At 62.3% G+C, this 57,671-nt stretch carries 48 protein-coding genes and 1 tRNA gene (1 of these 49 running past the window's edge); 19 read left to right on the top strand and 30 right to left on the bottom strand.

Annotated elements, in window-relative coordinates:
- From J8C05_RS11340 to J8C05_RS11280, 13 genes are all read right to left on the bottom strand, one after another.
- Window positions 1–12, bottom strand: partial view of an SAM-dependent methyltransferase gene (locus J8C05_RS11340; RefSeq protein ID WP_211423656.1) — the 5' portion only. 405 nt of this gene lie to the left of the window's left edge; the window shows 12 of its 417 coding nt (coding positions 1–12); it begins with the start codon at window positions 10–12; its stop codon lies beyond the left edge, outside the window.
- A 10-nt stretch (window positions 13–22) separates the two neighbouring features.
- The gene (locus J8C05_RS11335) at window positions 23–2,977 is read right to left on the bottom strand and encodes an anti-phage-associated DUF1156 domain-containing protein (RefSeq protein WP_211423655.1); all 2,955 of its coding nucleotides are present in this window, start codon (window positions 2,975–2,977) and stop codon (window positions 23–25) included.
- Entirely contained in the window at window positions 2,974–3,168 is a 195-nt protein-coding gene (locus J8C05_RS11330) for a hypothetical protein (protein WP_211423654.1), read from the bottom strand. Before J8C05_RS11330 ends, J8C05_RS11335 begins: the two co-directional genes overlap by 4 nt.
- 46 nt (window positions 3,169–3,214) lie before the next feature.
- Window positions 3,215–4,306, bottom strand: coding sequence for an RNA-guided endonuclease InsQ/TnpB family protein (locus J8C05_RS11325; protein WP_246840790.1), 1,092 nt, complete (start codon window positions 4,304–4,306; stop codon window positions 3,215–3,217).
- Complete coding sequence (locus J8C05_RS11320) at window positions 4,293–4,532, bottom strand: helix-turn-helix domain-containing protein (protein ID WP_459543857.1); 240 nt, start codon at window positions 4,530–4,532, stop codon at window positions 4,293–4,295. The genes J8C05_RS11325 and J8C05_RS11320 overlap by 14 nt, the downstream gene beginning before the upstream one ends.
- Before the next feature lie 229 nt (window positions 4,533–4,761).
- The gene (locus J8C05_RS11315) at window positions 4,762–5,133 is read right to left on the bottom strand and encodes a hypothetical protein (RefSeq protein ID WP_211423653.1); all 372 of its coding nucleotides are present in this window, start codon (window positions 5,131–5,133) and stop codon (window positions 4,762–4,764) included.
- A 2-nt stretch (window positions 5,134–5,135) separates the two neighbouring features.
- Window positions 5,136–5,876: a TIGR04255 family protein gene (locus J8C05_RS11310; protein ID WP_211423652.1), complete on the bottom strand. Its 741-nt coding sequence runs from the start codon at window positions 5,874–5,876 to the stop codon at window positions 5,136–5,138.
- Window positions 5,877–5,951: 75 nt separating this feature from the next.
- A complete protein-coding gene (locus J8C05_RS11305) occupies window positions 5,952–6,584 on the bottom strand; it encodes an anti-phage-associated DUF3780 domain-containing protein (RefSeq protein WP_211423651.1) in 633 nt (210 codons plus the stop codon).
- Between the two features lie 50 nt (window positions 6,585–6,634).
- Complete coding sequence (locus J8C05_RS11300) at window positions 6,635–9,760, bottom strand: anti-phage-associated DUF499 domain-containing protein (RefSeq protein WP_211423650.1); 3,126 nt, start codon at window positions 9,758–9,760, stop codon at window positions 6,635–6,637.
- Between the two features lie 250 nt (window positions 9,761–10,010).
- Complete coding sequence (locus tag J8C05_RS11295) at window positions 10,011–11,060, bottom strand: DUF4097 family beta strand repeat-containing protein (RefSeq protein WP_211423649.1); 1,050 nt, start codon at window positions 11,058–11,060, stop codon at window positions 10,011–10,013.
- Window positions 11,061–11,147: 87 nt separating this feature from the next.
- Entirely contained in the window at window positions 11,148–11,996 is an 849-nt protein-coding gene (locus tag J8C05_RS11290) for an anti-sigma factor family protein (RefSeq protein WP_211423648.1), read from the bottom strand.
- Complete coding sequence (locus J8C05_RS11285) at window positions 11,996–12,565, bottom strand: RNA polymerase sigma factor (protein ID WP_211423647.1); 570 nt, start codon at window positions 12,563–12,565, stop codon at window positions 11,996–11,998. The genes J8C05_RS11290 and J8C05_RS11285 overlap by 1 nt, the downstream gene beginning before the upstream one ends.
- Before the next feature lie 370 nt (window positions 12,566–12,935).
- Window positions 12,936–14,435 (bottom strand): hypothetical protein, encoded by a 1,500-nt coding sequence (locus J8C05_RS11280; protein ID WP_211424040.1) that lies wholly within the window; start codon window positions 14,433–14,435, stop codon window positions 12,936–12,938.
- A gap of 201 nt (window positions 14,436–14,636) precedes the next feature.
- Here J8C05_RS11280 and selD point away from each other — a divergent pair, with 201 nt between their 5' ends.
- Window positions 14,637–15,686: a selenide, water dikinase SelD gene (gene selD / locus J8C05_RS11275; RefSeq protein WP_211423646.1), complete on the top strand. Its 1,050-nt coding sequence runs from the start codon at window positions 14,637–14,639 to the stop codon at window positions 15,684–15,686.
- Window positions 15,687–15,903: 217 nt separating this feature from the next.
- Here selD and J8C05_RS11270 read toward each other — a convergent pair whose 3' ends face one another.
- The 5 genes from J8C05_RS11270 to J8C05_RS11255 form a co-directional block, all read right to left on the bottom strand.
- Window positions 15,904–17,391 (bottom strand): hypothetical protein, encoded by a 1,488-nt coding sequence (locus tag J8C05_RS11270; RefSeq protein WP_246840789.1) that lies wholly within the window; start codon window positions 17,389–17,391, stop codon window positions 15,904–15,906.
- A gap of 413 nt (window positions 17,392–17,804) precedes the next feature.
- Window positions 17,805–17,933 (bottom strand): hypothetical protein, encoded by a 129-nt coding sequence (locus J8C05_RS15645; RefSeq protein ID WP_281503765.1) that lies wholly within the window; start codon window positions 17,931–17,933, stop codon window positions 17,805–17,807.
- 38 nt (window positions 17,934–17,971) lie between these two features.
- Entirely contained in the window at window positions 17,972–19,465 is a 1,494-nt protein-coding gene (locus J8C05_RS11265) for a peptidase associated/transthyretin-like domain-containing protein (protein WP_211423644.1), read from the bottom strand.
- Window positions 19,466–19,907: 442 nt separating this feature from the next.
- Entirely contained in the window at window positions 19,908–21,407 is a 1,500-nt protein-coding gene (locus J8C05_RS11260) for a hypothetical protein (protein WP_246840788.1), read from the bottom strand.
- 431 nt (window positions 21,408–21,838) lie between these two features.
- A complete protein-coding gene (locus J8C05_RS11255) occupies window positions 21,839–22,189 on the bottom strand; it encodes an RNA recognition motif domain-containing protein (RefSeq protein ID WP_211423642.1) in 351 nt (116 codons plus the stop codon).
- Window positions 22,190–22,593: 404 nt separating this feature from the next.
- Here J8C05_RS11255 and J8C05_RS11250 point away from each other — a divergent pair, with 404 nt between their 5' ends.
- The 12 genes from J8C05_RS11250 to J8C05_RS11195 all read left to right on the top strand — a co-directional run bounded on the left by J8C05_RS11250 (window position 22,594) and on the right by J8C05_RS11195 (window position 32,137).
- The gene (locus tag J8C05_RS11250) at window positions 22,594–23,130 is read left to right on the top strand and encodes a hypothetical protein (RefSeq protein WP_211423641.1); all 537 of its coding nucleotides are present in this window, start codon (window positions 22,594–22,596) and stop codon (window positions 23,128–23,130) included.
- Between the two features lie 18 nt (window positions 23,131–23,148).
- Entirely contained in the window at window positions 23,149–23,625 is a 477-nt protein-coding gene (locus J8C05_RS11245; protein ID WP_211423640.1) for an eCIS core domain-containing protein, read from the top strand.
- An 87-nt stretch (window positions 23,626–23,712) separates the two neighbouring features.
- Window positions 23,713–23,789, top strand: a tRNA-Pro gene (locus J8C05_RS11240).
- Between the two features lie 106 nt (window positions 23,790–23,895).
- Window positions 23,896–24,174, top strand: a complete 279-nt coding sequence (locus J8C05_RS11235) for an acylphosphatase (RefSeq protein WP_014100926.1) — start codon at window positions 23,896–23,898, stop codon at window positions 24,172–24,174.
- 266 nt (window positions 24,175–24,440) lie between these two features.
- A complete protein-coding gene (locus J8C05_RS11230; protein ID WP_014100925.1) occupies window positions 24,441–24,962 on the top strand; it encodes an adenine phosphoribosyltransferase in 522 nt (173 codons plus the stop codon).
- A 75-nt stretch (window positions 24,963–25,037) separates the two neighbouring features.
- Window positions 25,038–26,963: a CocE/NonD family hydrolase gene (locus J8C05_RS11225; RefSeq protein ID WP_246840787.1), complete on the top strand. Its 1,926-nt coding sequence runs from the start codon at window positions 25,038–25,040 to the stop codon at window positions 26,961–26,963.
- A 112-nt stretch (window positions 26,964–27,075) separates the two neighbouring features.
- The gene (locus J8C05_RS11220) at window positions 27,076–27,318 is read left to right on the top strand and encodes an AbrB/MazE/SpoVT family DNA-binding domain-containing protein (protein ID WP_211423638.1); all 243 of its coding nucleotides are present in this window, start codon (window positions 27,076–27,078) and stop codon (window positions 27,316–27,318) included.
- A 36-nt stretch (window positions 27,319–27,354) separates the two neighbouring features.
- On the top strand, window positions 27,355–27,663 hold the full coding sequence (locus J8C05_RS11215) for a type II toxin-antitoxin system PemK/MazF family toxin (protein WP_459543856.1): 309 nt from the start codon (window positions 27,355–27,357) through the stop codon (window positions 27,661–27,663).
- Between the two features lie 244 nt (window positions 27,664–27,907).
- Window positions 27,908–28,981, top strand: coding sequence for a lipopolysaccharide heptosyltransferase II (gene waaF, locus J8C05_RS11210; RefSeq protein WP_211423637.1), 1,074 nt, complete (start codon window positions 27,908–27,910; stop codon window positions 28,979–28,981).
- 222 nt (window positions 28,982–29,203) lie between these two features.
- A complete protein-coding gene (locus tag J8C05_RS11205; protein ID WP_211423636.1) occupies window positions 29,204–30,034 on the top strand; it encodes a bifunctional 3-deoxy-7-phosphoheptulonate synthase/chorismate mutase in 831 nt (276 codons plus the stop codon).
- Complete coding sequence (locus J8C05_RS11200) at window positions 30,031–31,518, top strand: anthranilate synthase component I family protein (protein WP_211423635.1); 1,488 nt, start codon at window positions 30,031–30,033, stop codon at window positions 31,516–31,518. The genes J8C05_RS11205 and J8C05_RS11200 overlap by 4 nt, the downstream gene beginning before the upstream one ends.
- Before the next feature lie 25 nt (window positions 31,519–31,543).
- On the top strand, window positions 31,544–32,137 hold the full coding sequence (locus J8C05_RS11195) for an anthranilate synthase component II (protein WP_211423634.1): 594 nt from the start codon (window positions 31,544–31,546) through the stop codon (window positions 32,135–32,137).
- 23 nt (window positions 32,138–32,160) lie between these two features.
- On the opposite strand, the gene J8C05_RS11190 is transcribed toward J8C05_RS11195, so the two are convergent.
- The 5 genes from J8C05_RS11190 to J8C05_RS11170 form a co-directional block, all read right to left on the bottom strand.
- Window positions 32,161–32,523, bottom strand: a complete 363-nt coding sequence (locus J8C05_RS11190; protein WP_211423633.1) for a hypothetical protein — start codon at window positions 32,521–32,523, stop codon at window positions 32,161–32,163.
- Between the two features lie 75 nt (window positions 32,524–32,598).
- Entirely contained in the window at window positions 32,599–33,810 is a 1,212-nt protein-coding gene (locus J8C05_RS11185; RefSeq protein WP_211423632.1) for an ATP-grasp domain-containing protein, read from the bottom strand.
- A gap of 58 nt (window positions 33,811–33,868) precedes the next feature.
- Complete coding sequence (locus tag J8C05_RS11180; RefSeq protein WP_211423631.1) at window positions 33,869–36,133, bottom strand: PEP-utilizing enzyme; 2,265 nt, start codon at window positions 36,131–36,133, stop codon at window positions 33,869–33,871.
- A gap of 43 nt (window positions 36,134–36,176) precedes the next feature.
- Window positions 36,177–36,941, bottom strand: a complete 765-nt coding sequence (locus tag J8C05_RS11175) for an alpha/beta fold hydrolase (RefSeq protein ID WP_211423630.1) — start codon at window positions 36,939–36,941, stop codon at window positions 36,177–36,179.
- Window positions 36,938–37,480 (bottom strand): SelL-related redox protein, encoded by a 543-nt coding sequence (locus J8C05_RS11170; RefSeq protein WP_211423629.1) that lies wholly within the window; start codon window positions 37,478–37,480, stop codon window positions 36,938–36,940. Before J8C05_RS11170 ends, J8C05_RS11175 begins: the two co-directional genes overlap by 4 nt.
- Window positions 37,481–37,867: 387 nt before the next feature.
- Between J8C05_RS11170 and J8C05_RS11165 the strand changes: the two genes are divergently transcribed.
- Entirely contained in the window at window positions 37,868–38,194 is a 327-nt protein-coding gene (locus J8C05_RS11165; protein ID WP_211423628.1) for a hypothetical protein, read from the top strand.
- Window positions 38,195–38,319: 125 nt separating this feature from the next.
- Here the strand turns inward: J8C05_RS11165 and J8C05_RS11160 are convergent, their stop codons facing one another.
- The 5 genes from J8C05_RS11160 to J8C05_RS11140 form a co-directional block, all read right to left on the bottom strand.
- Entirely contained in the window at window positions 38,320–38,832 is a 513-nt protein-coding gene (locus J8C05_RS11160; RefSeq protein WP_211423627.1) for a Spy/CpxP family protein refolding chaperone, read from the bottom strand.
- A gap of 153 nt (window positions 38,833–38,985) precedes the next feature.
- The gene (locus J8C05_RS11155; RefSeq protein WP_211423626.1) at window positions 38,986–40,287 is read right to left on the bottom strand and encodes an adenylosuccinate synthase; all 1,302 of its coding nucleotides are present in this window, start codon (window positions 40,285–40,287) and stop codon (window positions 38,986–38,988) included.
- 202 nt (window positions 40,288–40,489) lie between these two features.
- Window positions 40,490–41,641 (bottom strand): nucleotidyltransferase domain-containing protein, encoded by a 1,152-nt coding sequence (locus J8C05_RS11150; RefSeq protein WP_211423625.1) that lies wholly within the window; start codon window positions 41,639–41,641, stop codon window positions 40,490–40,492.
- Between the two features lie 35 nt (window positions 41,642–41,676).
- Window positions 41,677–42,747, bottom strand: a complete 1,071-nt coding sequence (locus J8C05_RS11145; protein WP_211423624.1) for a YheT family hydrolase — start codon at window positions 42,745–42,747, stop codon at window positions 41,677–41,679.
- A 134-nt stretch (window positions 42,748–42,881) separates the two neighbouring features.
- Window positions 42,882–44,942 (bottom strand): peptidylprolyl isomerase, encoded by a 2,061-nt coding sequence (locus J8C05_RS11140; protein ID WP_211423623.1) that lies wholly within the window; start codon window positions 44,940–44,942, stop codon window positions 42,882–42,884.
- A gap of 264 nt (window positions 44,943–45,206) precedes the next feature.
- On the opposite strand from J8C05_RS11140, the gene J8C05_RS11135 reads away from it, so the two are divergent.
- The 5 genes from J8C05_RS11135 to J8C05_RS11115 all read left to right on the top strand — a co-directional run bounded on the left by J8C05_RS11135 (window position 45,207) and on the right by J8C05_RS11115 (window position 52,158).
- Window positions 45,207–46,088 (top strand): hypothetical protein, encoded by an 882-nt coding sequence (locus tag J8C05_RS11135; protein WP_211423622.1) that lies wholly within the window; start codon window positions 45,207–45,209, stop codon window positions 46,086–46,088.
- 145 nt (window positions 46,089–46,233) lie between these two features.
- Window positions 46,234–46,689 carry a MaoC family dehydratase gene (locus J8C05_RS11130; protein ID WP_211423621.1) on the top strand — a complete coding sequence of 152 codons (456 nt, stop codon included), beginning with the start codon at window positions 46,234–46,236 and terminating at the stop codon, window positions 46,687–46,689.
- A gap of 23 nt (window positions 46,690–46,712) precedes the next feature.
- Window positions 46,713–47,957, top strand: coding sequence for an acyl-CoA dehydrogenase family protein (locus J8C05_RS11125; RefSeq protein ID WP_211423620.1), 1,245 nt, complete (start codon window positions 46,713–46,715; stop codon window positions 47,955–47,957).
- Window positions 47,944–48,447 (top strand): 5-(carboxyamino)imidazole ribonucleotide mutase, encoded by a 504-nt coding sequence (gene purE, locus J8C05_RS11120; RefSeq protein WP_211423619.1) that lies wholly within the window; start codon window positions 47,944–47,946, stop codon window positions 48,445–48,447. The genes J8C05_RS11125 and purE overlap by 14 nt, the downstream gene beginning before the upstream one ends.
- 60 nt (window positions 48,448–48,507) lie before the next feature.
- Window positions 48,508–52,158: an SDR family NAD(P)-dependent oxidoreductase gene (locus J8C05_RS11115; protein WP_211423618.1), complete on the top strand. Its 3,651-nt coding sequence runs from the start codon at window positions 48,508–48,510 to the stop codon at window positions 52,156–52,158.
- A 19-nt stretch (window positions 52,159–52,177) separates the two neighbouring features.
- On the opposite strand, the gene J8C05_RS11110 is transcribed toward J8C05_RS11115, so the two are convergent.
- On the bottom strand, window positions 52,178–55,678 hold the full coding sequence (locus tag J8C05_RS11110) for a two-component regulator propeller domain-containing protein (protein WP_211423617.1): 3,501 nt from the start codon (window positions 55,676–55,678) through the stop codon (window positions 52,178–52,180).
- A gap of 82 nt (window positions 55,679–55,760) precedes the next feature.
- Window positions 55,761–57,671 carry a hypothetical protein gene (locus J8C05_RS11105; RefSeq protein ID WP_211423616.1) on the bottom strand — a complete coding sequence of 637 codons (1,911 nt, stop codon included), beginning with the start codon at window positions 57,669–57,671 and terminating at the stop codon, window positions 55,761–55,763.

Below are 57,671 nucleotides of genomic sequence, written 5' to 3'. Positions count from 1 at the left end.
ATCCGCCTGCACCGCCTTTTCCTCACTCGCCGAAGCGCAAATTCTTCAGCCGTGCGGCCAGGACCTCGGCCGCCTCGCGTACGGGCTGCTCCGGTGACTTGCGCGCCAGAAACGCCGACACCTCCGCCAGCAGCAGGCGTACGTCCAGAAAATCATCCATCTCCCGCTTGAACTGCTCCACAACAACCCGCGCCTCAGTCTCCCGAAGCATCTGCTGCAAACCCAGAATGAGCCGCCCCAGCCGGCTGCGCCCCAGTTCCGTCGCCTCGGTCAAGTCACGTCCGGCAAATTCACTGACGCGCTTCACACGCGCCTGATTCGGGCGCATATCGCCCATCACCTGACTGTAGTCCTCCACGTGAAAGGCCTTGGCGAAGTTCTGGTAGTTGTCGAGCTTGTGCGCGCCAGCCGCCTCCATCTCCAGCATGCGGCAGTAGAACCGCTCGATGCCGGTGAGACGGCCCCAGGTGTCCGGCGACAGCCCTTCGGGCACCAGAAGGTTCGAGGCGGTCTCCGCCGCCTGTTGCACCATGTCATCCACAACCGTCACTTCCCGCCGGGTGCGCGGGCGCAGGGCAAAGGCCGTCACCTCCTCGCCGCCAATGTGCGTGCATGCCGTCAGCACCTTCAGCGCCGCCGCATAGCCCGCCATCTGCAGGTCGGCGTCGTTCCACACCGGCGCGCCATGCTGCGCCGCCACCCGTTCGTTCAGGTGCAGCATGGTTTCCATCTGCCGCTGGACTTCCTGCCGTACCTGCGGCAGAAGCCGCTGCCTGAAACCCTGCCGCTCGCCGGGGGCGCGCTTCCTGAGCATCAGGATGACCGTCCCCTGTACGTAGCCGCCCTGCTTGAGTTCGGAAGTGGTCTCCGTGGCGATGTACCATGCGGCCACCACCTGCAGTCCCGCCGCCCAGAAAATCGCAATGAGATCGCTCCACACGCCGGTGTCCTGGTGCGTGAACATGACGCACTGCACGCCGTTGTCCGGCATGTGCGCGGCCATGGCCCGGTAGGCGGCCACCATGCCGCGCCGGAACTCTGCGCCGGAACCCTTGATGGCGAGCGCCCGGCGCGAATCCCACACCCATTCGTCGAAGGGCTTGGGCGGGTTCTTCCTCAGCCAGGCAATGAAGAATTCGGTGATCTCGTGGTAGTTGACGGCGTCGGCGTAGGGTGGGTCGGCGATCCAGAATTCGCAGTGCTGTTGAGGATGATTGGCTGGGACAGAGACGATCTCGCGCTTTACATCCGGCATCGTCACCCTACTTAACTCGAAGAAATCTGGTGTGAATCGAACAAAGCCTCGCACGGCGTAGTTGTAAAAAACGTTGAGTGCCTGGTTGTAGAAAACGTGCTTAGGGCCACCTTCGCCTTGGGTCGGCAACCACTGACAAAGCTTGGCGTAGAAATTCAGCATCTTGGCTATGTTGATCCAGCCTACATTAGCCACTTGTGAGGTTCGCCATTCTTGGATCGTCAGCGCCATTGATAACAACTGCCGCGCATTGAACAAATGATGCCAATACGTCCAGCCGCGCTCGCGGAATAGGCGCGTCGTTTCTTCCCCCGGCTCGATGGGCATGTCGGGCACGAGTCCTTCCGCCTGCCAGCGCGCAAGATTCCCGGCCACGATGGCTTCCACACGGCGCTCGCGCTCCATGTCAGCCCCGGTCGGCGCGGCAAAGAAGGTTTCCTGCCGGGCAGCGGGCGGACGGCCCTCCGCCTGTCCGCCCCGCCTGATCCACTGGATGCAGTAGAGCCGCTCCTGGAAGATGTCATCCGGCCGGGGCTTGAAATCGGTTTTCTCCCAGCGGCGCAGGCGGTTGGCAGTTGATCCATCGGGCAGCCGGTAGTCGCCGCGCAGGGTCTTGATCGGCGTGCGGTAGGTTTTGCCATCAAGCTGATAGACCATCTCGCCATCCTGCACCGTGCCGCGCTCGGCGGCCTTGAGTTCCTTCTCACTCACGCCGCTGACAATTTCGATGTCAAAGCGTTTGCCGGCGTGATCGGGCTTGAGGCGGGCGATGACACGGCGCGTTCTGGAAATGACCCACGAGGGCGCAAGCGGCACCCACCAGCCGGTTTCGGGGCAGCGCGCTTCCAGGCAGTAGAGATAGGCCTTGGCGCGGTTGCCCTGCTCATCGTGCTCGATGCCCAGCCGGGTAATCTCGGCATCCACTGCGGCGGCCACTTCGCGTTGCGCCTGCTCGATTTCGGCCCGGCGTTCGGGACTGGCGCCGATGATGTTGAGCGCCCCCCAGGTGAGCATGCAGGCTACCGGGTTCAGGTCGCTGGCATAGACATCACAGCCCAGCCGCGCCGCCTCGAACGGAATGGAGCCGCCGCCGCAGAAGGTGTCGCCGACACGCGGGCGATGGCCGTAGCGCAGGATGCCCAGTTGTTCGATGAGTTCCGGGAACGAATGCGCCTCGATGCCAAGGTGCGCGTAGTGGCGGTTGACGACGGGCCAGACCGGGGCGTAGAGCCAGTCGGGATTGACTTCTTCGGGACGCTTGCCGAGGCTGGCTTTGGCTTCGTAGCTTGGCAGGGTGGCCAGCGCCCGGCGGTAGAGGGTGAGTTTGTCGTCATCCGTGATGTCCCGTCGCCAGCCGCGTCCGCTGAAGTAGCGTTGCGGGTCACGGATGGTCAGCATTTCCTGGAGTCTGGCGGCGGAGAAGGCGTTGGCGGCGAGCGCCCGGCGGGCCAGCCCTTCGTCATCGAAGGCCAGCAACCGCTCGAACACATCGAGGTCGGCTTCGGTGTCGCCCGTGGGGGGCAGAAGGCAGCCCAGCACGATGGCGCGCACAAGGATCAGGGGCTTTCTGCCTTTCCAGTAGGAACCGAGACCCGTCAAGGTCTGCGCCGCGACTGCCTTGCGTTCCGCCTGCGCCTCGAAGGAAACCTTCTGCGCCGGGAAGACGGTTTCAATCAGCGCCGGGGCATCCTTGAGCGCCAGCGGGGTGAGGGAGTACGTCAAGGTTCAGTTCCTCCCTGCTGAATGATACGGATGACGGTTTCCTTGACCTGATCAAGCTTATCGGGACGCAGTTGCCCCAACACTTGGGTGAAAAGTGATTCATGGGCGGTGAAAATTTTTCCGGGGCGGATGTAACTTTGCCGGTGCAGTGTGCCATGCGCAAACTCGTTCTCGGCGAGCGGCAATGCCAATTTTTGACGTCCTCCCCGCCCTAAAGGGCGGAGATTCCTACCACAACTACGCACGGATCGCTCCACGCGCCGTCGTCTCGGCGGGTTCCTGCTTCCGACTGCCTATGCAGTTCGATCCACAGGCCATCCGGGCTGACACAGGCAGCCAGTCCACCTGCATCCCGACCAAAGCGTTGGCCGTGTCCTGCCCTTCGTCCCGCAATCGTTGTATCCCGCGAGAAAGGATGTTGATCGCGCCAACAACGTCGGCGTTATTCTCATAGCCGCACGCCACGCATACGAACCGGGCTTGGGTCTGGCGGTTGTCCGCCGACACGTGGCCGCAGCCTGGGCAAGTGCGACTGGTGTTCTGCGGCGGCACGGCAACAAGGCGTCCGCCCTTCCAGGACAGCTTGTACTCCAGCATACGACGGAACCCGTACCAACCCTGGTCGAGGATGGACTTATTCAGCCCTGACTTGGTATGGACATTCTTCCCCGGAGCATCGGCCGTACCTGCCGCCGACCGGGACATATTGCCCACCTTCAGGTCTTCGATGGCTACGACCGCGTGGTTTTTGCTTATCGCCGTCGAGACCTTGTGCAGGAAATCGCGCCGGACATTGGCAATACGAACGTGAATCTTCTGGACGCGGGCTAGCGCCTTCTTTCGGTTGTGGCTGCCTTTGACTTTACGGGAGAGCGATTGTTGTGCCTTGCGCAAGGCTACCTCATGCCGCTTGAAGCTGTTGAGCGGAGCAAAGAACGTGCCGTCCGAAAGCGTAGCAAAGTGGGCAATACCCAGATCAATCCCAACCGTGCCTCCCTTTGGTCGGGACGTCTCAACTTCACGTTCGGTCTGAATTGACACCAACCACTTGCCGCAAGACTGGCTGACGGTGACGTTTTTCACTGTGCCCAGCACTTCCCGGCTGTTGCGGTAGCGCAACCATCCAAGCTTGGGCAGAAAAATACGGCTGTTGGCCTGGTCAAGCTTGATCCCTTTTGGGTCGGGGTAACGAAAGCTATCTGACCGGCCTTTCTTCCTGTAGCGAGTAGCCAGTAGCCAGTAGCGAGTAGTGAGTAGCGAATAGGGAATAGCGAATAGCGGGTTCTGAACCATTCGCCATTCGCCATTCGCTTCCTTACCACTCGCCACTCGCTTCCTTTGCCAGCCAGGCCGTTTCCTCGCTGTGCCTCCACTCGGTAAGCAACCTGCACAACCCGGCGTAACCCAACTTCTTCCCGCCCTTCTCGTGCCGTTCTTTCTGTAGCACCAGCGCCTTGTTATAGACATACCGACATGAGCCGGCGAAGCGACGCATCAATCGCTCCTGCCGGCCATTGGGTATCAGTTCGTACTTGAAGGCTTGGAGTCGCAGCATGGTCTTGATTGTACTATGAACTGCGTTTGGACGGCTTCGCCGTCTGCGCTATCCTTCCCCGCCCTGAACGGCGGGGCTTGCCGCGCATCCCGGTCATTATAGGATTGGCTTGTGATTTGCAGGCACACCCAGTCTCTGTACTCAGAACCAGAATAAGCCAGAATGAGTGCCGGACGTTTTTTTTGCCCTGAGAGATCGGAAAAAGGAAAAGGCAGCAGAACGACATTCCCTACTGCAAATGCGCCCATGCCTCGTCCTCCTCGGGGCGCAGCCAGTCTTGTGCCAGGCTCTTTTCTGACAGGATCAGGAAAGCATTTTCCAACTCAGCTTTTTTGAAGCTTTCGAGTTGACTGCCACTTTCGATACAGGCTTGGCTCGGTGCGGGCAATTTCTGAGCGAATTCGGTTTGTAGTTCATCGTCAGGCAGCCAGTCAGGATATTGCTCGGAATGCGTCCAGGCAATTATTCGGGCATCGCCGGCTTTGTAACCAATAGCCAAGCCATAGGAATGTGATGATTCCGAAGGGTACGCGACGGTCTTATCCCGAGGGACAGTGACCAGTGTCTTCAAGTCCGGGACATGCGAGGTGTAGTAAGGCATCGTCAATACTCCGGCTCAAGCTTCTGGATGGTGGCTTCGGTCAATACCTGGCGGAAAAACAGGGACTTCAAGTGGTCGTGCAGATGGTCGAGCTGTGCGCGTAGAGCTTCACAGTCAGCCGGCGCATTTGCCGGCAGGGTTTCCAGGTCAATAATGGTGCCGGTGGAGTTCTCTCCCGGCAGATTGAGTGGCATGGGAGTGGCCACCTGCACGACGTGCCGGTATTCTCCATCAGGTATTTCCAGACGCAACTGTATGTCACCGTTGATGTCGAAATCGCCGAGCCGGAGGGACAACTTCAGCGCCGAGAGGTTCGCTGCCAGTTCACCTTGCAAAAAGTCAATATAGCGCAGCGAATGACGCTGTGGGTTTGGAAGTAATCCACTGTCTTCGACGATATGCGTCAGCGCCAGGACAGCCTCTTTGAACCGGTCCCAGCCCACGTATGGTTTGCAGCAGTTGAGGGTGAGGACGCGGTTGCCGATCTGCCAGATAAACGGCGTGTGGGGGGCTTCCATCAACATTTTGGGTGCGAACCGCAGGTTGGGGTCGCTTTGCGCAATGGGTGCCGGGATGTCTGCCGCAGCGAGGCGTCGCCACTCGATTTGGGGATGCTCTTTTTTCAGTTGGCTGAAAAGAATGCCCGACAACAGATCGCCGACACCCTGGTTGCCCTGAAACTGCAACTGCCAGAGCACTTCGATAAGGGGTTCTTTCCTGAGACGTTTGGGAAGCGGGTTCATGGGTTCATCCGGTTTTTTACAGTAGTGCCAGTCAGGTATGACAAGGCTTGGAGTGAAATGGTACGTGGACGTTGGTCATAGGGGGTCATCGCCAAACAGGTTCAACCGGGGCTGGCTGTCTTCATGCAAACGATGGCTGCGATGGGCACGGATTTCCAGCATCTCGCTCTGGACGACATCCCCCAGCGCATGCTCCAGCGCAGCGCGCCAGCCCCTGCCGGCGTCCAGAACGCCCCCGGTGGCCATGGCCGTCATGCCGAACAACCACCAGCGTTCTTCGGGCCGCAGCGCCACCCAGTTGCGCACGGCAACGGGAATGCGGTCGGGGTTCATCCGCTCCACGGCCCAGGCGAGGACACACAGTTCTTTGCCAAGCAGGCGATCCACGGGGTTTTCGCCAACCTTCCACGCGCTGGGCCTGAGACCATGGGCAACCAGCCGCGCATTGAAGGCCCGTTGCACTTCGGCGCGGATGGCCGTCCAGCGTGAACGGTCGAGAACCACCCGGTCAATGACGGCGCTGGCGCCCAGCGCGGCCTGCAAACCAAGGTGCTCGTGGATGCTCACCTTGCCCGTGCTGCCTCTGGGAATGATCACCCGGAAGTGATGCGGGTCGGAGGTTGCTGGCACACCAAAGCCCAGGGTATGCCGTACCGGTGCTGGCTGGCCGGTGTCGGGGCGGGCATCCAGGGACGAGGCTTGTGGCATTGTCCGGCTCCTTTTCTCCCGGCGTGATGGCCGGCTTCCGTTTTGAAGCCTTATCCGGCTTCATCCTGCACGACATCACCCGGTTTGAGTTCGAGGCTGGCGAGTCTGGCGAAGTCCTTCAGCGCAAAGCCGTCGCCGAACTCAATGCCATCCGTGATCGCCAGATTGACCATGGCATCCGGGTCGCCCAGGATGTCGCGCAGGCTGTTGACGACGCCTTCGATCATGGCGGCCGTGACTTCCCGCGCCTGAAAGCGGACGGTCACGGTATGCTCCCCGGTGCCAATCTCGATGCGGACCCCCCTGAAACGCACATCCGGCCGGTCGTGAAAGCGTTTGATGACGCCAAAAACGCGGTCCGTGGTGTCGAGCATGATGCGCTTGTTGTGCAGGCGCGCCCGCTTTGCATCGTCAATGACAACCGTCCGGTCGCTGCCCGCCGGAATCTGGAAGTCGGCCGTTCCGGTCGCTTCTCCGGCGCGCGCAAAGACCAGCAGGCGGCACGCCTGGGGGCCGATCTCGAAGGGGCCGTCGTAGCGCCGGCCATCTCTGGGATTGGAGCCGTCCAGAGTGAAGTACAGCTCGGCCCGTGGCGTGGCTTCGAGATGAACCAGCCGCATGTCCCCAGCAGGTTCAACCTGGTGGCGGATTTTCAGGTCGGCGAGCCACCGTACGGGCGGCGCACTTTCGTGCTGGCCGGTTGTGTCTTTGACCCAGAAGTAGAGGGTTCCTTCCGTGGTGATGAAGTTGTCGAGGTCGCTGACCGGCTGCATCCCGGCGACATCCCCCCGGGTTGACCAGTAGATGACGGGGCTGTCGCCGGCGTGGCGGGGTGTCAGGCTGAGTATCGTTTCGCCTGTGTCAGCCTTGACGGCGATGACCGAGACGTTGACCGTCGCCTTGTCTTTGGGGAAGGGGCCCTTTTCGATGTAGCCATCTTCGCCCAACCGCCAACGTCCCTGTTTGAGGGCCTCGGCCTTGAGGGTTTCAAGGCCGTTGGCGCCGGGCATCCATGGCCAGACCGGCAGGCATTTGGCGCGGGTGACGACATCCTTCCACGGCGTGCGGCGGTTGTTGGCACCGGAGGGCCAGAGGTAGGTTTCGGCCATGGCGAAGTATTCATCGAGGTTATCGCGGCCGAGTTCACGGACGAGTTTGTAGTCGGCCCGGGGGCCGGCGAGCAGGTTTTCGATTTGCATTTCGGCCGACTGGTCGCCCTCGCCGAGTTTGAGGCCCTGATCAATGGTCACGGCCGCCAGGGTGTTGTTCCCATCCGGGGACTGCGCCGGGAAGTGGAGGCGGTTGTAAGCGGCTGACAGCGCCTTGGCGAAGCGTTGTTCGGCGTCCTCCAGGCGGTCGCGGGCTTCCTCGTAGAGGGTATCGCCCGGCCTGAGCCGTTTGTGGATTTGCTCGATGGCGTAGAGTTCGCGCAAACGGTCTTCGACGGCATCGGCGAGCAGGCTGTCCTGACCGGTCAGCACGAGCAGGTTGTTTTTCTCCTGCTGCTGGTCAAAGAAGTTTTGCAGCTCGGCCGGGGGCACCTTGCCATCGGGCTTGATGACGATGAGGGTTCGGGGCCCACCCAGTCTGAGTTCGTCGAGCCGGGGCAGGACATGAACTTCCTGGTAGGCAACCCGGCGCACCGGTTGCAGGATGCCGGACAGCCGGTTGACAAGGGCGCTGTCAATCCTGGGCTGTGGGATTTCCCTGGCGTTGCGCTCTATCTGGCGCGACAGGTTTTCGGTTTCCCTGACGAAGAACCGTTGGTCCTCGCGGTGCAGGTACCAGGCGGTTTCGCGCAGCCGCCGCAGGGCGTGCATGAATTCGTCGGGCTGGCGCGTGGGAGCCATCAGGAATTCGACGATTTCGCTTTCGGAAAGGCCGAGCCGGCTGCCGACGGCACGGGAAAGGCTGGAAGCCAGAAGCAGAGTCATGGTCTGTTGGGCGGCGTCGCCGTTCCCCTCGGCGTCGAGGCGTTCGGCAACGGCGTTGCCGTGGTCGGCGATGTCGTGGGTTACGGCCGGCATCAGGTTGGGTGCAATCCGCTCGATTTCATCCCTGACCTGGTCATCGTTGAGGTTCAGATGCTGTGCGCCGATGAGGAAGACATCATCCGTCGGGCGCTCAGCGACGCTTTTGAGCAACCGGGCGGTGAACTGCATCAGGCCGCGCGTCTGGCGAAAGCCCTCGTTTTCCTTGAAAAGAGCCACCAGGTACTTGAAGGAAGGGTGAAAGGGGTAGGTTTCGCGTATCTGCTCGGCAAGGCGCTCAAGGCTGCTGGCAATGATGTAGCCGCCATCTTCGGCTTTTTTGACCTGCCGGGCGTAGGCTTCAGCCACCCCGGCAACGACGGTCTCACCGGGCAGGTCATCAATGAGGCGCTTTTTGAGAATCTCGTAGATTTCGCTGCCGGCCAGTTGCACCGGCGTGATGGTCATCGCCTGCCGGCGCGTTTCCTGCTGGAGGTTGGAGATGGCTTCGCGTAGCGCCCTGGTTTGGGCCTGGTAACTGCCGGACAGGTTGGAGATGACCACCGCGCACCGCGGCAGTTCCAGCGCCGCACTCATCAGGCTGGAGAGGCTATAGACCACCATGTTGGCCAGCGTGCCCTGTCCGAAAACCTGGGTGCTGGCATAGTCGAGGTAGGGCGGCAGTTCGTCGAGCAGGATGAGCGTGGGGGTATCACCAATGATGTCTTTCCATAGCCGCTGATCCACCGCCCTGGGGCCGTTGACCCAGTAGGGTCTGATGGCTTCCGCCGCGCCAAGCTGGCTGGCGATCTCGCCCCAGAGGTAATGGTCCGGGTTATTGCGGCCGTTGAAGGCGGCCAGGCGCGCCTGGTCGAAATCCACACGGGGAAGCAGGTCTGGAGGGAGCACGGCAGGCCGCAGGTGCGGGTGACGCGCCAAAAGTCCCAGAGCGATCATCATGTGCGTCTTGCCGCCGCCCATGGCCTGGGTCAGCTCGAAGACCGCCTGATCGGACCTGCCTGACAGACGCAGCAATCCCTCGCGGAAAAGCTGCTCCATGCCCTGCGTGACATAGTTGCGCTCAAAGAACGCCTGCCCGTCACCTTCGCCTTCAATCAACCCGGCCAGATTCTCGACGCCTTGGCTCATCCGGTAATCGTGGATGGCAGGATTGAATCGGCAGGCCTGCCTGACGGTTGTCAGCATGGGACCCTCTCAGTTGTCGTTGGCAACCCGAAGCTACAGCAGCCAAAACCGCACTGGGTGAAAGCGCCCGTTCGGGCAACCGGCAGTTCCCGAGCGCGGCGGTCACTACCTCACGCTTCCAATGGCTGATTTCTGATCTCTGTCGCAGTGATACACCACATTCGATGCTGAAGCCACAAATTTAGTGCCGGCCGCGCAAGGACAGAAGGGCAGTCCGCGCCGGGTGCGTCGCCAGCCGTCAGGCCAACCGTCAGGGCTGATGGCAGGGTGGCTCAGCTTCGGGGTCGGCCCGTACGAACGAAACCGTCCCGCTGAAGGTACTCAAAAGAACCTTGGCAGCACCATCCCCGTGTCGCCAGACAACGAAACGGCCGTGACGCGGTGGCGGTGGCGGCGCCCCGGGTCCCGGCAGCGGTTCCGTATCCGGGCCTGACCCACTGGCATCCGCACCGCCCACCGGAAAATCCGACTTCAACGTTCCACTGAAGCTCTTGAACCGCGTCTCAAAACCACACGTTTCAGGTACGGCCAGCCTGATGTCACCCGAAAGCGCATTGATGGTACACCGCTTGACCGGCGTCAGCGCCCCGACAAAAAACACATTCCCACTCGTCGTCTCGACAACCACTTCATTTTCCAGTCGGCTCAGCCTGACCTCTCCGCTGAAGGTTGACACATCAACCCGGCCCCGGCTGCACCGGATGCTGGCATTGCCACTGACGAGCTGGGCCGTCAGGTCCCCCCCAATGTGGGACGCTTCCAGCTTCCCGCTGACAGCACTCACCATCACACTGCCCGTCACCGCCTGCACCTGCGTGTCGCCGCTCACAGTACGGAGCTGTACCGTCCCCACCTCGGTCAAACGGATCCGTCCGCTCATCGTCGTCACATTGACCGGACCGGGCACCTGTTCAACCAGGACCCCGCCGCTGACCGTCGCCACATTGGCGGCGGCCACAGCGCGGACGGTCACATTGGCGTTGCGCGTCCTGACCTCCTGCAGCGAGGCTTCCCGTGGGACAGTGATGCGTAACCGATGTGGTATCACCGGCGGATCGATCGAAATATCGTACGCTCCACCGGCAAGCTGTTTGACCTTGACCGTGGCCGGATTGCCATCCGTCGTGACCGTCAAAACGGCCTCATCGCCGCCGGTAATGGCGACTTCCCCCACCTGGCATACGACCGTGATCCGGCCGTTGCGCTCGATGGGCTGCCGGATTTCCTGCGCCAACGCCGGAAGACCGCTGAGCAGCCAGGCCAGTGCCAGGATGCGCACCACCAACACAACAGATTTCATGGCATTTTTCCCCGTGTGTGTCGTTTTCTTACCCTCACGAGCCAACCCCCTTTGGGGCCAACCCGTTCCGTTTCCGAAAGGGCCGGTTCAGGAACCTCCCCCCTCGGTCATGACAATGATTTCACTTAGCAATTCCGCCTTCTTGCGATAGGCCGTCAACAGAAAGTGCAGGGCGGCCGGATCGGTTGACGACTGGCAGACAACCTCCCGGGTCTGTGCAATCTGGGCATCCAGTCCGGCCAGAGTCTGGTCTATGGCCGTCCGTGTCGCCGGATCGAGCTTCATGCGCCGTAACCGGGCCTGGGACTGAAGGCGCTCGATGACCACGAGATAGGTTTGTTCCACCTGGGAGAGAATCTGCTCCGCCTCGGAGGGCGGGCGCTCGCGTACGGGTGGCGGGCTTGTCATTCCCGTACGCCGCCGGGGTGGCTCAATGATGACAGTATCCGCTGGCGCCAATGTTTCTGAACCCGCCGATGGAGTGCCTGCGGGCGGCAATGTGCGCGGCAAGTCGCCGGTATCCGACAGGCTGGGCGGAGTCGGACCCTGAGCCAGAAGCGGCTCTGCCGGAACGGCCGGACGCAGCCAGAACCAGAGTCCAACGGCCAGCACCAGAAGGCACCCCAGCGCCAGCCCCAGCCGCCACCAGCCAGACAGTTCCGGTCGGAACCAGTTCGTACGCCCCCCACCTGACCGACGCTGTTCACGCTCGTCCACCGCCGCAAGGCCGGCAGCAATGCGCGGCCACAACCCCTCCGGGAGTGAAACCCCGGCGGCCATGTCACGGTACAGCCGGTTTTCCCATTCGCGGGCGCGGTACTCCGCCTGACAGTTCGGACACTGGCGCAGGTGGGCGGACAGCAGGCTGGCGTCCGGCGCGTCGAGTTCACCATCCAGATAGGCATCAAGTTGTTCGAGGCAACGTTCACAATCCATCAGTTACCTCCCTGTCCTGCCGACAGGTACGGTCGGACGTGGCGGCGCATTTCCAACCGCGCGCGATGCAGGTCCGTCTTGACCTTGCCAACCGAAAAGCCTGTGATCGCGGCAATGTCCTCATAGCTGTACTGCTCGAACGTTCGCAGGACGAACACCATGCACTTGTCGGGTTCAAGCTTTGCCAGCGCCGCCCGTACGACGAAGCGCAGTTCGGCATCGAGAAGCTGCGCATCGGGGGTTGTGCCATCCGTCGGTTCCGGTTGGCGCTCGCCGTCAAAGATGTCATCCAACGAATCCCAGCGGGCATATTCACGGACATGCTCACGCGACACATTGCGTGCAATCCCAAACAACCACGCCGCCACACGGGCGCGATCCCGCAGGGTGGCGCGCTGCTCATAGGCCCGCACGAAAGTCTCCTGGGTCAGCTCCTCGGCCAGTTCCCGCCGGCCGACCAGCGCACACAGGAAGTTGAATACCGAACGGGCATACCGGTCGAACCAGTGACGAAAGGCTTCCGCATCCGGGAGCGGTGGTGATTCAGTCGGTAGGGACGCATCGTCCATGACAGGTGCGGTGACTCCCAAAACGATTTGACTCCGACGGCATACGCTGTGCTCCTGGCGAAAGTTGCTCCGTCATGGAGCATGTGCCGAATGCGCCGAAAAAGTTTCACACGTTATGGAGGTTTTCGCGGCTGTGTCCTGACGCGCGTCCCCAAGCTTTGGCCCGGGGTCCGGGCGACGGGATGTTGCCCAAACGAAGCACCAAACAAAACGGGACGCACCCGATAAGGGCACGTCCCGCAGGTTTTGGATTTGGGCGCACTCAGCGCCCGGTGTCGCGCTGATCAATGGCTGCCGCGTTCATAGCTTCATAGCTGCTACCCGGTGCTTCACGCAGACAGGCTTCAGGTCAGGCAACCCGCCGGGGGCACTAATCCGTTACGGTCAAGGTAATCGTTACGCCGTCATCATTGACAGTAACCTGATCAAAGATACTGTCTGAACCACCCTGCCCATTGGGTCGCCTGACATCCATGATTCTTACTTCAAGCAAATAGTCTCCAGCCGTATTGGCCGAACCAATGGTGAACCTTGCGTTGGTATTGTTTCGTTCCGGCAACTCAATGGCGATTTCTTGTCCTAGCGGTGGCGGATGGGCAAAAGTGATTCCTGAACTTGGACCTTCCAGGATAGTGATTCCCAAGACCGCAAAATCCCTACGCCGGATACCACTCCCTGAGACGCTGACGGTCACATCAAGATGGGTGGAGTCAAGGCTAACCCTGATGGGATTCCTGGTAAGCCTTGGATTCCGAACAATGACCCGCGTTCTAGCTTGAGTGATGACATTCCCTCTTCCCAGATACAGCTCATCCGACCGCCTCGTGCGAAACGGACCGTACCCCGAAGCTACCAGGCAGTACCAATTCTCCCAACCCCCACCGATCAACTGCGCCCGCTGAAAGTTCCAGGGGTCAAGGTAACAACCACAGCACCCACAGAACGGATCATAAATCCCCAGCCGTAGGCGGTACTCTCCACACGCCCCGTAGGTCAGTCCCTCCTGCCCCACCATCTGCACGATGACCGACACCGTCCCATCCCCGTCGGTGTCCTCGGCACTCTGACTCGCCAGCGGGTTGCCATCCCCGTCGCGGAGGCTGCACGTCACCCGCCCCACATACCAGTCCTGCGCCGTGTAATCGAGTTCGACCGTAGCCACCCCCGTCACAAGTCCCGTCTCAGGGTCATAACTGATGAGGGTCACTCCAGTAGCCACAGCTTCCGTTGGCGTCTGCGGCACCGGATTGCCTGTTCCAGACTGCCCCTCCCCACCACGCGCCAGCGCGCGGCTGGTGCGCATCCCCGCCCGAACCCGTGCCAGAACCCGCCGGTCAAACTCCTCCCACGCCCGCGGTCCAAAGGCTTCCTGCAACCGGTCACGGTAACGCAGCACCACCGCCTCCCGCTCCCGCTGCAATGCGAACAGTTCCGCTGACGGCGGCAGCGGCGGCTGTCCCGCCCCCAGCTTCCCATCAGGATAGTTCGCCCGCCGCGCCGCCAGAATTGCCCGCGCCCGTGCATCCACCGCCCGCACCGCCTGCTCACACTCCGCCGCCAACCGGTCGAGGACCACCCCCTGCTCCACCTCCAGGCCCGCTTCCTGTTTGAACGCGCGCCGCAACGCCTGCGCCGCCTCCGTCCGCCCAGCCCGCTCCGCTTCCTCCGCCTCCTCGTTGAGCAGAAACACCGTGTGAAACAGCGTGCGGTAAAGCTGTGGCTCAGGGACAAAACCGGATGCCTTCCGGTCAGACCGACGCTCCACCTGCGCGTTGGTGCTGAAGCCGGGCGGCACCACAAGCATCAGCACCAGACCAACCAAGACAAACATCCCGGAAATACACCGGTGTTTTCCGGTCGCCTTCAACATCAGGTTTACCTCCCTGCAGAAAGTGTGATTGCCTTTTCGTCACCGGGGACACGCACTTCCCAACCGGTGTCGTGACTCCCAAGAACCTGCTATCGCCGTCGGCTGATGTTGCACTTTGGGAAGAATCTGCTTCAGGTTAATCACCACCTTTGGCAGCATCAACAGGACTTCCGGTTTTTCCAGTCTTTTTGCCAATCCGTTATGACTTCAACTATCCGCCTGACGAAACTGGCCAAGCGGGCCGGTTGTGCCGCCAAGCAACCACCGGGCTACCTGTTTTCCCTGCTGGGACAGCTTCCACCGCTCCGCGATCCGCAGGTGCTGGTGGGCAGCGCCACGGCCGATGACGCCGCCGTGTACCGGCTGACCGACGATCTGGCGCTCGTGCTGACAACGGACTTTTTCACGCCCATCGTGGACGACCCAACCGACTTTGGAGCCATCGCCGCCGCCAATGCGCTCAGCGACGTGTATGCCATGGGCGGCACGCCACGGGTGGCGCTCAACCTGGTCGGTTTTCCCGATGACCGGCTGCCACCGGAGGTTCTCGGCGACATCCTGCGCGGCGCAGCCGCCGTGGCGGAAGCGGCCGGGGTCAGTATCGTCGGCGGTCACACCATCAAAAGCGAAGAACCCATCTACGGGCTGGCCGTAGTCGGTACAGTTGCGCCCGACCGGATGCTGACCAACGCCGCCGGACGACCGGGCGACTGGCTGGTGCTGACCAAACCCATCGGGGTGGGCGTCATCACCACGGCCGCCAAAAACGACGTGGACACGCTGGGCGCCATCGGTGAAGCCATCCAACTGATGCGGACCCTCAACCGTGCGGCCGCCGAAGCCGCCTGCGCCGTCGGCGTCCGGGCAGCGACGGATGTCACCGGCTTCGGGCTTCTGGGCCACCTGCGCAATCTGGCCCACGCCAGTGGTTGCGCGGCAGAAGTTGACCTGACGGACGTTCCCATCCTGGCGGCGGCGCGACACTATGCGGCGGAGGGCATCGTTCCCGGCGGCACGCATGCCAACCGGCGTTTCCTGCAGGACTGGACGACCTACGCGCCGGAAGTAACCGAAACCGACCAACTGCTGCTGTGCGACGCGCAGACTTCGGGCGGTCTGCTGCTGGCCGTTGCGCCGGAAACAGTAGAAGACCTCGTCAGAGAGCTGAAGCGCCGCCAGACGCCATGCGCCGCCCGGATCGGCCGCCTGGCAGCCGGGACGCCAGGGCGGCTGACCGTCCACCGCTCATAATGCGCGGCATCAAGCCCTGGCTCAGGGTCGGGGCGACGGCACGTTGCACCAATGAAGCACCAAACGAAAAGGGACGCACCGGCAAAGGGCGCGTCCCACAGATTTTTGGCTTTGGGCGTACTCAGCGTCCGGTGCGGTGACTACCAGCCGCCGCGGCCATAGCCGCTACTCTGCTCTTCACACGGGCAGGCTTCAGGCCAGGCAACGCCGGGTGAAGCTAATCCGTTACGGTCAAGGTGATCTCCACTGGGCTACCGATAATAACCCTATCCATGATGCTGTCCGAACCACCCTGCCCGTCGGGTCGCCTGACATCTATGATTCTTACCTCAAGCACATAGTTCCCGGCCCTATTGCTTGAGACAATGTTGAACATCTTCGTGGTAATGTCTCCCGGCACCAATCGAACGCCGATTATTCGGTCGCCAAAAGTGAGGTGTCCTTCGCTTGGTCGATCCAAGATATTGACTTCCAAGACCGCAAAATCCTCAGACTGAAGCCCTGCCAGTGAGGCCCTAACAGTCACATCAAGATCGGTGGAGTCAATGTTGACCTTGATGGGATTTTTGGTAAACCTCAGCCTCCTGATAGCGACCAGCGGTTTTACCTGGAAGGTGACATCCCTTGCTCCCAGAAACAGCGTACCTGACCGCATCGTGCGAAACGGACCGTGCCCCGAAAATACCGTGCAGTACCAAGGCCCCCAGCCCCAACCGCCCAGCAGCGCCCGCTGAAAGTTCCAGGGGTCAAGGTAACAACCACAGCACCCACAGAAAGGATCATAAATATCCAGCCGTAGGCTGTACTCCCCGCGCGCCCCGTAGGTCGTCAGCCCCTCCTGCCCCATCATCTGCACGATGACCGACACCGTCCCATCCCCGTCGGTGTCCTCGGCACTCTGGCTCGCCAGCGGGTTTCCGTTCCCGTCGCGAAGGCTGCACGTCACCCGCCCCATATACCAGTCCTGCGCTGCGTAATCGAGTTCAGTCGTGGCCACCCCCGTCACAAGGTTCGTCTCAGGGTCGTAGCTGATGAGCACCGAGCCAGTGACAATAGACTCTCCCGCCTGTGTCGTCAGGTTGCCCGTTCCAGAACCGTCCTCAACCGGCTGGTGCCTCTGAGTACCGCCTGCGCTCAGCCCGGCGGCAAAAGGCAGCAGAACCCGCTGCTCAAACTCCTCCCACGCCCGCGGCCCAAAGGCTGCCCGCAACCGGTCACGGTAGCGCAGCACCACCGCCTCCCGCTCCCGCTGCAATGCGAACAGTTCCGCCGATGGCGGCAGCGGCTGCTGTCCCGCCCGCAGCTTCCCGTCAGGATAGTTCGCCCGCCGCGCCGCAAGGATTGCCCTCGCCCGTGCATCCACCGCCCGCACCGCCTGCTCACACTCCGCCGCCAACCGGTCAAGGACCACCCCCTGCTCCGCCTCCAGGTCCGCTTCCTGTTTGAACGCGCGCCGCAACGCCTGCGCCGCCTCCGTCCGCCCAGCCCGTTCCGCTTCCTCCGCCTGCTCGTTGAGCAGAAAAACCGTGTGAAACAGCGTGCGGTAAAGCTGCGGCTCATGGACGAAGCCGGACGCCTTCCGGTCAGACCGACGCTCCACCTGCGCCCTGGCGATGAAGCCGGGCGGCACCACAAGCATCAGCACAACAACCACAAGGGCCACAAACCCGGCGACACAGCGGTGTTTTCCGGTCACCTTCAACATCGGATTGACCTCCTTCTGAAAGCGTGATGGCCTTTCCGTCAGCGGGGAGGCACCCTTCACAACCGGTGCCGTGACTCCCGAAACCAGTACACCCGCCGGCTGACGTTGTGCTTTGGAGAAAACCTGTTTCAACCTAACCACCACCTTTGGCAGCGTCAACAAGACTTCAGGTTTTTTCTGTCTTTTTGAAAATCCGTCATGACCTTTCCCATTCGCCTGACCAAGCTGGCCAAGCGGGCCGGTTGCGCTGCCAGGCAACTGCCGGGCTATCTGTTTTCCTGGCCGGGACAGCCTGCGACCCGCCAGCCCCGGGCCTAAAGTACGGGCGACGGCACGTTGCCCAAACGAAGCACCAAATGAAAAGGGACGCACCCGCAAGGGCACGTCCCGTAGATTTTTGGCTTTGGGCGTACTCAGCGCCCGGTGCAATGCTTACCAGCCGCCACGACCGTAACCGCCACCGCCGCCACCGCGCCGGCCGCCACCGCCGTAACCACCACCACGACGGTTGCCGCCACCATAGCTGCTGCTCTGCTCTTCACGCGGGGTGGGCTTCAGATGGGGCAAAGTCTGGGTGAGGCTAGTTTGCCGTCAACGGCGGGTCACTCACGACTCCTCCTTCATTGATCCTGACACTGTCGATGATGCTGTACGAGCCACCCCGTCCGTCGGGTCGCCTGACATCAACAACTGACACCCTGAATCGGTACTGCCCGGGTTTGCTCACGGAAAGCGTGAATCTTCCGGTACTCAGGTCTGCTATCTTCAGTGGAACGTTGACATTTGTCCCCGAAATAAAGTTCACAGAGGCCCCCGGCGGTTTTGACGATACGCTGATGGCCAGTACCGCAAAATCCCCAGGCTGAATCACATCTGCTGCTGTCCTGACTTCAACGTCCACGTCAACATGGGTGTGACCAGTGGCTGCAGTAATGGGATTCGCCGTAAACCTCGGATTTCCGGAAAGAACCAAAGCCCTTTGAAGGGGGGCTGTCAGTCTCCCTAGAAACCTGTTCCACGTCGGTCTCCATTGGAGTGGACCACGCCCACGATACCAGGCATAGTACCCAAGGATTCCAGTGCCGGCCGAAACCCCAGCCGGATAGTCCCAGTAGTCAAGATAACGACCAATTGTGTCCTGAACAACCAGCCTCAACTTGTAGCTGCCCTCTGCCGAGTATGCCATCCCGGCCTGCCCCACCGTCTGCACGATGACCGACACTACCCCATCCTCGTCGGTGTCATAGGCACTCTGGCTCACCAGCGGGTTTCCGTCCCCGTCGCGGAGGCTGCACGCCACCTGCCCCACATACCAATCCTGCGCTGCGTAATCGAGTTCAGTCGTGGCCACGCCCGTCACAAGGTTCGTCTCAGGGTCGTAGCTGATGAGCACCGAGCCGGTGACAATGGACTCCCCCGCCTGCGTCGGCAGGTTACCCGTTTCAGAACTGTACTCAACAGAACCGTCCTCAACTGGCTCGTACCTTTGAGCACCGCCAGCTCTCAGCCCGGCGTCAAGAGGCATCAGTACCCACCGCTCAAACCGCTCCCACACACTCCGCCCAAAGGCTTCCTGCAACTGGTCACGGTAACGCAGCACCACCGCCTCCCGCTCCCGCTGCAATGCGAACAGTTCCGCTGACGGCGGCAGCGGCTGCTGTCCCGCCCGCAGCTTCCCGTCAGGATAGTTCGCCCGCCGCGCCGCAAGGATTGCCCTCGCCCGTGCATCCACCGCCCGCACCGCCTGCTCACACTCCGCCGCCAACCGGTCGAGGACCACCCCCTGCTCCGCCTCCAGGCCCGCTTCCTGTTTGAACGCGCGCCGCAACGCCTGCGCCACATCCGTCCGTCCAGCCCGTTCCGCTTCCTCCGCCTGTTCATTCAGCAGAAAAATGGTGTGAAACAGCGTGCGGTAAAGCTGCGGCTCATGGACGAAGCCGGACGCCTTCCGGTCAGACGGACGCTCCACCTGCACGTTGGTGCTGAAGCCGGGCGGCACCCCCAGCATCAGCACAACAACCACAAGGGCCACAACCCCGGCGACACAGCGGTGTTTTCCAGTCGCCTTCAACATCGGATTTACCTCCTTCTGAAAGCGTGATGGCCTTTCCGTCAGCAGGGAGGCACCCTTCACAACCTGCGCCGTGACTCCCGAAACCAGGCATACCTGCCCGCCAACATTGCACTTCCGGGAGAAGCTGTTTCAGAATTAATAACACCTTTGGCAATGTCAACAAGGCTTCAGGTTTTTCCTGTCTTTTTGCCAATCCGTCATGACCTTCCCCATTCGCCTGACCGGGCTGGCCAAACGGGCTGCCTGTCTTCCCGGCCGGAACGGCATGCGACCTGCCAGCCCCGGGCCCGGAGTACGGGCAACGGCACGTTGCCCAAACGAAAAGGGACGCACCCGCGAGGGCGCGTCCCACAGATTTTTGGCTTTGGGCGTATTCAGCGCCCGGTGCGATGCTTACCAGCCGCCACGACGGTTGCCGCCACCATAGCCGCTACTCTGCTCTTCACGGTTCCGTTACGGTCAAGGTGATCTCCACTGGGCTACCGATAATAACCCTATCCGCGATGCTGTCCGAACCACCCTGCCCATCGGGTCGCCTGACATCTATGATTCTTACCTCAAGCAAATAATTCCCAGGTGGTGCGATTGAGAGAATAGTGAACCTCGCGTCGGTATAACCTCCTGGCACCAATTCAACGTCGTCCGTTACTCCCGGTGGGTAGGCAAAACTGACTTGTGGGTTGCTTGGTCCAGTGATGAGATTGACTTCCAAGACCGCAAAATCCCTATCCTGAAGCCCTGCCCGTGAGGCCCTAACAGTCACATCAAGATCGGTGGAGTCAAAGGTGGCCCTGATGGGATTTTTGGTAAACCTTAGCTGCCTGACAGCGACCAGCGGTTTTACCTGAAAGGTGACATCCCTTCCTCCCAGAAACAGCGTACCCGACCGCATCGTGCGAAACGGACCGTGCCCCGAAAATACCGTGCAGTACCAAGGCCCCCAGCCCCAACCGCCCAGCAGCGCCCGCTGAAAGTTACAGGGGTCAAGGTAACAACCACAGCACCCACAGAAAGGATCATAAATATCCAGCCGTAGGCTGTACTCCCCGCGCGCCCCGTAGGTCGTCAGCCCCTCCTGCCCCATCATCTGCACGATGACCGACACCGTCCCATCCCCGTCGGTGTCCTCGGCACTCTGGCTCGCCAGCGGGTTTCCGTTCCCGTCGCGAAGGCTGCACGTCACCCGCCCCATATACCAGTCCTGCGCTGCGTAATCGAGTTCAGTCGTGGCCACCCCCGTCACAAGGTTCGTCTCAGGGTCGTAGCTGATGAGCACCGAGCCGGTGACAATAGACTCTCCCGCCTGTGTCGTCAGGTTGCCCGTTCCAGAAACGTCCTCAACCGGCTGGTGCCTCTGAGTACCGCCTGCGCTCAGCCCGGCGGCAAAAGGCAGCAGAACCCGCTGCTCAAACTCCTCCCACGCCCGCGGCCCAAAGGTTGCCCGCAACCGGTCACGGTAACGCAGCACCACCGCCTCCCGCTCCCGCTGCAACGCCAACAGTTCCGCCGATGGCGGCAGCGGCTGCTGTCCCGCCCGCAGCTTCCCGTCAGGATAGTTCGCCCGCCGCGCCGCAAGGATTACCCGCGCCCGTGCATCCACCGCCCGCACCGCCTGCTCACACTCCGCCGCCAACCGGTCGAGGACCACCCCCTGCTCCGCCTCCAGGTCCGCTTCCTGTTTGAACGCGCGCCGCAACGCCTGCGCCACATCCGTCCGTCCAGCCCGTTCCGCTTCCTCCGCCTGTTCATTCAGCAGAAAAATGGTGTGAAACAGCGTGCGGTAAAGCTGCGGCTCATGGACGAAGCCGGACGCCTTCCGGTCAGACGGACGCTCCACCTGCACGTTGGTGCTGAAGCCGGGCGGCACCCCCAGCATCAGCACAACAACCACAAGGGCCACAACCCCGGCGACACAGCGGTGTTTTCCAGTCGCCTTCAACATCGGATTTACCTCCTTCTGAAAGCGTGATGGCCTTTCCGTCAGCAGGGAGGCACCCTTCATAACCGGCGCCGTGACTCCCGAAACCAGGTGCACCCGCCGGTTGACGTTGTGCTTTGGAGAAAACCTGTTTCAATCTAATCACCACCTTTGGCAGGGTCAACAAGGCTTCAGGTTTTTCCTGTCTTTTTGAAAATCCGTCAGACCTTTCCCATTCGCCTGACCGGGCTGGCCAAACGGCCGGCTGTGCCGCCAGGCAACCGCCGGGCTGTCTGTTTTCCCGGCCGGAACGGTCTGCGATCCGCCAACCCCGGGCCCGGAGTACGGGCGACGGCACGTTGCCCAAACGAAGCACCAAATGAAAAGGGACGCACCCGCAAGGGCACGTCCCGTAGATTTTTGGCTTTGGGCGTACTCAGCGCCCGGTGCAATGCTTACCAGCCGCCACGACCGTAACCGCCACCGCCACCGCGCCGGCCGCCACCGCCGTAACCACCACCGCGACGGTTGCCGCCACCGCCATAGCCGCCGCCGTTCCGCTCTTCACGCGGGCGGGCTTCGTTGACGGTCAGCGTCCGTCCGTTGAACTCGGTGCCGTGGAACATTTCGATGGCCCGATTGCCATCTTCACTTGAGGCGAACTCGACGAAACCAAAACCGCGTGAGCGGTTCGTGTCACGGTCCTCGACGACCAGTGCCGACTCCACAGCTCCAGCCTGTGAGAAATAGCTGCGCAGGTCCTCACTGGTGGTCTGAAAACTCAAATTGCCAACGTAAAGCTTCATGGATGCGTTTTCCTCTTTCGGATGAAGAAACCCAAGCCGGGAATTCACTCTGGAACGGTGCAAAAGAGTGATACACGGCAGACCGGCAAGCGGCGGATTTCGTAGTAACCCAAACCTTCCTATCTCTGACTATCCGAAACCGCCACGCCCAACCACTATCCGAAACGAGGCACGTCACCGTTGATGAGCAAGAGAAGGTGTACACTGCGGCCATCTTAGGGGGCGCGGTCGGGAAAAGCAACGGTCGGCGACGGCTTTTCTGAAAATTATTTCCCAAGGATGCGCCCCGGCCGGAAAGCCAGCGTGGGGAGTTGACACCGGATGCCCGGCACAGCAAAGCCACACCGGCATGGTAGAGTGCCGATGGGCAACCTCATCCCGATGTCGTTCCAAGGAAAGAACCCATGTCACTCAGAACGAATGCGGAACTATCATCCCTTGCGGCGCTGCCGGACCAGTCACGGGTCTGGGTGTTCACCACGGCGGCGCCCCTGACAGACGACCTGGCCGCACTGGTCGAAACCGGGCTGAAAACCTTTGTCGCCGATTGGATGTCGCACGGCCAGCGGGTACGTGGTGGCTTCGCCCTCTGCGCCCGACGCTTCATCCTCGTTGCCGCCGATGAAACCACCAACGATGTTTCGGGCTGTTCGATTGACAGCATGTTCCACGCCGTGCAGGCGGCTGCAGGCCGCGCCGGTGTGCCGCTGGCTGACACGGCAGACATTGCCTACCGCGGCCCGAATGGCGTCGAACTCGTTGACCGTCCCACCTTCCGGCAACTGGTGCGGGAAGGCGTCATCCGGCCTGACACGCCCGTGTTTGATGGCACTGTCCGTACGCTGGGAGAAGTGCGGGCCGGCGGCTGGGAGCGGCCGTTTGCCGAAAGCTGGCACGCCGAACACTTTGCCCCGGCGGCCGTCGGAAACAGCATGCGGTAGGAAGTGCGGCTGGCAGACATGCGGACCTCACTGCGTCTTCTCGCCATGGCCCTTGGAGGGCGTCCGTGGGAAGGAACGCCACCCCCCGGATGGCAGCGCCTGCCGGCAGCGACCTGCCGGCAGTTACAGCCTTTCTTTCCAGAGCTGGACCTTGGCCGGGATGTTCTCTGGCGCGTGGATGGGCTTCCGTGGTGGGTTCGCCGCCTGGCGGTCGTGCCGCCCGTGGCGATTACCTTTGGCTTCCTTGTCTGGGTCGTTCCAGGGTGGTATGCCCCCGGCACGCCAGCCGGGCTGGAACTCATTGCCCATGAACTGACCCACGTCGTCCAGTACCGCCGTCACGGGTATTTCGGCTTCACGCTGCGCTATGGGCTGGAGTTTCTCGCCAACATCCTGCGCGGCGACAGCCTGGCCCATGCCTATGAAAACATCACCTTTGAGGTCGAGGCGCGCGCCCACGCCGCGGCTGTCGCCGGACAATACCTTTTCGTTTGACAAAGTGCGCCGGGTCTGGATAGTCTGACGGCTGTTTCAGCCAGCACCCAACAGTCGCGGCGAGGTTTGTGGCTGGAATGGTTTGCACGGGGCGTGGCTCAGCCTGGTAGAGCGCACGGTTCGGGACCGTGAGGTCGGAGGTTCAAATCCTCTCGCCCCGACCACACTTTTGTAGTCCACAGCACGCATCGCCGACCCGATGGTTGTGAGAGCGGGACACGCTCTTCAGCCGTCGCATCTTGCTGTCCTTTGATTCCTACGGAACAGAAAATGGCGGTCATCGCACGACACTTTCGCATCACGGGGCGGGTGCAGGGCGTCGGCTATCGGTATTTCGTCCTGTGTGTGGCGCGTGAACTTGGCATCGTCGGATGGGTGCGCAATCTTCCCGATGGAAGCGTCGAAGCCTGGGCCAAAGGGTCTCCGAATGTCCTGGAAACTTTCCAGCACGAGTTGAGTTTTGGCCCCTACAACGCCCAGGTGACTGGCATTGAGGTCACGGAAGCCGATGCTTCCATCAAATATGATGAGTTCCGTATCCTGCGGTAGTGGCGCTAATGGAAACGGACAATTGAGAATGGGCAATTAAAAATGCTTTATCCTGCCCTCTTAATTATTCTCCATCAAGCGCCGCCAGGCTGAATAGCATCCACACGCCGGAGAACTGCCTGACCAACGGCTTTTTGCAAAACGGCGGATGCGGGCGCTCTTTTGTTCGCAGCTTGAAGGCACTGGGTAGCCATGCATGGACTTATGGGGTAATTGTGGGTAGGTTTCAGTCCCACTGCGCAATGCCCTTCCCACCGGAGACCGCGATGGACGAGTTACGACGCCTGATTCGTGAGATTCCTGATTTTCCCAAGCCCGGCATTCTTTTTTACGACATTACGACCCTGCTCAAAGACTCCCGTGGCCTGAAGCTGGCCGTCAACCGGATGAGCGAAGCCTTGGCCAACCAACCTGTTGATGTGGTCATTGGTGTTGAGGCGCGTGGCTTCATCTTTGCCCCGCCGCTGGCTTACCAGCTTGGCGCGGGCTTTGTGCCTGTGCGGAAGCCCAAAAAGCTGCCCGGCGAAGTCGAGCGTATCAGTTATGACCTCGAATACGGTAGTGACACACTGGAAATTCACCGGGACGCCATCCAGCCGGGCCAGCGGGTCGTGATTGCGGATGACCTTCTGGCAACCGGTGGAACAGCCGCCGCCACCGCCGCGCTGGTGGAAAAGCTGGGGGGCGAAGTCGTCGGTTTGACCTTTCTCGTCGAGCTGACCTTCCTTGGGGGGCGTGAAAAACTCGCCCGGTATCCGGTTACATCCCTGCTCACCTACGACCGATAGGCACACAACGGCAGCCGCAGACAAAACCTGATGGCGTCCGGCTCAAGTCGGCCGGCGACGGAGTTTCGTACCACCATGACACGTCCACCCCTGCAGCGTCGGGTCTGGCCGGCACTGGCGCTCGCTCTTGCCTTCTGTGGACTTTTCAGCCTGCCGCTTCTTCCAGCAGTTGCCGCGCCGCCGGCTACCGCCCGGCAGGCAACGCCACCCGAAACCTTTGACGTTGCGGCCCACTACACCAAGACTGAAGTCCGCATCCCCATGCGCGACGGGGCCACGCTCTTCACCAGCATCTATGCCCCGCGCGACACCTCGCGTACCTACCCGATCCTTCTCAACCGGACGCCCTACAGTTGCGCTCCCTATGGCGACGCCTACCGGCAACGCATCGGCCCCTCGGACGAAATGATGCGCGAGGGCTATATCTTCGTGTTTCAGGACGTACGCGGGCGCTACATGTCCGAAGGCGAGTTCGTCAACATGCGCCCCCACAACCCGGCCAAGCGCGGGCAGGAAGTGGATGAGTCATCTGACACCTACGACACCATCGAATGGCTTATCCACAACGTTCCCAACAACAACGGCCGGGTTGGCATGTGGGGCATCTCCTACCCGGGCTTTTATGCCGCCGCCGGGATGATTGACGCTCATCCGGCGCTCAAGGCGGTTTCCCCGCAGGCGCCCATCGCCGACTGGTTCATCGGCGATGACATGCACCACAACGGCGCTTTCTTTCTGATTGATTCCTTCACGTTCTTTTCTTCCTTCGGCCAGGCCCGTCCTGAACCTACTACCAAAACGCCGCCCGGCTTCCGTTTTCCGACGCCCGATGCCTACCGCTTCTTTCTCGATGTCGGCTCGCTGCGGCACATCGAGGAACGGTACTTCAAGGGCAGCATCGCGTTCTGGACTGAAATGGCGGCGCATCCCAACTACGATGCCTTCTGGCAGGCGCGCAATCTTGTGCCGCACATGAGGCGTGTCGCGCCGGCGGTGCTGTTCGTTGGCGGCTGGTTTGACGCTGAAGACCTCTACGGCCCACTCAAGCTCTATGCCAGCACAGAGCGCCAGAACCCGACAGTGAAAAACGCACTCGTCATGGGTCCCTGGTTTCACGGCGGCTGGGCGCGCAGCGACGGAAGACGCCTCGGCCCGATTGATTTTGGACAACCGACTGCGGAATTTTACCGCCGCGAGATCGAAGCCAGGTTTTTCGCCCACCACCTGAAGGACGCACCCGATCCCGGACTGCCCGAAGCTTGCATCTTTCAAACCGGCTCGAACGAATGGCGGCGTTACGCGCAGTATCCACCCGCCGGACTCAAACCGGCCCGGCTGTACTTCCGGGCCAACGGCGAACTGTCGTTTGATCCGCCCCGGGAACCCTCTGGCGCTGACGAGTATCTCAGTGACCCGCGCACCCCTGTGCCCTACACGAACCAGATTACAAACCGGCGCGGCATCACTTACATGATCGAAGACCAGCGTTTTGCTGCGGCACGGCCGGATGTGCTTACCTATCAGACGCCGCCTCTGTCGGCGCCGGTGACGATGACGGGGCCGCTGCGTGCCGAGCTGTTTGTCACCACGACGGCCACCGATGCCGATTTCATCGTCAAGCTCATAGACGTGTTTCCTGACGACACCCCGGACCTGCCCGACCTGCCGCCGGGCGTCCACCTGGGCGGTTATCAGATGCTGGTACGTGCTGAAGTCATGCGCGCGAAGTTCCGGGACAGCTTTGAGCGTCCGAAGCCGCTCCGGCCGGGACGTGTCGAACGCATTGCCTTTGAGCTTCAGGATGTTGACCACTGCTTCAAGCCCGGACACCGCATCATGGTACAGGTACAGAGTTCGTGGTTTCCCCTTGTTGACCGCAACCCACAGGTTTTTCTGGACAACATCTTTCAGGCGCGTGACAGCGATTTCCAGCCGGCGACGCACCGCATACACCGCAATGCCCGCCATGCCTCCGGTCTCAGTGTTTTCCTTGCCCCCTGAAACCGGACGCAGTGGCTGAAACCAACCGTTGGCACGCCCCTTGCTGAACCAGCCTTTGAAAAGTGGAGCAAAAGGCGTATCTTTGTTGTAGAAACAGCCTGGAGTTATCCTTATGCTCGCAAAAATTCAGAAATGGGGTAACAGTCTTGCCCTGCGAATACCGAAAGTCTTTGCGGCTGAAGCTCAGCTTCAAAATGACTCACTTGTAGAAATCAGTATAGTCGAAGGCAAAATTATTATTACTCCGGCTCCAGCGCCAGGTTGGACGCTTGACGCATTGCTGGCAGGTATCACCGAGGACAATCTTCATCCCGAAGTCGAGACAGGTTTTGCCGTAGGAAATGAAGCCTGGTGAACCTATGGCATACATTCCCGACAGTGGTGACATCGTTTGGATAATTTCAACCCGCAGGCAGGACACGAGCAGGCAGGGCACAGACCAGCTTTGGTTTTATCACCAAAGAGTTATAACAGTAAAGTTGGACTTGCCCTGCTTTGCCCAATTACAAGTCAAGTCAAGGGGTATCCATTTGAAGTGCCGATACCGGAAGGTTTGAAAGTCAAAGGCGCAATTTTATCCGATCAGGTAAAAAGTCTTGACTGGAAGGCAAGGAAAGCAGAATTGAGTTGCAAATTGCCGAAGGAAAAGTTTAACGAAGTTGTCAGGAAGTTAGGCACTCTCATTCGTGAGCAATTTTAGGGCATATAGAGTTCTGCAAGTTGAAGGCGTGGTAATGATAGGCCATTGCGCCTGCTCCCTGGTTGAACGAGAGTCGTATCAGCCTTTGGCAGGTCTCGCCAAGGAGGCAACCCGATTGCCCAGGCACTGGGTACACCGTAACGCCTGCCGTGCCTTCGGGCTCAGCGTTTCTCTCGCCTCCTGAAGCGGCTCCCAGACAGCAAAGTGACTGGCCAAGCGCAAACCAACCACTGGCTTTGACAGAATGATGTTTCAGCGGTTGCTCGTGCGCGGCACCAACTGGGTTGGCGACAGCATCATGACGCTCCCGGCGCTGCGCGAACTTCGGCGCTTGTTTCCCACGGCGCACCTGACGCTGATGGTACGCCCATGGGTAGCCGACCTGTTTGCCGACACATCTTTGGCCGACGGTCTGCTGCTGTACGACAACCGCCAGGAATCCTTCCTTTCCGGGGTGGCCAAACTCAAAGCCGGGCGCTTTGACGCCGCCATTTTCTTCCAGAACGCCTTTGAAGCCGCAGCACTGGCTACGGCCGCCCGCATTCCACGCCGTATCGGATTTGCCACCGATGGCCGCCGCTTCCTGCTGACGGATGCCTTCCCGGTGACGCCGGCCACCCGACGCAAGCACCAGCTATACTTCTATCTGGACCTCGTTGCCCAACTGGAAGCCCACCTGACGGGCACCAACCACGTCAACTATGAGACACCTGACTACCGGCTGCCCGTCTCAGCGGCGGCGCAGGCGGCCCTCGACGCCAAACGGCCCGATCTCCGGCAGGTTGCGCACCCGCTGGCAGTTGTTCCCGGCGCCGCCAACAGCCGCGCCAAACAGTGGCCGGCCGCGGCGTTTACCGCCCTGCTTGACCGGTTGGCCGCAGAGCATGACTGGCCGCTGTTTCTGGTGGGCGCGCCGGGTGAACGTCCCCTGTGTGAAGCCATCCGTCAGGGGGTGCAGCGCCCCGAACGGGTCACGGTCCTGGCCGGTGAACTGTCCCTGCGGGAAAGTGTGGCCCTGCTTTCCCGGTGCGCCGCCGTGGTTAGCAACGACACGGGCCCGGCCTATGTCGCGGCCGCGCTCGACCGTCCCCTCGTGACGATCTTCGGGCCGACTGACCCAAACCAGATTTCGCCCTTTTCGCCAACGGCGCGGCAGGTACGCAAGCTCGTTCCATGCGCGCCCTGCCTGCTCAAGGACTGCCCGATTGACCACCGCTGCCTGACCGGGGTGACGCCTGACATGGTGTATCAGGCGCTGCTTGCTGCCCTTGGGGAACATCGGGGCTTGCATCCGGCGTGGCGTCACGCTAGGCTGTAGCTAACTTTCAGCTTTCGTTTCCGGTATGCACGTACGCAGCTTTACGTTTAGCGGCTATTGGTATTGGTGGAGCCTCAATGGGAAGGCTCGACCGGCTGCGCTGGCGTGCGTGCTTGACGATTGAAACAACACTCCGCCAAATTTTTCCAGAAGCCGCCGACCTTCCCAAGCGTGGGGGTCGGCGGTTTTGCTTTTGGCCATTTCCAGTGAGGACCTGCTGCCATGCTCGTTCGCCAAAGTTCCCCGTCACAACATACGACGGTCACGATTGCCGGTGTCCCGGTGGGTGGGCCGTCCATGGTTGTGATTGCCGGCCCCTGTGCGGCCGAATCGGAAACCCAACTCCGCACCGTCGCAGAATGTCTGACCCGCCTCGACATCCGGTTGCTGCGGGCTGGTGTCTATAAGCCACGCACGTCGCCCTACAGCTTCCAAGGGCTTCAGGACGAAGGTCTCCAGCTTCTCCACGACATCAAGCGCGCCTACGGGCTGGGCATTGTCAGTGAAGTGATGTCGGTGGCCCACCTTGAACGCGCCTGTGAGGTCTTCGACTGTTTCCAGGTCGGCTCGCGCAACATGCAGAACTTTGAACTGCTCAAGGCGCTCGGGCAGGTACGCAAACCCGTCCTGCTCAAACGCGGCCTGGCCGCCACCATCGAGGAACTGCTCGGTGCAGCGGAGTACATTCTGGCCGGGGGCAATCAGCAGGTTATCCTGTGCGAACGCGGAATTCGCAGCTTCGACCCGGCCACGCGCAACGTCCTTGACCTGGGCGCGGTGGCACTGCTCAAGCGCCTGACGCACCTGCCGGTCATCGTTGATCCAAGCCATGCGACCGGTCGCCGGGAACTGGTCATCCCGGCTGCCCGGGCTGCCGTGGCGGTTGGGGCCGACGGTCTCATCGTGGAATGCCATCCTGTCCCCCAGCAGTCGGTTTCGGATGCCGCCCAGGCGTTGTCGCTCGATGAGCTGGAGCAGCTTGTCCGTGAAACAGCCCGTGTGGCGCAGGCGGTTGGCCGCCAGCTTCCCTGCCCAGTGGAGCGTGCGGCATGAGCATCCTCACCGTGTTGTCAGATGCTGTAACGCCGGCAGCCCTTTACCATGAACTGGCCGCTGCTTCCGACGTGGCCTTTCTGCTTGAAAGCGCCGAAGGTGACGCCCGCCTGGCGCGCTATTCCATCATCGGCATCGAGCCGCGTCTGGTCGTGGCTTTTCAGGACCGGCGCGTGACGGTTTCTGACCTTCACCGCCAGACCGAGCGCCAGACACAGACGGATGACCCACTGCGGTTTCTGTGCGAAATCCTGGAGCGCGAGCAGGCCCAGGTCACTGACCAGATGCCAGCATTGCCGCCGATGCTGCCGTTCAAAGGAGGTTTTGTCGGCTACCTTGGTTATGGGACCACCGCCTGTCTGGCTGGGATTCCCATCCAAGCGGCGATGCCCTATGCCGCGCCGGACGGCTGCTTTGGTCTCTATGACACCTTTGTGGTGTTTGACCATCTCTACCGCAAGCTGCACATTGTCTCCTATGGTGGCGATGCCATTGTCGAGCAGATATACGAACGGGTCTGCCGCCGGACGCCGCTCCCGCCGCTCCGCGATGCCACAGCGTCGTTACGCGGCCACGACGTGTTTGCCGATGCCGAGACAACGCTCGACGACGCTGCGTTCGGCGCGCTGGTTGAACGCTGCCGCGCATATATCACGGCCGGCGAGGTCTTCCAGATTGTGCCTTCCCGGCGCTTCTCACGTCGGATCAGTGCGACGCCATTTACGGTGTACCGCTCGCTGGTGGCGCTCAATCCGTCACCCTACGCCTACTGCCTCAAGTTCGGACGTTTTACGGGAACGCCCGGCTTTACCTACGTTGGCTCTTCGCCGGAAACATTCGTCACGGTGCGGCAGGGCAGCATCACGCTGCGGGCCCTGGCTGGTACACGCCCACGCGGCGAGACGCCGGAAGAAGATGAGGCGCTGGCCCGGGCACTGTGCGCCGACGAAAAGGAACTGGCCGAGCACCGGATGCTGGTTGATCTGGCGCGCAATGATGTCGGCCGGGTGGCGCAGGTGGGAACGGTCGCCACCGGTGAAGTGGCGCGTCTGGTGCGCTACACCCACGTGATGCACCTGGCGACGGACGTGACCGGGCAACTGCGTCCGGGGTTGACGGCCTTTGATGTCATCCGAAGCTGTTTTCCGCGTGGCACGGTGACCGGCGCACCGAAAATCCGCGCCATGGAACTGCTGGCGACGCTTGAACCCGAACGGCGCGGACTCTATGCCGGCATGGTGGGTTATGTGGATTTTGCCGGCCAGGCGGACAGTGCCATTGCCATCCGCTCGGTGCTCATGCAGGACGGCATCGCCCATATCAACGCCGGAGCCGGCGTCGTCTTTGACTCGCAGCCGCAACTCGAAGCCGAGGAAACCCGCAACAAGGCCCGCAGCGTCCTGACGGCGCTCTACCTGGCCGAACGACAAACCCTGCCCCCAACACCGCACTCCACCCAGGAAGGCCGGCCGGCTCCGGTATAACGGCGCTCCAACCGCCCTGACACCCATGATCGTCATTGTTGACAACTACGATTCGTTTACCTTCAACCTGTACCAGATGCTGCAAATGCAGACGGCCGAAGAAGTGGTTGTCGTCCGCAACGATGCCGTGGACGTAACCACCCTGCGGGACTGGCGACCAACGCGCATTGTCCTGTCGCCGGGGCCCGGGCGGCCCGAAAACCCGCGTGATTTTGGCGTCTGTCGGGACATTCTGCTGGCAGCCGCCGGGCTGGCGGCGCCGATTCTGGGCGTCTGCCTGGGACACCAGGGGATTGCCGTTGCCTACGGCGGGCGCGCTGTCCAGGCGCCGCGCATCGTTCACGGCAAGGCCTCGGAGATGGTGATTACAGCCGATTCGCCGCTGTTTGACGGACTTCCACCGCGTTTTGCGGCCATGCGCTACCACTCGCTGGTGGCGGACGAAGCCACGCTGCCGGACTGCCTGATGGTCACCGCGCGTGACGCCGTGGAAGGCATCATCATGGCGCTTCAGCATCGGGATTGGCCGGTGTATGGCGTCCAGTTTCACCCTGAATCCATCGGAACACCGTTGGGGCAGCGCATCCTGGCCAATTTTCTCGCGCTGACGCCAGGGTGAGCTTGTTGGCGTCCGGGACTCAATCAAGCCCGTTTCCAGCACCGGAAACGCGCGTCATCTGTTGACCCCATCGCAACGATGAAGGCGTGGTTGTCAAAGCCCGGCAGTTCCTGAAGGCGTTTCAACAGCACGCCCGAACGGTCGGCTGATTGCGGAATGAAAAGCGGCGGACCGTCCGACAACAACACCCGGAAGACATCCACGGCAAACGGCCCGTCGCTGGTGGTGACAATTTCAACCGCCTGCAGGTCTGCCCAGGCGAGGCGACGCGCAGCACCATCAGGCGGGCTGTATGAAACAGCCACATCGTCAAACGAAATCTTGCCTGCCGATTGGTTTGCCAGCCGGCCTTTTGGAAAGAGCGCATTCCAAATCCTTGAAAACATGGGCCGGGCTTTGGTTCTCTCCGGCAAGTCGCCGTCGGACGGCACGGCTGATCCCTGAGATACCCCTTGAAAGCATCAGGCCGTCGGGCGTTCAGGCACCGGCTGGCGGGTGAAGAAATCCACCCGAAAACGTGCCATGTAGTCATCCAACAGGCGGCTGACGCGCCCGTAATCAGGCGACTTCACAATCAGGCCGGCATGAAACGCCTTGTTGAGCCGCCAGACGACTTCAGGATCATTGTAGGCACTGGTGTCCGGCCACTCCTGGCGCGCCAACGAAATGATCAACCCGGCATATTCGCGCCGTCCCTGTGGTGGACGGTAGGTTTCCGGCGGTTCCGCGCATTCCAGCCGGGCCCACTCCGCCCACAGGTTCACGCCCGTCGCCGCCTCGACCAACTCGACGATGTTGGCCCCGCCCACCCGCGCCGAAGTCTCCAGAAAGTAAAACGTCCCATCCGCATGGGATTTGATGAACTCCGTGTGGGACGCGCCGCGTACCAGCCCCATCGCCTTCAGCACCCGGCGGTTGAACTCCAGAAGCTGCTGCTCGTCCTCCGACCCGTACTCCACCGTGCGCGTCGCAAACACATCCCCATCGTGCATGACCTCAATAGGTGGACGCGCGTACTTGCTGACCGCCGCGAACACCACCTCCCGCTCCGAGACAATGGAATCCACGTGATAGACATCGCCCGGAAGGAACTTTTCCAGCAGGTGGTAGGAACGCCGGTCGCCAAGCTGGTTCAATATCTCCCACACTTCATCGGGAGAACTCGTGCGCTTGATGCCGATGGTCGAAGCTTCGGAACGCGGCTTGACCAACCATGGTCCCGGTACTTCCGCCAGGTACGCATTGACGACCTCATCGTTGAACACCGGCGTAAAGGGTGGCACGGGAACGCCGTACTCACGCGCCCGGGCCCGCATCGCCAGTTTGTCGCGGAAATAACGCGCCGTCGTTTCTCCCATGCCCGGTATGCGCAGATGCTCTCGCAGGGCCGCGCCGATTTCCACATCGAAGTCATCCAGCGCCACGATGCGATCAAGGCGGTGGGTGCGGGCCAGGTAACTGACCCCCAGAATCACGTCGTTGAGTCGCCACTTTTTGTTTTCATCCGGCATCAGGAAGATGTCGTCGAGGCTTTCACGCGGCCAGGCGGCGTCCCGGATGCTTTCCGAAGTGACCAGATAAACCCGCCATCCCTGGCGCTTGGCCTCGCGCATAAACTCCGCGCCTTTTTCATAACTGGCAAGACACAACATCGTGAGCGGATGTGTCGGCATACAGAAAGCCCCCCACAAAGCTGAAGCAGCACTGGGATCGTTGACCGGAACTGCATTCTTATCCGCGTATGCCGACCGACGCAAGCGATGTCACAGCCGACTCCGATGCAAGGATTTCCACAACGCCCAGCGCCGCCTGCACCCGAATCCGGTCGCCCGTCCGAATGACGCGCGTCACATGACGGACATTCGTCACCGCCGGCAAGCCAAGCTCGCGCAGTACAATCGAGCCGTGTGAAAGATCGCCGCCAATTTCAACGACGACACCTGCCACCCCGGCAAAGACCGGAACCCAGCCGGCGTCCACGGCCGGGGCAACCAGAATGAGCGGTTCAGTCGAAACCGGCGGGACAGATGGTGTGTGGCAGACCCAGGCGCGTCCTTCAACAACACCACGGGTCAGTCCTGTTCCCTGCAGGACGGCCGGACGGCTTCCTTCGGCAGGCACGGCCAGAAAAGCCGAAAAGTTATCAAAACGCCGAAACACGTCCGGGAAGGCATAGCCGGCCAGCGTCGCCTGTGCCTGCCGGCGCGCAGCCAGGAAGTCCGGCGTTGCACACCAGCCGCCGTCGAGCTGCCGGAGTTCTTCGATGTCCAGAAGCCAAAGATCATCCGCCGCCGGCAGCCGTCCGTCCTGAAGGGCCTGCGCGGCAAGGCGTTTCATCCGCCGCCGGATGCGGTCAAAGGTCTGCATGGCGGTATGCCGCAACGCCTCCCGCGCAGCGAGTGCCCGGCGGGCCTGCTGCCACAGGGGATACACCAGCCACGCCAGCCAGGGCAGCGGCAGCGGCACCTGCCTGGGACGCTCAGCAAGCAGGCTGCGCAACAGCGTTTCCGGTTGCTCGTGATAACGCGGGCACGCGATGTCGCTTTCAAAAACGCCCCGAAAGCCATAGCGCGCAAGATACGCCTGCCATAGCGTTTGAAAGCCATCGTCTTCGGGCACCCTTCCTTCAGCCAGGGCAGCCGTGAGATGGGGATGAGCCTGCACATATTCACGCAGCGGATCGAGATCGGTCAGCAGGCGCGTCGTCACTGTTTCATGACGCGCTGCCAGCGCAGAAAGCACGCCCAGCCGGCGGAGCAGCGCCAGAGGGCCGCTCATGGCCTGGGTCAGTGAAAACATCTCGCGGACAAGCGCCGTATAAACCTTCTGCAAATCCCGTACACAGTTGGCGAAGCTGTCCGTCTCAGGTGGCGCATCACCAAAACCGGAAAGCCAGGCCATGCACTGGTGCGCTGCGGACGGTGCTCTCAACTGCGCCCACCCCAGACGCATCAACGCCGGCAGGGAGCGGGCCAGGCGTCCCCATCGCCATCCCTGTGCGCCGATGTCGCGCCCGCCAATGGCATCTGTGACGAGGCGCGTCGGCAAACCCCAGAGACGCATCATGTCCGTCAGCAGCGACAGGTTGATAAAGGGTCTTCCGGCAAAGACCTCGATGAACGGCCGGTGCTCCGGCAGACGTGCGTCAAACCCACGGTAGTAATCAAACAGGTCAGACGCACATGACGCGATGAGACTCGTCATCAACGGTGACGGCAGCGGCGGCAGAATTTCCCGGTGGTTGGCATAGGTGAACCACTCGTTGCGTATCACCGGGCGCGTCAGCGGACGCACCTGAAGCAGCCAGCACTGCCGCCCGTCATCGGCAAACTCGACATCCCAGTTGCGTGACCCAAACACCCGGCGTACGTCGCGCAGAAGCCGCTGCAACCGCCCCGCAAAGCCGGTTTCGGTTGGTTTCTCGAAGGCGCGCAGCTTGGGCAGATGGAGCGTTTCACCGGCCACCAGCCCACTCACGAGACGGTCGCCCAGCCCCTCCGTCACATTGACGAGATCATCCTCGTGGCTGGTTTCGGTGACGGCAACTCCGGCGTGACGCGCGTCAACCATGGCCATGATGAGCACGTCGCGGCGGCACGGCGCATCCAGCCGGCGGCTTGAATGCCACACCCGACACACCGCCGGCCAGACTTCTGGAGAGGGAACATTCAGAAAGGAAGCGAAGCAGCCCGCCAGGCTCTGGCTTTCACCATCTTCACGCGAAAAAGCCGAACGCACGGCCACTCTGGAAGCCACCGGCGGAAGGTCAAGCGTCTTCTGAAGAGCTTCCCGGTCGGCGATGACGAAACCTTCTTCTGTGTTTTGAATCCATCGCTGATCCAATCCGTGGGTCAGGACTTCCTCCAAAACAAGAACACCCGGCGGCACCGGCAAACCGGCCGCCTTTGCGCGGTGGAGATAGTCTGCCTTCGGTCCAACCCGCGTCGGCCACGGCGAACGCCCCAACCACACAACAAAGTTACCTGTTTCCGGCATGGCTTTTTCGGTCCCAACAGTTTCGCTGACCGCGTTCGGCGCGTCAGTGCGCAGCGGCAGCCGGTTCGGCCGTGAGTCTGGATGCAAGCTGCATGAGCTTTTGTGCGTAGGCTTCCGGCTGCTCAACCATGGGAAAGTGATCCCAGTCGTTGACGATTTCCATAGTGGCTGCCGGCAGCTTGGCCCGAAATTCAGCCGCCTGATCGAGTCGTAGCACCCGCTCGCGCGCGCCCCACAGCAGGACGGAAGGCAGCGTGACGGGCTTCAGTCCGGCAAACCACCCGGCGGTAATCAACTCGAACATCTGCCCGAAGGCCTCACATGTGCCGTATTCGGCAAAAAACCGGTTGAGAAACTCATCCGGGACCGGCTGCGAAAAAAACAACCGCTTCCACAGCGGGCGGAACAGCGCCGAAGCCAACATCTGCTTGCCCAGTTCACGGACTGTTTCGGAAGCCATCAGCCGTGGAAACCAGCGGGTGTCCAGCCGCGCACCGACCGGCGCATGCAGGATGACGCCGGCGACGGAAGGCGCGAAATGCTGGAGATACTCCAGTACCAGCGAACCGCCAATGCCGTGCCCGAGCAGGATGCGTGGCGCGTCAATGCGCGTCACGAATTCCTGAATATGCGCGGCATAATCCGACAGCGTGACACACTGAGTGTCCCGTGGCGTCCCGCCAAAGCCCGGCAGGGTCAGGGCTGTAAAGCCGACCGGAGAGGTTTCTGAAAAAAACGGCTCCACCCGTGCAAAACGGAAAGCGCCGCCGCCGTTTCCGTGAACGGCAATGATTGTCGGGCGCGTCATGCCTTCGCGATGGCAGCAGCAGGTACGATTGCCTGCCAGTCAGGATGATCGCCGGCATGCCTGAAGTCGTGTTGCCAGAGAACGTCACCGGCCGAGGACACCAGGAAAGCGCCGGGCATAACAAACGGATCGCCAACCGGCAGACCGATGAAGTGTCCCTTGCCCACGGCGCGCAACCCACAGGACCACACTTCGGGGCCGAACATCTCGCGCAACCCGCCACGTTCAATGCCCAGTGCTTTGTAGAACACCAGCGGTGTGTCGCTGATGGCGCGGGCTTCCTTCCAGAGGTTGGCAAAAAAATCCTGCCCCTGCTCGACCGTCCCCTGATAAAAGAAGACCACGTTCGGATAGTTGGCTTCCTGCGTGGCCGCGTTACGCACATCGGCTACCATTTCGCGGCAGAAGACGCAGCCAAAGTGCCGGAGAAAGACGAGCAGATTGACCGGTGCAGTCAACTGCCCGGCCAGGGTACGCCCGGCCAGATTCAGCCCTATCACTTCACGTTCGAGGATGTCTTTCGGAATGCGTTTCGTCATGACAGCAGCCACCTTGTGTTACGCCAGATGAACAGGCGGCAACAAGCCCTGTGTTTCACCTTGCCGGGGGTGGGTTCATCATCCGGGCAGAACTGGATTCAACCGTGCGCCCACACACACTGGATGCGCGTTTTCCGGGTTCCTGCCGGCTCGCGTGGAAACCGGCTCGCGTGCCGGTGAAGCGACACCTACCGACCAAATGTTAGCTTCCTAACAGTTTCCAAGGGTTATACTTCTCACCATAAAACCTTACAAGAAAGTAAGGTTTTACACTGCGTCCCCAAACAGGTGTCTGGCGGCGTCCGGTTCTTCCCGGATGCCGCCGCTGACATCGCCGTGGGTATGTCTCCCACGGGTTTTCTGAGCTGTACCAAGGAGGCATCAGTGATGGCACGCATCAAGTTGACTGAGGAGAATCGTTTTTCGACCTATGTCAAGAGCCGGAACTCACCTCAGTACCGTGACCTGGAAAAGTGGCAGCAGTGGTTTGCATCACGTGGGATTCCATCCGTCATTGCCTGCTCGCGCAGTGGCTATGCCCTCTACCGGGAAGGGCTGCTGCCGGTGGACATTCACGATGAATCCCCAGCATCGGCGGAGGGAAACGGATCGAAGGTGTTTTTCGCTCCGACCACAGAGCAGAGTGAGTCTGTGCCTTCCCAGACGCTCAACGATGACTTGGCCAACCCGAATGTACGGATGGCCACCGCCTGAAAACAGCTTTTCAGAAAGGTCACACGGCGCGCTGGGCTGCCCGCCCTGGCGCGCCGTATGCTGTGTGCCGATTTGCCTGACCGATGGCGGCGCGACAACCGCCACCGTTTCAAGCCGAACAAGGCTTACATGGGTGGGGGCGGCGGCACGGGGCCGAAGCCACGCCCGTGATGCCACTTGGGACCGCCGTGCATCCGCTGGTGGAACTGCTCCAGCATCTGTTTGGCACGCTCACGCTGTTCCGGCGTCAGTACGGCAGCAACCCGCGCTTTCGTGCGTTCCTTGGAAACGATGAGTTCCGTCATGGTCTGGGCCTGTTGCTGGGCCAGCACACGCACTTGCGCTTCATTGAAAACACCATCCGTACCAAGGGGGCGGAGCTGGTCGTGGACAGCCTTGAGTTGCCGCATGAGCGGTTCCGCCGTGGCCCGCTCCTCTTCCATAATCTGCCGAATCCGGGTCTGTTGTTCTTCGCTGAGGCCCAGTTGCGCGGCCATGCGTTGGATGAAAAAGCCCATGAAGCGTTCGGGGCCACGGTCGCGCCCGGCAGCATAGGCCACCCCGCCCAGCACCCCGGTCAGGATGAAGGTCAGGGAAGCGACAACGATCAGGGGACGTAAACTGAAACGGTGCAACATACGCGATACTCCTTCTCTTCCCTGCGTCCGACGCGCAGGGAACGGACTTGAAGCCGCGAACGGTTTTGTTCGCCGGCGACACTATAGACGCCGGATGCCGCTCCAAAGTCCGTCAAATTGGGTCAACCGATTGTCAGGAATCGTCAACCCCGGTCAGGTCAGCCAACCGGCAAGCTGCGAATCGGCACGCAGAATGGTGTCGTGGCGGTCGGGGCCGGTGGACACCAGCCCGATGTCACAGCCCACCAGAGCTTCAAGCCGCGCAATGTAGCGCCGTGCATTCGTGGGAAGTTGTGCAAAGTCGGTCAGCCCCACGGTCGAGGATTGCCACCCCGGCAGGGTCTCGTAGATGGGTTCAACAGCTTCGAGGTCTTCGGCGTCGTGGGGGATGGCGTCGAGCACTTCCCCGTGCAGCCGATAGCCGGTGCAGATGTCAATGGTCTCGAAATCGTCCAGGACATCCAGTTTCATCAGGGCCACTGTCGTCAATCCATTGATCATCCGGGCATAACGGGCCACGACGCCATCAAACCAGCCACACCGCCGGGGGCGGCCGGTTGAAGTGCCGTACTCGTGACCACGCGCCCGCAGCCGTTCACCCGTGGCATCGGTGAGTTCCGTGGGGAAAGGCCCGCTGCCCACGCGCGTCGTGTAAGCTTTCATGATGCCAAGGACACCGGTAATCGCGGTTGGTGGTACGCCGGTGCCAACCGTGGCCCCGCCGGCCGTCCCGCTCGACGAGGTAACGTAGGGATAGGTTCCGTGGTCAATGTCGAGCATCGTCCCCTGCGCGCCCTCGAACAGAACGCTTTTCCCGGCCGACATCTCCCGGTTCAGCCACAGGGCCGTGTCCGTGACGAAGGGGGCGATACGACTGGCTTTGCCCAGCAGGTCATCCACGGTGGCGGCCAGGGCAATGGGTTCGGCCCCGCGCATCTGCAGGATGTCATTGGCTTCACCAATGATTTCTTCGAGCTGCCGTTTGAGCCGTTCGGGATGCAACAGATCGCCGGCGCGCAGCCCCCGGCGGCCAATCTTGTCCTCGTAGGCCGGGCCAATCCCGCGCAGGGTCGTCCCGACCTGCCGGATACCGCGCCGCTGTTCACTCGTGCGTTCGAGCGCCAAGTGGTGGGGCAGGATGATGTGCGCCCGGTTGCTGATGTGCAGCCGCCCCGTGAAATCAATCCCACGGGCGGCCAGCTCATCCATTTCGGAAAGCAGTGCGGTTGGGTCAATGACCACCCCGTTGCCAATCACACAGCGTTTGCCCGCGTGCACGATGCCTGAAGGCAGCAGGTGCAACACGAACTTCTCCCCCCGGACGATGACGGTGTGACCGGCATTGTGGCCGCCCTGATACCGGGCCACGATGTCGAAATGTGGAGCAATGAGATCAACGACTTTGCCCTTACCTTCATCGCCCCACTGCGTTCCGACGACAACGATGTTTTTCATGCGCGCGACACAGTTGAACCCTCATCCCTGGCAACACCCGCGCAGTGCGCCGGGGAAAGGACTTCAAGCTCCTTTCAATGGCAGGCAGACAGCGTAGCGCCCACATCATCCCGTACAGTCGTTCCCAACGGGCAACTACGCCGCCAAAGCCGGATCACCTGGATAATCCATCGGGCGAGTATTGCCACCGGGCAGCATTTCGTCAACGCTGACCTTCGGCACCGGAGGACGGCACATCCGCTTTGCCCGGCTGCCCAAGCCAACGCTTCACATGCAGCCACGGCAGCCACGTGGTGGTGTCACTGTAGCGTCGCCGCAGATAATCCGCCGGCGGCAGGACCATCTCCCGCAACAACCGTACTCGCTCGCCCCAGGACAGCGCCTGCAACTCCAACCGGAAGCGCTGCCAGCGGCTCAGGTGGCGGACGAGCACCTGTGCCGACGGCTCGTCCGCGGACTGTCGCGCCAGTTCCGCGCAGAAATCATCGGCGTAAGGTGTGCCAAACCAGGCCCGCGACAGCGCCAGACAGGCCAGGCAGACCCGCGCTATCTGCAACTGCCGGGCGCGGAGCAGACACCGCTCCAGCGCCTCCGGCGGCCAACGGGTCGCCATCAGGTGGATGTCGTAGAGCCAGACGAGCGCAAACTCATAGCTGATGTGCAGTGCCAGGTGAAAACAGGCATGCAGGAACAGGTCCTCATCCGCCGGGGCACAGGCGGCCGCACCGAGTTCAGAAATGGGCAGACGCTCGCGCCACATGGTCTCGAAGTCCAGCACGTGGGCAAAGAGCGCCGTATTGGCGGCGCTCCAGTGAACATCCAAGGCTACGTCACCCCGTGCCAGCGTCGTCTGCCGGTTCACGAGCTGTCCGGTGATGCCGACTGACCGCGTGTAACCCAGTGCTTCCAGCAGGGCAACCAGACCGGACACATCTGCCGGGCCAACGAGCAGGTCCACGTCGGTTTTGACGCGATGGTGGGGTTCCGCGTAGTACCGATAACCGACGGGCACCCCCTTGAGTAGCAGCACCCGGATGCCCCGCGCCTGTGCCAGAGGGAGCAGTTCCTGGAGCGCCAGGGTCTGCTGAAGGTCCAGCACCACCTGCCCGCGCGCGCTGGCTTTCAGCCACGTCTGCAACTCGCCGGGCAGGGTGGCCCAGGTTTCCGGCAACAACTGCGCGCACAGTAACGGCCCCAGCCGGTGGGACTGAAGAACAGCCATGATCTCCGCTACCGACAGCCCATCCTCCCAAGCCACCGGCTGACCGGTCAGCGCGTGTTGCAGAAAAACATCCACCGGCGTGGTGGGGAGCAGCGGCACGAGCGCGTCTGGCAACATGGAGTTGGTGGACATGGGCGGCGGTCGGTCAGGACTTGCGGCCGCCGGCGTCACCGCCGCCGCGCGGCATCCAGGGCCCGGACGAAATCCACAATGCGGTGTTCGGCCCAGTACCAGTCTTCGTCCCCCTGCCGGGCCGCGAGAAAACCGACATGCCCGCCCCGCTCGGTCAACAGCACCGCGACGCAGGGGTTGTCGGCAAAGGCCGGCTCGTGCAGCGGCGTCGCCGGAATGAACGGATCATCCTGGGCATGAATGACCAGCGTGGGCAGCCGGATGGCGGCCGCCATGCGTACGGCGCTCGCCCGGTGATAGTAGTCGGCAGCGTTTTCATAGCCGGCGGCCACGGCCGTGTAGGCTTCGTCAAACTCACGAATCGTCCGAATCTGCGCCAGCCGTCCAGCGTCGTAGCGATCAGGAAACAGGGCGGCCTTGCGCTTCATGCGCGCTTTCAGACTGCGGACGAAACGCCGGTGGTACAACCAGTTGGAGCGGCGTTCAATGGCGGCCGTGCTGGCGGCCAGATCGGCCGCCGGGGAAATCGCAGCAACACCCCGTATGTGCCGGGGCGCCTGCGCGCCGTACTCCCCGGCCAACCGCAGCACGACGTTGCCGGAAAGCGAAACGCCGACGACATAAACATCCTGAACACCGTCCCGCTCAGCCAACTCGGCGATGATGGCGCGGGCATCTTCCGTCAGCCCGGCATTGTAGAGATGCGGCGAGAGATGCTCCGTCCCGCCACATGTACGGGTGTTGAGCCGAATGACGTGGAAGCCGGCCCGCAGCGCCTTCTCCGCAATGCCGCGCATATAGCTCGACTCAACCGACCCTTCCATGCCGTGCAGCAGCAGCAGAGTCGGACGATCAGCCGGGGCGCATCCGGGCTGCCAGTGACAGACGGCCGTTACGGCCGTATCCGGGCAGGTGTGAAAGGTACGTGGCTGCCCGGTCTGCCCGACAAGCGGCGACCGCCGGGGCAGCACCGATCCCAGAATGGTTTGCAGATGGGGATTGGTCAGGCGTGGGTCGGGTATGAACGGCCGCTGCCCCAGCCGCTCCAGCAGGTAGGCACGAGGTGTCACAGCGCGCGTCGCCGTCCCTAACGCTCCAAGCTGCATACCCAAAAACCCGTTGTGCGTAGGGGCGGGCCGCCAACCCGCCCCTACATTTGGGCGGGTGTGGGAACCCGCCCCTACATTTGGGCGGGTGTGGGAACCCGCCCCTACATTTGGGCGGGTATGGGAACCCGCCCCTACTCGGTTGGGGCCTCGCTGGCGGCGGCGGCAACCACCACCCGTTCCGCCAGCGCCTTATCCACCCGAAGCTGTCCGCTTTCCTTCAGTCGCGCCTTGACGCCATCAATGTAGGTCTCAAACAGATTGTTGGCACGGTCGCCACGCAGGCGATCCATGGTTTGCTTGCGCTGCTCGGCAAACTTCGTCAGGTCAGCGTCCTTGCGTGCTGTCACCGCCACAACGGCCACCGTCGGTGCCGCATTGCGGGCGGCATACAGCGGCATCGGGATGAGTTCACCAACCTTGACCTTTTCAGCATTCGGGAAGGCCGCCGGGAAGGATTTGTTGTCCAGGTAGGCCGTGTCGTTGAAATCCTTGATCTCTTCAACCTTGAGCTTTGCGGCTTCGGCGGCAGCCTTCAGACCGGCGGCATTTTTGGCCGTGGCAATGAGTTCCTTGGCGCGCTCGTATGCTTTTTGCAGGGCTTTTTCCTGCTTGACCTTGGCCGCCACCTTGTCGCGTACCTCATCCAGGGTCGGATCGCCGGGCTTTTTGATTTCCACGAGCTGCGGAACCGCGAATCCACCCCGGATGCCCACCTTCTCGCCCACCTCGTTCGGCTCGGTCAAAGCCGATGTTTTTTCCTCGAACGACGGGTTGCTTCCGATGTCGGGCACGTCGTCACCGGGGGCGAAAAACGGGGTCTCGCGTTTGACATCTTCCGGTTTGAGGTTGAGCTTCGTCGCAATGGACGCCGCCGTTTCTTCAAAGTTGCGCGTCCGGGAAAGCAGCGATACCGCTTCGTCCGCCAGTTGCGACGCCTTGGCATAGGACAACCGGTTGCGCACGATGGCAAGCAAACCCGGCTTGGCTTCTTCAAACGGCCTGATGGTGCGGTCGGTCACTTTGAAGATGTAGAAGGCATTGCCCCGCCGGACGGGCTCGCTGATTTCACCCGCGCCGAGATTGAACGCCGCCTCCACGGGGTCGCCGGGCTTGACATTCGCCCGTTCCACCACACCCAGGTCGCCGCCCTTGGCTGATGTGGCCGGGTCCTGGGAATTCCCCCGCGCCAGCGCGGCAAAGTCCTCCGGCGGCGCGCCTCCCTTGCCCCGCGCGCGCGCCACGAGGTCATTGGCTTTCTGGAGCACCTTGTCTTCGTCCTTCGGTGTCAGCACCTTCAGGACAATCTGGCTGACCTGAACCGACTTGACCTGCTTGTTGGGGTCATATTCCTTTTGCAGTTCCTCATCGGACACCGGGATGATTTCCGCGGCCTTGTCCTGGCTGATGTAGATGTAGCGCACCTTGCGCCGGTCTTTCGTCGGGCGGAAGTCTTCCTTGTGCGCCTCGAAGTAGGCGCGCAACTCATCTTCGGTCGGCTCGCCGACTTCCTTCTCGAAATCGGCGGCCGGCAGCACCACGTAACGCAACTCGAAACGGGTGTTCTGCCGCCGGTATTCCTCTTCGGCTTCCTGCGATGAAATCTGGATGCCGCTGGTGACGAAGTTGCGCAGCTTTTCCTCCATGATGGTGTAGGCCAGGTCGCGCTCGAAGTCCACGTAGTTGGTGCCCATGCGCGCCAGTTGCCGCTTGTACTTCTCCACGCCGATGAAGCGTCCGTTTTCGTCGCGGAACTGCTCCCGCAGCCGCTGCTGGATTTCGCCTTCGGTGGCCGTCAGTCCCAGCCGTTCGGCTTCGAGTTCGATGACGCGCCGCCGTACCAACTGCTGCAGGATGGCGCGGTCACTGCCCTGCTGACGCAACTGCTGAATGCTCGCCGGGAAGCTGCCCCCGCCGGACGCCAGTTGCTCCGCATAACGGCGGTACATGGCGACGAGATTGTTCAGCGCGTCGGTGTACTCCTTGGCCGTCACCGTCCGGCTTCCGACGCGGGCAATGACCGTGTCGGCGGGCACGGGCTGTACGGCCTTGGGGCCGCTCGCGCCAAAGAGTGACCGGGAAGGCAGCGAGTACGCCAGCACCATGACAAAGCCAAGGAAGCAGATGACGACAATCAACAGGGTGCGTCGCGGGTTGGACGCCGGCAGTGTGGAAGACGTTTCAGACTGAGCCATTGGGGAACACGACACCTCACCCAGGGATGGTCTCTGCAATACGCAGCAAACGAAGTCGGCGAGCGTATCGAATCCGCCTCGCAAACGCAATCCGGCTTTTCTCGACGAAAGTGTGCGGACAGCCCGGCGCAACCTCTCCCGGCCGGTCTTCCGGGCGGGGATTGCCGCCTGCGGTCCGGCATGCCACCATGCCTGAAATTACGCCGCTGACCAACGGATTCCGCACGCCGTCGCCCACCGCCCAGGCATTTTTGAACTCGCCCGATGCACCACCAGACCTGCCCCCACTGCCAGCTTCGTCAGCCGTTGACCCAGACCAGTTGCGTCCGCTGCGGGATGCCGCTGCCGCTGGGGTGGGCGCATCACGAAGCCTGGCAGCCGCCGCTGGAGGCGGAACGGGTGGACCGGCCGGGCTACCAGTCCATCCTTGGCGGCGCCGGGTTGGCGGCAGCCGTCGTTTTCCTGCCCTTTTTTGGCTTCATTTCGTTTCTTTTGCACCCGCTTGTGACCCTGGTGCATGAACTGGGACACACGCTGGCCGGCTGGCTCTACGGCTATCCTTCGATTCCGGCGTTCGACTTCGTGTATGGCGGCGGGGTGACGCTTCACCAGGACCGGCAGTGGCTGCTTACCGGGCTGTGGCTGGCCGCCTTTGCCTGGCTGCTGTATTGCTTCCGCCGCAATCCGGGGACGCTGCTCGTCATCAGCAGCCTCGCCGGGGCGTACATCACCACGGCTGCAACGTCCTGGCACGAGGCCATCGTCATCGCCATGGGGCACGGCGGCGAACTGCTGTTTGCCACCGTGTTTCTCTACCGCGCGTGGAGCGGCACCTCGCTTGTCCATGCACTGGAGCGTCCCATCTATGCCTTTGCCGGGTTTTACATCCAGTTCCATGACCTGCGCTTCGCCTTTGAGCTGCTGACCAGCCAGGCGGCGCGCCTCGATTACGAAGACGCCAAGGGTGGCGGCCACTGGATGGACTTCAGCCGGCTGGCCGATGAGTTTTTCGGAGGCCGCTTTCTGCTCGTCGTACTGGCCTTTTTCGTGACCTGCCTGCTGCCGCCGCTCATCGCCTGGCTGCTGCACCACTACCGCCCGCACTGGCAGCAGTGGCTTGTCAACCGGCTGGCGGTGGAGACGTGAGACGGCTTCCCACCCGCCGGCCCGTCCCCACCTCCCAGGGGCAGCGGCCCGGGTGTCAGCCCCTGCTGAATCGGTTGGCAAACGCACAAAATAGTGGTTGCATGGAAGAAACATCCCACGTTCCTTCCTGCGGTTTTTACGTCCCATGCCCACGACTTTTTCGCTTGCATCGCTTTCCGCCCTGGCCGGTCAGGAACTGGCCGTCAGCGACTGGTTCACCATTGACCAGGCGCGCATCACCAGCTTTGGTGAAATCACCGGCGATACCCAGTGGATTCACTGCGATCCCGAACGGGCGGCCGTCGAATCCCCGTTCAAAACCACCATTGCGCACGGCTTCCTGACACTGTCGCTGATTCCGCATCTGGTGGAGCAGACCCTGCACTTCGAGGGGGCGCGGCTGGCGCTCAACTATGGTCTCAACCGGGTGCGGTTCGTCACGCCGGTTCCGGCGGGCAGCCGCGTCCGGGGACGCTTCGCCATGGCCCAGGTCAAATCACTCGACAACGGCCTTGACCTCACGCTCAACTGCACCGTGGAACTGGACGGCGCGGACAAGCCGGCCTGTGTCGCCGAGTGGATTCTGCGTGTTCTGGTTTAGGCATCCTGGTTGAGGTTCCGGTTATGTTTGAGTTTTCACCCAAAGCCCGTGAACTCCGCGAACGACTCCTGGCCTTTATGGATGAGCACATCTACCCCAACGAGGCCACGTTCCGGGACGAACTTGCCGCCGGCCCCCGCTGGCAGCCGACGCGCATCATCGAAACACTCAAGGCCAAAGCCAGGGCGGCCGGGCTGTGGAACCTGTTCCTGCCGGAAAGCGAATACGGCGCCGGGCTGAGCAATCTCGACTACGCCCCGCTGTGCGAAATCATGGGGCGGTCGTTTCTGGCGCCGGAGGTGTTCAACTGCTCGGCCCCGGACACCGGCAACATGGAAGTGCTCGTGCGGTACGGCACGCCGGAGCAGAAAAAACAGTGGCTCGAACCGCTTCTGGCCGGCGAAATCCGGTCGTGCTTTGCCATGACCGAACCGGATGTGGCCAGTTCGGACGCCACCAACATCACGGCCCGCATCGAGCGCGACGGTGACACCTACCTCGTCAACGGCCGGAAGTGGTGGACGAGCGGGGCGGGCGATCCGCGCTGCAAGCTCATCATCTTCATGGGCAAGACCAACCCGGAAGCGCCCAAGCACCAGCAGCAGTCCATGCTGCTCATTCCGATGGACACGCCGGGCGTCCGGGTCGTCCGCATGCTGGATGTCTTCGGTTATGACGATGCTCCCCACGGCCACGCCGAGGTCAGGTTTGAAAACGTCCGGGTTCCAACATCCAACCTGCTGCTGGGGGAAGGGCGGGGCTTCGAGATTGCCCAGGGGCGGCTCGGCCCCGGCCGCATTCACCACTGCATGCGGCTCATCGGTCTGGCCGAGCGGTCCCTGGAAGCCATGTGCCGGCGGGTGCTGACCCGGACGGCCTTCGGCCGGTCGCTGGCCGAACAGGGCGTGCTCCGGGCGGCCATTGCCGACTCGCGCATCGAGATTGATCAGGCCCGGTTGCTGACCCTGCAGGCGGCGGCCATGATGGACCGCTACGGCAACAAAGTCGCCCGCACCGAAATTGCGATGATCAAGGTCGTCGCCCCCAACATGGCGCTGCGGGTCATTGACCGCGCCATTCAGGCGCACGGCGGCGGCGGGGTCTGCGCCGACTTCGGGCTGGCCTACGCCTGGGCGCAGGCGCGCACCCTGCGTCTGGCCGACGGCCCCGACGAAGTGCACCGGGAAACCATCGCCAAGCTGGAGTTGACGAAATACCGTTCCAGAACCGAGGAACGCGCAAGCGGAGGAAAACATGGCCAGACATGAGCTTCCGGCCGTAGGCATCATCATGGGCAGTGACAGCGACTACCCGGTGATGAAGGATGCAGCGGCTATCTGCAGTGAGTTCGGGGTCGCGCACGAGATGCGGATTGTGTCTGCCCACCGGACGCCGCGCGACATGTTCATGTACGCCGAGACGGCGCACATGCGTGGGTTGCGGGTCATCATCGCCGGGGCAGGTGGAGCCGCCCACCTGCCGGGCATGGTGGCGTCCCTGACGCCCCTTCCGGTCATCGGCGTCCCCATTCAGTCGAAGGCGCTCAACGGGCTGGATTCGCTGCTCTCGATTGTCCAGATGCCGGTCGGCGTACCGGTGGCGACGGTGGCCATTGGCGCGGCCAAGAATGCCGGCATCCTCGCCGTCCAGATTGTTGCGGCGGACAACCCGGAGCTCCAGCGCGAACTGGTGGACTTCAAGGCCAAGATGGCTGAAATCTCGCGCAGCAAAAACCAACTCCTCAACAACGAGAACTGAGGTGGCAGCGGCAGGTGCGCCGGATAGCGCCGGAGCGCCTTCGCCGTGGCGGGTGAAACCATGCGTTTGAACGGAAAAGTGGCTCTCATTACCGGCGCGGCCGGCGGAATCGGCGGCGTCGTGACGCGGATGTATCTGCGGGAAGGCGCGCGCGTCGCCATTTCCAGCCGGTCGCTCGAACGGGCTGAGCAGTTCCGGGCGGCGCTCATGGCCGAAGGTTTCTCCGGCGACGACATCCTGCCGGTTGCCTTTGCGCCCACGGACCTGGCAGGCATGCAGGCGGCGCTCGAAGCCATTGCAGCGCGCTGGGGCGGGCTGGATGTGCTCATCAACAATGCCGGCTCGGCCGGGGCCAAACAGCCCCTGTTTCGGATTCCCTTCACTCTGGAAGACCTGGACCAACTGGCGGCCGAAGGCTTCACCGAAACGGAAACGATGCGCGAATCGGCGGCCAACCTGCTGGGACTGCCGTGGCATCTGACGCGCCTGGCGCTGCCCTACCTGCGCGTCGGGGCCAGCATCATCAATGTCTCCACGATTTTTTCCCGGACGAACTACTACGGGCGGATTCCCTACGTCGTGCCCAAGTCGGCCCTGAATGCGCTGTCGCTGGGGCTGGCCAAACAGCTTGGGACGACCGACCGCGCCGTGCGCGTCAATACCGTCTTTCCGGGGCCGATTGATTCCGACCGCATCCGCACTGTGTTCGGGGCGATGGACCGCCTCAAGGGCGTTCCTGAAGGAACGACGGCGCAGGAATTTTTCGACATCATGATTTTGGCGCGGGCACGCGGGGGTGAAGCGCCGACCAAATGCTATCCGACCCAGGCCGACGTGGCACACGTCATGCTTTTTCTCGGGTCGGACGAATCGGCCGCCATTTCCGGGCACAACTTCGAGATTACCCACGGCATGCAGGTCAAGGCCCAGAGCCGCACCAAGCTCACGGCGTGGCCTGACCAGCGGCTCATTGACCTCAGCCGGCGCGTCGTGCTCATCGTGGGCGGCGAGCAGGTTCACGACGCCGTGACCATTGCCGCCAGCCAGCAGTCCTATGGGGCATCGGTCATTTTGACGTTCCGGCAGCCGGAAGCCGTCAATACGGCCAAGGCCCAGCTCGAAAGCCATGGCCTCAACCACAGCATCGCCGTCACCTGGCTCGATCCCCTGCGGCGGGAGTCGGTGACCAGCGTCTTTGACCTCATCCGGGAACGCTACCACCGGCTGGATACAGTCATTGTCTTTCCGGCGCATGCGGCAGGCTACTACGGCCCGGAACTCATCCCGGACGAGCCGGAACGCATCCGGCAGTTCACCGACGAAGCCATTCTCGGAACGACGGCTTTTGCGGCGCAACTTTCGCGCTTCCTGCTCGCTTTCGACGCCGAAAACGAACTCCAGGAACCGGTCAACGTCCTGTTCCTCACCAACGAACACGACGGTGCCACCAATGCCTTTGAAGACATCTACCGCGCGGCCGTGGAACAACTGCTGCGGGTGTGGCGGCACGAAGACGAACTTCAGGTGGCGGCCGGAACGCGCCGCTTTGCCGTGCGGACCAACCAGATTGTCCGCTATGCCAACGCCGAGCCGGACAACCTCAAATTCACGGCCGACTGGCTGGCGACGCTGGCCAACCGCGTCCGTCTCTTCGACGAACTGAACCTCTACGTTCCCGAAAACATCCAGCGCACCACCGGCAAGGCCGAACTGCCCCGCGACATTGCCCGGACGCTGCTCGGCCTGCACATCGGCAAGGTGGCGGTCATCACCGGGGGCAGCGCCGGCATCGGCGGCGCAATTGGCCACTACCTGGCGCTTTCCGGGGCCAAGGTCGTCCTGGCGGCGCGGGACGCCGAACGGCTGGCGGCGCTCAAACGCGAGATCGTCGCCGAACTGTTTGCCATTGGCTATCCGCAGCCGGAAACACGGGTCGAAATCCTGCCCGACATTGACGTGGCGGATGAAGAAGCCCTGGGGCGGCTGGTCAAATTCGCCATGGACAAGTTCGGACGCATTGACTTTCTCATCAACAACGCCGGCATTGCCGGGGCGGAGGAAATGGTCGTGGACCTGCCGCTGGCGGCCTGGCGGCACACCCTCAAGGCAAACCTGCTCAGCAACTATTCGCTCATCTACAAAATCGCGCCACTGATGAAAAAACAGGGCGCGGGCTACATTCTCAACGTCAGCTCGTACTTTGGCGGCGAGAAATACGTGGCGGTGGCCTATCCCAACCGCAGCGATTATGCCGTTTCCAAAGCCGGGCAACGGGCGCTGGCCGAGATTCTGGCGCGGCATCTGGGGCCTGAAATCCAGATCAATGCCCTCTCGCCGGGTCCGGTCGAAGGCAAGCGGCTGCGCGGGGAGGGTTCGCGGCCGGGGTTGTACGCCCGCCGGGCGCGGCTCATTCTCGAAAACAAGCGTCTGAACGACATCCACGATGCCGTCATCCGCGCCTGGCGTGAAGGTGAAACGGTCAAGGCGACCTTGGGAGCGCTGGCGCACAACCACTTTGACGAGGTACTGGCAGCCAACCCGCCCGAACCCGTGCGGCGACTCATTGCCCATCTGCGCGCCGGCGCCGTCAATGAAGGCCACTCCGACAGCCACTATCTCATGACGCGCAAGATTGCAGAAAAACTGCTCCACCGGCTGTTTGAGGGGGGCTATCTGGCTTCGGTCGAAGACCGGGAAGCCTTCACGCTGGGGTTTCTGGGTGAGTTGCCCGAACCGCCTGAGCCGTTTTTCGATCCGGTCGAAGTCGAAAAGGAAGCCGTGCGCGTGCAGTCCAGCGTGCTGACCATGCTCAATCTGGGGCGCATGCCCACCGAGGAGGAAATTGCCATTGCGACGGTCTTTTACCTTTCCGATCCCAACGTCAGCGGCGAAACCCTGCATCCGTCGGGCGGGTTGAAGTTTGACCGGACGGTGACGGAAGGGGAGTTCTACGGCCTGCCGCGCAACGAAGACCTCATGGAGCTGCGCCGCAAGAACATCCTGCTCATCGGTGACTACCTGGAAGAGGAACTCCGGTGGCTGGTCGGGGCCTTTGCCATTCAGCTCGTCGTCCGCAACTGCATTCTTCTGACCAGGACGGCGGAGCGGGCGGATTCGCTGCGGCACTACTTCTCTGCCCAGCGGCTCAACAACCTGCACGTCTTCAGCGGTGGGGCCAACGTCGAAGCGGCCATGGATGACCTCATCCGGCGGTTCGGGCATCTGGATGTCGTGGTGTCCACGCCTTTTGACCCGCTGCCGCTCAAACCGCTGGCCGCGACGGACGACTGGCGCGGCGTGCTCAACGAAAAGGACTTCGAGCAGCTTGTCGAAACCCACATCACGCACCACTTCCGGGTGGCGAAAAAGGCGGCATTGCAGGACAAGGCGCAGATTGTGCTCGTCACGCCCAAAACTTCGCGCAACTCATCCCGCGAAGAGTTTGCCCTGGCGTTGTTTGTCAAGACGACGCTTCACGCGCTGACGGCGACGCTGGCCGTGGAATGTGAGCGGTTCACCCATCATCCGACGGTCAACCAGGTGGACCTGACACGCCGGGCACGGGTCGAAGAACCCCGCAATGAGCGGGAGGAGCGCGAGGAACTGGCGCGTTTCGTGGATGCCGTCCTGCTGGCGGCATCTCCGGCCCCGGAGCCGGAGCAGAGCCGCTACCTGTCACGGATTCACCGGGGCAATGCCCTGACGGTGTAGCCGCCCGGACAGGCCACGATCAGAACGACCGGCTTGCGCCCGGATACCTTACGCCCACCAGCGTGATGTCGTCCCGCTGCGGCTCCGCCCCCATGTGCGCCGTCAGGACGGCGGTGAGCTGTTCCCCCTGGAGCGCCAACGGCAACGCCGCAACCTGCTGTAACCAGGTGCGCAGGCGGGCGGTGCCGAACTTGCGATGCCCGGCATCAGGCTGGTCGGCCAGGCCATCCGTGGTGAGATAGACATTGACCGGACGTTCAACCACCAGGTGTGTTTCCTCAAAGGACAGCCCGTGCCTTCCCGGCCGTCCGCCAATGGCCCGGCGTGAGCCACGGTACTCGGTCAGCACGCCCTCCGCCGTGACGACATAGAGCGGCCGGCGCGCTCCCGCCAGGGTCAGGCCGCCGTGGGTGCGGTCGAAACGGCACAGGATGATGTCCATCCCATCCGCGGCCCCCGTCTGGTTGGCATCCTGGTCCTGGCGCAGAAGTCGCCGCACCGCGCCATCCAGTTCCGCCAGGATGGCGGCCGGCGAAACCAGTCCCCGCTCGACAACCATCTGGTTGAGCAGCGTGGTGCCGACCATGGCCATCAATGCGCCGGGGACGCCATGCCCCGTGCAGTCGCCGACGGCCAGAAACCAGGCGTCATCCGTGCGGTGAAACCAGTAGAAATCGCCGGACACGATGTCTTTCGGGCAGTAGAGAACGAAGGTTTCCTCAAAGGCGGAACGGAGCAGTCCGGGGTCGGGCAGGATGGCCGACTGAATCCGCTGGGCATAGAGCAGGCTGTCCGTCACGAGCTGGTTGGCTTCGGCCAGTTCGATGTTGCGGAGGCGGAAAATTTCAGCGTCGCGCTCACGCACCGTCGCCAGCGCCGCCGCGGCCGAGGCCTGGCTTTCCGCCGCCTGCGCCCGGAACTGCGCTTCACGCAGCCGCGCCTGGGCCCGGACGCGCGCCAGACGCACGCGCAACCCAAACCACACCCCACCGGCCAGCAGCAGTCCATAGCCCAGGTAGGCCCACCAGGTGCGCCACGGAGCGGGGCGGATGCGGACGCGCACCCGCTTTCCGTCTTCATTCCACAGGCCGCTGTCGTTCGAGCCACGGACCCGGAACACATACTCGCCCGGATCAAGATTCGTGTAGCTCGCATAGCGGCGCGTCCCGCAGTAAATCCAGTCACGGTCGAAGCCTTCGAGCCGGTAGGCATACTGGTTTCTTTCCGGGACGGTGTAGTTCAGCGCGGCAAACTCGAAGGCGAAGTGGTTTTCGTCATAGTCGAGCGAAAGCACACTCTCGCCGTCGAAGGGCTGCAACCGGTCAAACTTGCGAAAACCGGTCACGACGACCGGCGGAGGGACAGGGTTGGCGCGGACGGCTTCGGGACGAAACGCCGTGAAGCCCTTGGTTGAAACAAACAGGACCTCGCCGTTGCGCCGCTGGAAGAAGCTCTGTCGCGCCTGGTTGTCCACCAGTCCGTCACGGACATCAAACAGGCGGAAACGGTGTGTGACGGGATCGAACTGACAGAGGCCGATGTTCAGCCCCAGCCAGAGTTTCCCTGTGGTATCGGCGTAAAGCTCGACGATGCGGCTGGCCGGCAGTCCGTCACGCATCGTCATGGCCGTCACCCGGCCGGTGGCCGACTCGATTCGATTGAGACCATCTTCGGTTCCAACCCACAGCACCCCCGGCGGCGATTCGACCACATCGTTGATGATGCGCCCGACAAATCCCTGCCCCGCCCCGGACCGAAAAGCGCGGAAGGTCTGGGTTCCCGGCTCGAAATGGTAGATGCCAAAGTGGGTGCCCACCCAAATCTCGCCGGCGCTGTCCCGGAACAACCGGACGACACTTCCGTTCCCCAGGCTGCCTGGCCGGTTCGGGTCGGGGACAAACACCTGGGCATTGCCCGTCTGACGGTCAAGCCGGGCTACGCCCTGTGGCGTCCCCACCCAGAGTTGCCCCTGCCCATCCTCAGCGAGGCGGGACACCGTATTGCTGGGAAGCGTCCCCGGCCGGTTCGGGTCATGACGAAAGTGCGTGAAGTCATCCGTGGCCGGTTCATAGCGCGCCAGTCCACTCTGTTCCGTGCCAATCCACAGCGTGCCATCCCGATCCACCAGCAACGCATAAACGACTTCACTGCTGAAGCTGCGCGGAAAGCCCGGACGGGGACGGTAAAAGTGCAGGTTTCCACGTGGATCACGCCGCCCCAGTCCGCCCGCGCCGCCGGCAAACCAGAGGTTTCCCCGGTGGTCTTCGGTGATCCACCAGATGCGATTGCCCTCCAGCCGGTAAGCGGGGGCGGATTGGGTCGTGAAATGGGTAAAGGTTGAGCCGTCGAGGCAGTCCAGACCGCCGCCATCCATACCAACCCAGAGGCGGCCCTGGCGGTCTTCAAAGCAGTGCGAAACCGCATCGTAGCCCAGGCTGTTCGGATTCCCGACTTCGTGGCGATAGGGCGTGAACACCGGAGCCTGGGGATCATAGCGATCCAGTCCCGTAGGCGTTCCGAACCACAGGCCGCCCGCCTGATCGCGGCACAGCGCCCGGATGGCGTTATGACTCAGGCCCGATGGGTCTGCCGGCTGATGCACGAAGCGCCAGGCGCGCCCGGTCTTGGGTTCCAGGCTCACCACCCCCTGGTCTTCGGTGCCAATCCAGACCTGCCCCTGGGCATCCGTTGTGCAGTTTCGCGCCGTACGCAACCAGCCGGAGACCGGTTGGCCACTTTGGGCATCGGTGATGGCCAGCGGCTCAACCTGCCCGGTGAGCGGGTTGAAACAGGTGACACCGGCATTCTGACCGAGCCAGAGGACACCGCCCTCCACCGGACGAATGAACCACACCCGTTCGGCCGGCAGGCGGGACAGGATGTGGTCGGCCGGTGGCGTCGCCTGCCGGGTGGCCATGTCAAAGCGGGTCACACCACGCTCCAACCCCAGCCAGAGGCCGCCCGCGCCGTCGTGGGCCAGGGCATACACAGCAGTCGGCACCGCAGCCGGCGCGCCCCCATCGGTCGGTTCCGTCCAAACGCTGCTGACGGCGCAGGTCGTCGGGTCAATCTGGTACAGTCCCCGGGTTGTTCCGGCCCAGACCCACCCCTGTGGGTCAACGTACAGCGCCAACACGCGCACGCCATCCAGGGGCAGCGGGTAAACCTGTCCGGTGCGCGGGTCGAGGCGGTTGAGACCACGCAGCGTCCCAACCCACAGGTTGCCGTCCGCGGCTTCGGCGAGCGCGGTAATGTTGCTGTGGGTGAGACTCGCCGGGCTGAAGGGGTCGGCGCGGTACGCCGTGAACGTATAACCATCAAAGCGGTTCAGCCCGTCGTGTGTCCCAATCCACATCAGTCCCGTACGGTCCTGGAGCAGGGTATTCACGCTGGCCTGGGACATGCCCTGCTCGACCGACCAGCGTTGCACCCGCAGACGTGGCCCGGCCGCGGCCGGCAGGAACCAGAACGCGATACTGCATATCAGGAGCACCCACCGGCTGTATGCAAGCCATGCCATAGACGCCATGGGGTTTATTCTCGCTGTGCCGTCCCGCCCAATCAACCGGATGGGAACGCGGCGCACCGGGCAGGTCAGGCGCTTACCCGCCGGCCTCCCGGCGCTTGGTAACCAGCCGGTTGGCCGCCTGCCGCAGGGCGTCGGGAATGGACTTGCTCTTGGTCAGGTTGACGAGGTCGCGGCTCTGAAGCCGGTTGATGAACTGCATGCTGAAGTTGAGCGGACAACGGGCATTCCGCACGAGGTTGTGCATGATGGCGTAGTTGCTGACCCACGCCCGGTTCATCGCAATGATGCGCAGCACATCCTCATTGATTCCCTTGATGTTGGCAATGGCCTCGATTTCGGCGTCCGAAATACGTGGGTTTTTGACCACCGCCGTGCTGACCATGCGGTTCGAGTCACGAATGAGGATGGCCCGCACGTCGCGTCCCCCCTTGAGGGCCGCAAAAATGCGTTCCTTGACCGACATGCGCGCCAATGCCTGATAAACGGAAAGCCGCTCCTGCGTTTGCGGGTCGGTTGACTGACGCAGATCAATGCCTTCTTCGCTCTTGACGGCAGCCAGCATGGCCTCGAAGTCGGCGTCGGCGTCGGATTCGCTGGGGGCTTCATCGGAAAAGGACTGTCCGACTTCCGCCTCGAAACCGGCCAGGACGGACTGAAACTCGGCCTCGAAGGCGTCGTCCGGCATGGGCGGCAGGTCGAGGACGGCCGCAAATTTCGCCGCCCGCGCCTTTTGTTCGCGTGCAATCCGCTCCGCGCCAAGTTCTTTCTCGAAGAACTCCGTCTTGATTTCGCGCGCCTTGCGGATGGCTTCAAACGTGCTCGCCGGGTTTTCCAGGATGGCATCCAGCAGGGCCGGCAGCCGGATGAGCCGTTGCTGGTTGATGGTGACAGCTTCCAGCAGATACCCGCTCGTCGTCTGCCGGACGAAGGCGAGCACCGACTCGTCCGGCAGCGCCGGATGCAACAGCAACTGCTCACCAAACCGCTCGGGAAGGTCAGCGTGCAGAAGCAGGTAGCGCAGAACTTCTTCCGGGGTCTCCGGGTCCTGGGCCACCGGTTGCAGGGCGTCGAAGTCCAGTGTGGCGAGCGAAGTCCGGGCGGCCTCGGCGATTTCCGCATCCGCATCGGCCGTCAGAAGCACCTGCGCAAACAGCATGTCCTCCGGGGCCAGCGGGAGTTTCCCCTGCGCCACCATGAGTTTGGCCGGGCGCGGGGCTTTCCCCTGCTGAATCATCGCCACCGGGGGCGACTTGGACAGCTTGAGCGGTTTGGCCGGCGGTGGTGGCGCGCTGACGCCAGACGACGTGGGAGCCGTCACCGGCGGCGGAGAAGGCGGCCCCGCCGGGGGCGGCGTGGGGGCGACCGGCGGCGGGCCGGAAGGGATGCCCGGCGGGGCATCCACAAAGGCTTCCGGGACAAGGTCAGCCGCAGACTTGAGCGGAACTTCGGGCGTGGACGCCGCCCGTTCACCGGCCACCTGGCGGCGCCCGAATTCCTTTTCGAGAAACTCGGCCTTGACCTCCCGCGCCCGGCGCTCGGCTTCCGGCGTCCGGTGGGGATTGTGCAGAATGGCCTCGATGAGCGCCGGGCGGCGAATCAGGCGTTGCTGGTTGATGGTCAGGGCTTCAAGGATGTGGGGCTGCGTTGTTTTGAGCGCCAGCGCCTCGACGGCGGCATCCGGGGTGGCCCGGTTCAAAACGGCGGCTTCGGTGATGGACGGATCGGTGCTGGCCGTACACAGCAGGGACAGAATCGCCGGATCGGTACGGTCATCGCGCGCAATGGGCAACACGACTGTTGGATCAAGCTTCGTGACTGAGGTTTGGGCGGCCGTGCGAATTTCCTCGTCACTATCGTGAACCAGCGTGGACAGCACAAGCAGGCTGTCATCCGGGGCCAACGGCAACAAACCATTGGCGGCGGCCAGTTTGGCTGCGCGCGGGGCAGCTCCGTTCCGAATGGCGTCAACGACAGGATGGGGCAT

It is taken from the genome of Chloracidobacterium sp. N (assembly GCF_018304765.1).
Lineage (GTDB): Bacteria > Acidobacteriota > Blastocatellia > Chloracidobacteriales > Chloracidobacteriaceae > Chloracidobacterium > Chloracidobacterium aggregatum.
This window is presented reverse-complemented; position numbering and strand designations above follow the sequence as displayed.

What these genes read in the sequence shown, in the direction of transcription:
- J8C05_RS11145 (WP_211423624.1), bottom strand. Translation starts at nt 42,747, where the DNA reads ATGCAGCTTGGAGCGTTAGGGACGGCGACGCGCGCTGTGACACCTCGT.
- J8C05_RS11220 (WP_211423638.1), top strand. Translation starts at nt 27,076, where the DNA reads ATGCTCGCAAAAATTCAGAAATGGGGTAACAGTCTTGCCCTGCGAATA.
- J8C05_RS11155 (WP_211423626.1), bottom strand. Translation starts at nt 40,287, where the DNA reads ATGAAAAACATCGTTGTCGTCGGAACGCAGTGGGGCGATGAAGGTAAG.
- J8C05_RS11270 (WP_246840789.1), bottom strand. Translation starts at nt 17,391, where the DNA reads ATGTTGAAGGTGACCGGAAAACACCGCTGTGTCGCCGGGTTTGTGGCC.
- J8C05_RS11250 (WP_211423641.1), top strand. Translation starts at nt 22,594, where the DNA reads ATGTCACTCAGAACGAATGCGGAACTATCATCCCTTGCGGCGCTGCCG.
- J8C05_RS11125 (WP_211423620.1), top strand. Translation starts at nt 46,713, where the DNA reads ATGTTTGAGTTTTCACCCAAAGCCCGTGAACTCCGCGAACGACTCCTG.
- J8C05_RS11235 (WP_014100926.1), top strand. Translation starts at nt 23,896, where the DNA reads ATGGCGGTCATCGCACGACACTTTCGCATCACGGGGCGGGTGCAGGGC.
- J8C05_RS11315 (WP_211423653.1), bottom strand. Translation starts at nt 5,133, where the DNA reads ATGCCTTACTACACCTCGCATGTCCCGGACTTGAAGACACTGGTCACT.
- J8C05_RS11245 (WP_211423640.1), top strand. Translation starts at nt 23,149, where the DNA reads ATGCGGACCTCACTGCGTCTTCTCGCCATGGCCCTTGGAGGGCGTCCG.
- purE (WP_211423619.1), top strand. Translation starts at nt 47,944, where the DNA reads ATGGCCAGACATGAGCTTCCGGCCGTAGGCATCATCATGGGCAGTGAC.
- J8C05_RS11230 (WP_014100925.1), top strand. Translation starts at nt 24,441, where the DNA reads ATGGACGAGTTACGACGCCTGATTCGTGAGATTCCTGATTTTCCCAAG.
- J8C05_RS11160 (WP_211423627.1), bottom strand. Translation starts at nt 38,832, where the DNA reads ATGTTGCACCGTTTCAGTTTACGTCCCCTGATCGTTGTCGCTTCCCTG.
- J8C05_RS11190 (WP_211423633.1), bottom strand. Translation starts at nt 32,523, where the DNA reads ATGTTTTCAAGGATTTGGAATGCGCTCTTTCCAAAAGGCCGGCTGGCA.
- selD (WP_211423646.1), top strand. Translation starts at nt 14,637, where the DNA reads ATGACTTCAACTATCCGCCTGACGAAACTGGCCAAGCGGGCCGGTTGT.
- J8C05_RS11180 (WP_211423631.1), bottom strand. Translation starts at nt 36,133, where the DNA reads ATGCCGGAAACAGGTAACTTTGTTGTGTGGTTGGGGCGTTCGCCGTGG.
- J8C05_RS11265 (WP_211423644.1), bottom strand. Translation starts at nt 19,465, where the DNA reads ATGTTGAAGGCGACTGGAAAACACCGCTGTGTCGCCGGGGTTGTGGCC.
- J8C05_RS11140 (WP_211423623.1), bottom strand. Translation starts at nt 44,942, where the DNA reads ATGGCTCAGTCTGAAACGTCTTCCACACTGCCGGCGTCCAACCCGCGA.
- J8C05_RS11260 (WP_246840788.1), bottom strand. Translation starts at nt 21,407, where the DNA reads ATGTTGAAGGCGACTGGAAAACACCGCTGTGTCGCCGGGGTTGTGGCC.
- J8C05_RS11255 (WP_211423642.1), bottom strand. Translation starts at nt 22,189, where the DNA reads ATGAAGCTTTACGTTGGCAATTTGAGTTTTCAGACCACCAGTGAGGAC.
- J8C05_RS11290 (WP_211423648.1), bottom strand. Translation starts at nt 11,996, where the DNA reads ATGGATTGTGAACGTTGCCTCGAACAACTTGATGCCTATCTGGATGGT.
- J8C05_RS11280 (WP_211424040.1), bottom strand. Translation starts at nt 14,435, where the DNA reads ATGTTGAAGGCGACCGGAAAACACCGGTGTATTTCCGGGATGTTTGTC.
- J8C05_RS11195 (WP_211423634.1), top strand. Translation starts at nt 31,544, where the DNA reads ATGATCGTCATTGTTGACAACTACGATTCGTTTACCTTCAACCTGTAC.
- waaF (WP_211423637.1), top strand. Translation starts at nt 27,908, where the DNA reads ATGATGTTTCAGCGGTTGCTCGTGCGCGGCACCAACTGGGTTGGCGAC.
- J8C05_RS11200 (WP_211423635.1), top strand. Translation starts at nt 30,031, where the DNA reads ATGAGCATCCTCACCGTGTTGTCAGATGCTGTAACGCCGGCAGCCCTT.
- J8C05_RS11110 (WP_211423617.1), bottom strand. Translation starts at nt 55,678, where the DNA reads ATGGCATGGCTTGCATACAGCCGGTGGGTGCTCCTGATATGCAGTATC.
- J8C05_RS11310 (WP_211423652.1), bottom strand. Translation starts at nt 5,876, where the DNA reads ATGAACCCGCTTCCCAAACGTCTCAGGAAAGAACCCCTTATCGAAGTG.
- J8C05_RS11320 (WP_459543857.1), bottom strand. Translation starts at nt 4,532, where the DNA reads ATGCTGCGACTCCAAGCCTTCAAGTACGAACTGATACCCAATGGCCGG.
- J8C05_RS11130 (WP_211423621.1), top strand. Translation starts at nt 46,234, where the DNA reads ATGCCCACGACTTTTTCGCTTGCATCGCTTTCCGCCCTGGCCGGTCAG.
- J8C05_RS11175 (WP_211423630.1), bottom strand. Translation starts at nt 36,941, where the DNA reads ATGACGCGCCCGACAATCATTGCCGTTCACGGAAACGGCGGCGGCGCT.
- J8C05_RS11205 (WP_211423636.1), top strand. Translation starts at nt 29,204, where the DNA reads ATGCTCGTTCGCCAAAGTTCCCCGTCACAACATACGACGGTCACGATT.
- J8C05_RS11305 (WP_211423651.1), bottom strand. Translation starts at nt 6,584, where the DNA reads ATGCCACAAGCCTCGTCCCTGGATGCCCGCCCCGACACCGGCCAGCCA.
- J8C05_RS11170 (WP_211423629.1), bottom strand. Translation starts at nt 37,480, where the DNA reads ATGACGAAACGCATTCCGAAAGACATCCTCGAACGTGAAGTGATAGGG.
- J8C05_RS11300 (WP_211423650.1), bottom strand. Translation starts at nt 9,760, where the DNA reads ATGCTGACAACCGTCAGGCAGGCCTGCCGATTCAATCCTGCCATCCAC.
- J8C05_RS11150 (WP_211423625.1), bottom strand. Translation starts at nt 41,641, where the DNA reads ATGTCCACCAACTCCATGTTGCCAGACGCGCTCGTGCCGCTGCTCCCC.
- J8C05_RS11185 (WP_211423632.1), bottom strand. Translation starts at nt 33,810, where the DNA reads ATGCCGACACATCCGCTCACGATGTTGTGTCTTGCCAGTTATGAAAAA.
- J8C05_RS11285 (WP_211423647.1), bottom strand. Translation starts at nt 12,565, where the DNA reads ATGGACGATGCGTCCCTACCGACTGAATCACCACCGCTCCCGGATGCG.
- J8C05_RS11115 (WP_211423618.1), top strand. Translation starts at nt 48,508, where the DNA reads ATGCGTTTGAACGGAAAAGTGGCTCTCATTACCGGCGCGGCCGGCGGA.
- J8C05_RS11105 (WP_211423616.1), bottom strand. Translation starts at nt 57,671, where the DNA reads ATGCCCCATCCTGTCGTTGACGCCATTCGGAACGGAGCTGCCCCGCGC.
- J8C05_RS11165 (WP_211423628.1), top strand. Translation starts at nt 37,868, where the DNA reads ATGGCACGCATCAAGTTGACTGAGGAGAATCGTTTTTCGACCTATGTC.
- J8C05_RS11135 (WP_211423622.1), top strand. Translation starts at nt 45,207, where the DNA reads ATGCACCACCAGACCTGCCCCCACTGCCAGCTTCGTCAGCCGTTGACC.
- J8C05_RS11225 (WP_246840787.1), top strand. Translation starts at nt 25,038, where the DNA reads ATGACACGTCCACCCCTGCAGCGTCGGGTCTGGCCGGCACTGGCGCTC.
- J8C05_RS11295 (WP_211423649.1), bottom strand. Translation starts at nt 11,060, where the DNA reads ATGAAATCTGTTGTGTTGGTGGTGCGCATCCTGGCACTGGCCTGGCTG.